This is a genomic window from Salinactinospora qingdaonensis (assembly GCF_039539445.1).
GTDB lineage: Bacteria > Actinomycetota > Actinomycetes > Streptosporangiales > Streptosporangiaceae > Salinactinospora > Salinactinospora qingdaonensis.
Window position 1 is genome coordinate 1 of the sequence record NZ_BAABDD010000035.1, and the last position, 40,915, is coordinate 40,915.

Annotated in this window: 26 protein-coding genes and 1 pseudogene; 16 read left to right on the plus strand and 11 right to left on the minus strand. The window is 67.7% G+C overall.

All coding sequences use genetic code 11. The features are described 5' to 3' along the window. A partial coding sequence (locus ABD848_RS25130; RefSeq protein ID WP_425567650.1) for a CocE/NonD family hydrolase occupies positions 1-212 on the plus strand: 212 nt, incomplete at its 5' end. Positions 213-826: 614 nt separating this feature from the next. Here ABD848_RS25130 and ABD848_RS22080 read toward each other — a convergent pair. Then, a complete protein-coding gene (locus ABD848_RS22080) occupies positions 827-1,678 on the minus strand; it encodes a helix-turn-helix transcriptional regulator (RefSeq protein ID WP_344976053.1) in 852 nt (283 codons plus the stop codon). 101 nt (positions 1,679-1,779) lie between these two features. Here ABD848_RS22080 and ABD848_RS22085 point away from each other — a divergent pair, with 101 nt between their 5' ends. Next, entirely contained in the window at positions 1,780-2,520 is a 741-nt protein-coding gene (locus tag ABD848_RS22085) for an SDR family oxidoreductase (protein WP_344976056.1), read from the plus strand. 594 nt (positions 2,521-3,114) lie between these two features. Here ABD848_RS22085 and ABD848_RS22090 read toward each other — a convergent pair. The 6 genes and pseudogenes from ABD848_RS22090 to ABD848_RS22115 all read right to left on the minus strand — a co-directional run. After that, positions 3,115-3,198: pseudogene (locus ABD848_RS22090) on the minus strand (MBL fold metallo-hydrolase); the annotation flags it as partial. Positions 3,199-3,409: 211 nt separating this feature from the next. Continuing rightward, on the minus strand, positions 3,410-5,338 hold the full coding sequence (locus ABD848_RS22095; RefSeq protein WP_344976059.1) for a glycoside hydrolase family 127 protein: 1,929 nt from the start codon (positions 5,336-5,338) through the stop codon (positions 3,410-3,412). 3 nt (positions 5,339-5,341) lie between these two features. Beyond that, positions 5,342-6,157: a carbohydrate ABC transporter permease gene (locus ABD848_RS22100; RefSeq protein ID WP_344976062.1), complete on the minus strand. Its 816-nt coding sequence runs from the start codon at positions 6,155-6,157 to the stop codon at positions 5,342-5,344. Then, the gene (locus tag ABD848_RS22105) at positions 6,154-7,140 is read right to left on the minus strand and encodes a carbohydrate ABC transporter permease (protein WP_344976064.1); all 987 of its coding nucleotides are present in this window, start codon (positions 7,138-7,140) and stop codon (positions 6,154-6,156) included. Before ABD848_RS22105 ends, ABD848_RS22100 begins: the two co-directional genes overlap by 4 nt. A 17-nt stretch (positions 7,141-7,157) precedes the next feature. After that, positions 7,158-8,423: a sugar ABC transporter substrate-binding protein gene (locus ABD848_RS22110; RefSeq protein WP_344976067.1), complete on the minus strand. Its 1,266-nt coding sequence runs from the start codon at positions 8,421-8,423 to the stop codon at positions 7,158-7,160. A gap of 56 nt (positions 8,424-8,479) precedes the next feature. After that, positions 8,480-9,508, minus strand: coding sequence for a LacI family DNA-binding transcriptional regulator (locus ABD848_RS22115; RefSeq protein ID WP_344976071.1), 1,029 nt, complete (start codon positions 9,506-9,508; stop codon positions 8,480-8,482). A gap of 238 nt (positions 9,509-9,746) precedes the next feature. On the opposite strand from ABD848_RS22115, the gene ABD848_RS22120 reads away from it, so the two are divergent. The 6 genes from ABD848_RS22120 to ABD848_RS22145 all read left to right on the plus strand — a co-directional run bounded on the left by ABD848_RS22120 (position 9,747) and on the right by ABD848_RS22145 (position 21,043). Further along, entirely contained in the window at positions 9,747-11,462 is a 1,716-nt protein-coding gene (locus tag ABD848_RS22120; RefSeq protein ID WP_344976073.1) for a CBM35 domain-containing protein, read from the plus strand. 550 nt (positions 11,463-12,012) lie between these two features. Next, the gene (locus tag ABD848_RS22125) at positions 12,013-14,112 is read left to right on the plus strand and encodes a cellulose binding domain-containing protein (protein WP_344976076.1); all 2,100 of its coding nucleotides are present in this window, start codon (positions 12,013-12,015) and stop codon (positions 14,110-14,112) included. A gap of 695 nt (positions 14,113-14,807) precedes the next feature. Beyond that, on the plus strand, positions 14,808-15,848 hold the full coding sequence (locus tag ABD848_RS22130; protein ID WP_344976079.1) for a LacI family DNA-binding transcriptional regulator: 1,041 nt from the start codon (positions 14,808-14,810) through the stop codon (positions 15,846-15,848). A 47-nt stretch (positions 15,849-15,895) separates the two neighbouring features. Beyond that, a complete protein-coding gene (locus tag ABD848_RS22135; RefSeq protein ID WP_344976082.1) occupies positions 15,896-17,983 on the plus strand; it encodes a beta-galactosidase in 2,088 nt (695 codons plus the stop codon). Continuing rightward, the gene (gene yicI, locus ABD848_RS22140) at positions 17,980-20,142 is read left to right on the plus strand and encodes an alpha-xylosidase (protein WP_344976085.1); all 2,163 of its coding nucleotides are present in this window, start codon (positions 17,980-17,982) and stop codon (positions 20,140-20,142) included. Before ABD848_RS22135 ends, yicI begins: the two co-directional genes overlap by 4 nt. A 502-nt stretch (positions 20,143-20,644) precedes the next feature. Beyond that, positions 20,645-21,043: a (R)-mandelonitrile lyase gene (locus ABD848_RS22145; protein ID WP_344976089.1), complete on the plus strand. Its 399-nt coding sequence runs from the start codon at positions 20,645-20,647 to the stop codon at positions 21,041-21,043. Between the two features lie 134 nt (positions 21,044-21,177). Here ABD848_RS22145 and ABD848_RS22150 read toward each other — a convergent pair whose 3' ends face one another. Next, complete coding sequence (locus ABD848_RS22150; RefSeq protein WP_344976092.1) at positions 21,178-22,065, minus strand: helix-turn-helix transcriptional regulator; 888 nt, start codon at positions 22,063-22,065, stop codon at positions 21,178-21,180. A 102-nt stretch (positions 22,066-22,167) separates the two neighbouring features. On the opposite strand from ABD848_RS22150, the gene ABD848_RS22155 reads away from it, so the two are divergent. The 5 genes from ABD848_RS22155 (at position 22,168) to ABD848_RS22170 (ending at position 25,159) form a co-directional block, all read left to right on the plus strand. Continuing rightward, complete coding sequence (locus tag ABD848_RS22155) at positions 22,168-23,205, plus strand: alcohol dehydrogenase catalytic domain-containing protein (protein ID WP_344976095.1); 1,038 nt, start codon at positions 22,168-22,170, stop codon at positions 23,203-23,205. Positions 23,206-23,406: 201 nt separating this feature from the next. Further along, positions 23,407-24,435, plus strand: a complete 1,029-nt coding sequence (locus ABD848_RS22160; protein ID WP_344976098.1) for an aldo/keto reductase — start codon at positions 23,407-23,409, stop codon at positions 24,433-24,435. A 62-nt stretch (positions 24,436-24,497) separates the two neighbouring features. Further along, positions 24,498-24,764 (plus strand): DUF2255 family protein, encoded by a 267-nt coding sequence (locus ABD848_RS22165; RefSeq protein WP_344976100.1) that lies wholly within the window; start codon positions 24,498-24,500, stop codon positions 24,762-24,764. Continuing rightward, the gene (locus tag ABD848_RS25135; protein WP_425567652.1) at positions 24,754-24,999 is read left to right on the plus strand and encodes a hypothetical protein; all 246 of its coding nucleotides are present in this window, start codon (positions 24,754-24,756) and stop codon (positions 24,997-24,999) included. The genes ABD848_RS22165 and ABD848_RS25135 overlap by 11 nt, the downstream gene beginning before the upstream one ends. Next, entirely contained in the window at positions 24,899-25,159 is a 261-nt protein-coding gene (locus tag ABD848_RS22170) for a hypothetical protein (RefSeq protein ID WP_344976103.1), read from the plus strand. Before ABD848_RS25135 ends, ABD848_RS22170 begins: the two co-directional genes overlap by 101 nt. A 39-nt stretch (positions 25,160-25,198) precedes the next feature. Here ABD848_RS22170 and ABD848_RS22175 read toward each other — a convergent pair whose 3' ends face one another. Further along, on the minus strand, positions 25,199-25,954 hold the full coding sequence (locus tag ABD848_RS22175; RefSeq protein ID WP_344976106.1) for a dienelactone hydrolase family protein: 756 nt from the start codon (positions 25,952-25,954) through the stop codon (positions 25,199-25,201). Between the two features lie 489 nt (positions 25,955-26,443). Continuing rightward, entirely contained in the window at positions 26,444-27,019 is a 576-nt protein-coding gene (locus ABD848_RS22180) for a TetR/AcrR family transcriptional regulator (RefSeq protein WP_344976109.1), read from the minus strand. A 54-nt stretch (positions 27,020-27,073) separates the two neighbouring features. Here ABD848_RS22180 and ABD848_RS22185 point away from each other — a divergent pair, with 54 nt between their 5' ends. Then, positions 27,074-28,759, plus strand: a complete 1,686-nt coding sequence (locus ABD848_RS22185; protein WP_344976111.1) for an FAD-binding protein — start codon at positions 27,074-27,076, stop codon at positions 28,757-28,759. Positions 28,760-29,295: 536 nt separating this feature from the next. After that, positions 29,296-30,561 (plus strand): M23 family metallopeptidase, encoded by a 1,266-nt coding sequence (locus ABD848_RS22190; RefSeq protein WP_344976113.1) that lies wholly within the window; start codon positions 29,296-29,298, stop codon positions 30,559-30,561. A gap of 775 nt (positions 30,562-31,336) precedes the next feature. Here the strand turns inward: ABD848_RS22190 and ABD848_RS22195 are convergent. Further along, entirely contained in the window at positions 31,337-31,870 is a 534-nt protein-coding gene (locus ABD848_RS22195; RefSeq protein WP_344976115.1) for a LuxR C-terminal-related transcriptional regulator, read from the minus strand. A gap of 1,988 nt (positions 31,871-33,858) precedes the next feature. Between ABD848_RS22195 and ABD848_RS22200 the strand changes: the two genes are divergently transcribed. After that, on the plus strand, positions 33,859-40,915 hold a 7,057-nt coding region (locus tag ABD848_RS22200; protein WP_344976118.1), incomplete at its 3' end, for an amino acid adenylation domain-containing protein.

Consider the following 40,915-nt stretch of genomic DNA (forward strand, 5'->3'; position numbering starts at 1 on the left):
GCGGCTTCTACGATTCCGACGGCGGCGTGGAGGTCGCCGGCCCCAAGGACGTCGCCGACGCACGCGCGGTCATCGACTGGGCGTTGGAGAGCACCGCGGCCGACCCGGCGGCGATCGGGATGGCGGGATTATCCCGAAGCGCATCAATCAACCCGAGCTCGAAACAGGACAGCATATTTATGAACCGCGCAGGTTTCACCATGTATTCATAGAAACGCGCAAGCGTGGCTTTCAGATGTCATTCAACTAACCCCTTCGATTTGGTTCTCGCCCACCACCGCATCGCACTGGGGGCAACCGATCCCACCTCGGTAAGGAGCACTCGGTCACCGGTGCCCGTGTAACTAACGCGGCTGTCGCGAGGCCAGGTTGCGTGTTCCACGGGATTCCACCAGCGCGAGGTGTTCGCGTTTGATGGTCGCGGGGCCTGGATACGCCGATCAGCATCGGCCACCGAACTTGGCTATGACTGTTTAGCTGGTTGGCGCCGACTTGGCGGCTCCTGGTCATGGCCGGAGCTTCTCGGGGGGTGCGTACGGCCCAGATGTTCTTGATCCGGTCGCTTGCGACGTCGAACGCCACCACCCCGGTGACGCCGTCTTGCTGAGCCACCAGACCGGGTGGCCTCACCCGCCACGACGGCTCTGGCCGCCGTGGCGTTCGTCGCCCTAGCCGTGGGGCGCACCCCGCCTGGGCGGTCGTCCTAGCCGCCAGCGCGGCGGGCTTCCTGCTCCTTTAACCACAACGCCGCGTCAACTGCTCCGCAAGGGCGCAACCGCACCGGGGAGGCGGTGGCCAACAGCCTGAGGGTGACCATCGGGTGCGGTCAGGCCGGTCTCCTGGGAACCCCACGCGCCTCATCGCGGGTGGCGGCAAGGGTCCCGAGCAGCCTGAGCGTGTCGGCGCTGGTAGTGCCGGGCTCGGCGTGGTAGACGATCAACTCCTGCCCGGGTGCGGCCTTGACGTCAAAGGCGTCCATGCGGAGCGTGAGCTCTCCGACGTCGGGGTGATGGAACCGCTTGCTCTCCATCCGCTTGCTCCGCGCGTCGTGGCGTTCCCACATCGTCGCGAAGTCAGGGCTTTGGGCACGGAGGGTCTCCACAACCTCCCCGATACGCGGGTCGTGTGGAGCCGCGCCGTGCAGCACCCGGAAGCCGGCGACGGTGTTGGCCGCGACACGCTCCCAGTCGGGGTAGAACGTTCGGGCCTGCGAGTCGAGGAAGACCTTCATGAGCAGGTTCGGGCCGTGTCTGAACCCGTTGAAGAGGGCGTACGCCAACTGGTTGCCGGCCAGTACGTCGTAGGCCCGTCCGAGCACGAGCGCCGGGTTTTGAGGCCACATGTCCATCAGCCGCAGCAACTGGGCGTCGACGTGTTCGGGCGCCGCGCCGCGGTCCGGGCGTGGGCTCAGCCCGGCCACCCGAAAGAGGTGGAGGCGAGCGTCGTCGTCCAACCGAAGGACCCGGGTGATGGCATCGAGGACCTGGGCCGAGGGGTTGCGTTCGCGGCCCTGTTCCAGCCGCACGTAGTAGTCGACGCTCATGCCCGCCATCGTCGCGACCTCCTCTCGGCGAAGGCCCGGAACTCGTCGAGTCCCGACCGTTGGGAGCCCGGCGCTCTCGGGGCTGACCCGCCCGCGCCGGGCTCGCAGATAGTCGCCCAAGAGGTTCTCCGTCATGCGGCCATGCTAGGCCGCGGCCGGGCCGTGTTCCTGGGTGTGCTGCTCCTAGGAACACGGTTGCCTCCCGCAGCCTCGTAGCTTCGGTGAGGGTTGGTGCCATGACCACGAACAACGAAGAACAGAAAGTCGTCTTGGTGACGGGGGCCTCCAGCGGCATCGGCGAGGCCACGGCGCGGCGTCTGGCTGCCGAGGGACACCACGTCATCCTCGCCGCCAGGCGCACGGACCGCCTCGAGGCCATCGTCGAGGATCTCAAACACACCGGACACAGTGCCGAAAGGCGCACCCTCGACGTGACGGACCGGTCGGCGTTCCAGAGTCTCGTCAACGACGTGATCCAGCGCCGGGGCAGGCTCGACGTCCTGGTCGCGAACGCTGGTGTCATGCTGCTGTCCCGCCTCGACGCGCTGCTCGCCGACGAGTGGGACCGGATGCTCGACGTCAACGTCCGCGGACTGTACAACGGGATCGCCGCCGTGCTGCCGCACTTCCGGAACCAGAGGGCAGGGCACCTCCTCACCATCGCATCGATCGGCGCGCACGAGGTCGTAGCGACCTCGGCGATCTACTCGGCGACCAAGTTCGCGGCATGGGCGCTGACCGAGGGCCTGCGCCAAGAGTCCGACCCCGCGATCCGTGTCACGACGATCTCCCCGGGCGTGACCGAGTCCGAGTTGGCCGACCACATCACCGACCCCTACGCGGCCAAGGCCATGGTCGACTACCGCGCGAACGCCATCCCGGCCAGCGCCATCGCGGCAGCGGTCAGCTTCGCCGTCTCGCAGCCGGCCGACGTCGACGTCAACGAGATCATCGTCCGCCCCGCCGCCCAACGCTGAACCGGACCGCAAGGCCGAGGAGTACGAGTAGCCTGCTCGCCCTCCTCGGCGTTCTTTGGCTTCCCGCCCTTCCCCGGAGCTGGCCCGCCCTCCGTTCTTGGCAGGCGGGGACACGCTTTCGCCTCCGCCGAGGACAGCGAATGCCTCGACCTCGCCCAGAACGTCGGGGCGAAAAAGGGGGGAGCCGACACCGATGTCCAGCAAGGGCGGCAGCGTCTGGGGCCGAGCTCGCCGGAGACGTGCTCGATGCTGGCCATGAAGTCGTCGTACTTCTCGGGCCCCAGTCGGTGCCAAAGAACCTGAGGTGCGCGACATCGGAGAAGCTTGTTCGTGCGTCGACCAACGGCTCGTCGCACGAGAGCTCCACCTCCAAACGGTGCCCCGGCTTGAAGGCGTTCGCGAAGGGGGACAGGCGCACCACGTACTCCTCGATCTTGTGGGGCTCGACGCGGGCAGCGGGCCACACACCGTCACCTGCCGGGCGCGGCCCGCTGGAACCGCGGCGCCGGCTGGCCGCCGGGCGATCGAATGCACCGGCCGCTCAGCCGAGGATCTGCGGGTCATCGAAGTCGCCGCCTACACCCTCGACCAGGGGCGATCGCGGATCGAGTCGATGATCGTCGGGAAGTCGGAGAACGACCTGCCCGTGGTGCCGGGACGGCCCCGAAAGAGGGAGTCTTCCGGAGGAGACCGCCTCCACGCTCTCGGTTCCTCGGACAGCGGCACCGCCGCTACCCACCGCGTGTGGAGGGCGGGCCACCATCGGCGCGACACCCACTCCCCTCGCCGCTTGGCCCGGCGACTCTACCGGGCCGAGCGGGGAACGGCTGCGGTATCGACGGGGACACCGTCATGTCAGCGCCGGCCGCGCGGCGCAACGGTCGGGGCTTCATGCTGTCGGGACGAACACCCGCATCGCCGAGCTTCCCCGCCGTGCCCACCTGTAGTAGGGGACGAGGGGCACGTCGCGCCACGTGGCCTCGCCGTCGTCGCGCGGCGGTCGCGCCGAAGATCGGTACGGGGGGTACCCGGAGGGCGGGGGCGACGGCGGCTGCACCGAGGTCATCCGCGCGAGTGCGCCGTCGCCGTCGGCTCGTGGCGGGCGGGCGGCGTCAAGGCGGATGTCGTCGAGCGACCAGGACTGCGGCAGGTCGACCGACTCCGCGCACAGCACCAGCGGTCCGCGCTCGACAGCGACGCAGCCGCGTATGGCGTCGATACGGGGATCGGGCCAGGTCAACCGGGGGTCGACCGGCAGACGCAGCTCGACGACCGAACCGGGCACGAGCGCGCCCCGCACGTGCGCCCAGCCCGGTTCGGCGCCGCGTTCGCCCGCTCGGTCGGCCAGCGTGGCGCCGTGCGCCCAGTGCGGCACCCGCAGCCGCAGGTTCACCGCCCGGTCGGGCGTCTCGACGACCTCGATGCGTACGGTCCCGTCGTGCGGGTACTCCGTCGTGATACTCAGGGCCAGAGCACCGTCGTCGCCGAAGGCCAGGCGCATCTCGCTCGCCGCGTATTGCAGCAGCGTCACGGTGTCGTCCTCGACCGAGGCGGCGTAGCCCTGCCAACTGGCGAGCGTGCGGGCGAGGTTCGTCGGGCAGCACGAGACGTCGAACCACGGCGCGCGCACGCCTCCCTCTGCGCGCGGGTTCACCTCCCCCGGTCGGATACCGGCCGCGGCGGTGCGCTGGTGCAAGGGGTTGGCGTAGAAGAAGGCGCGCCCGTCCGGGCTCGGCGAGGTGGCGACCACGTTGTAGAGGGTGCGCTCCATGAGGTCGGCGTAGCGCACCTCGCCGGTGGCGAGGTAGAGCCGCCACGAGACCATGACCGAGGCGATCCCCGCGCACGTTTCGCAGTAGGCCCGGTCGGGCGGCAGCTCCCAGTCCTCACCGAACCCTTCGTCTTGGTGGCGCGACCCCATGCCGCCGGTCAGGTACGTGCGACGCTCTACGGTGCGTTCCCACTGTCTTTCGACGGCCGCCAGCAGCCTCGTGTCTCCGGTGTCCACGGCGACGTCGGCGGTGCCGGCGGCCAGGTACAGCGCGCGCACCGCGTGGCCGCGCCACACCGTCGCCTCGCGTACGGGGGTGTCGTCTTGGAAGTAGGAGGCATCGAGCAACGCGATGGGTTTCAGCGTGCCGTACCCGCGCCGCTCGATGAACAGGCGCGCCTGTTCGGTGTAGCGCGGCTCGCCCAAAGCGCGCCCCAGTTCGGCCAGACCGAGTTCGATCTCGGGGTGCCCGCACAGGCCCGCGCGGCTGTCCGGACCGAACTCGCGGCACACGTGGTCAGCGGCCCGGCAGGCGATCTCCACGAGCTTGTCCGGGCCGACGCTCCGCAGGCGGGCGACGGCCGCTTGCAGCAGGTGGCCCGCGCAGTACAGCTCGTGTCCGGATTCGAGGTCGGCGTAGCGGGGCTGCTGACCGGCGTGCCCGAAGCAGGTGTTGAGATAGCCGTCGTCGTCTTGGGCGGCGGCGATCCGGTCGACGAGCGACTCCAGCATCTCGTTTACCCATGTCTCGCCCGTGCGACCGTGTTCCCAGGCGAGGGCCTCCAGTAGTTTGTAGATCTCCGAGTCGGAGAACTGCCACCCCGGCCGGGGGCCGTCAGTCGCGCCCTCGGATACCCGGTCGAAGTTGGCGACCCACCCCAGCCGCTCCATCCACTCAAGGCAGTGGTGCAGGGTGTTGCGCGAGTTCGACCGCTGTAGTCGTTGCCAGAAGCCGCCGGTCAGGTGCAGTTCGTCCAGTCCGATACCTCGACGCGGGCCGCCGGAGGGGACGACCGGGACGGCGCGGGTACAGGTGTCGTCTTCCACGTATCAATCCTTCACAGCGCCGGCGGTCACTCCGGCAGCCACGTAGCGTTGCGCGACGACCAGCAGAATCGCCGCGGGCAGGGACGCCACCACAGCAGTGGCCATGATCGCGTTCCACTGGGTGGTGTTGTTGCCGATGTACTGGTAGATGCCGAGGGTGATCGGGATGAGGTCGCCCGAGCGGTTGAGCGTGGAGGCGAAGATGAAGTCCGACCACGCCCACAGGAAGGCGAACAGCGACACCGTGACGGTGGAGTTCCTGCTCACCGGAAGTACGACATCGGAGAAGGTGCGCCAGGCTCCGGCGCCGTCGATGCGGGCGGCATGGATGAGTTCGCGCGGGATGCCCGCCATGAACGTCGAGTACAGCAGCACTCCGAACGGGACGGCGATCGTCGAGTCGGCCACGATCAGTCCCCAGACCGTGTTGAGCAGGCCCAGGCGCACGTAGACCGCGTAGAAGCCCATGGCCATGACGACCGCGGGGATCATCTGGGCGACCAGCAGCAGGAAGTTCAGCGTCCGCCCGCCGCGCAGGTTGAGGATCGTAAGCGCGTAGCCGGCCGGAGCGGCGATCACGACGGTCAGGGCGACCGCGCCGAATCCGACGACCAGGCTCGTGCCCAGCGCCGGAAGCTGCTCCGACAGGGCGGCGGTGTAGCCCTCGAAGGTCGGAGTGGCCGGGAACCAGCTTGGGCTACCGCGGCGCATGTCGTCGGTCTGCGTCAGCGAGACGTTGGCCATCCAGTAGACGGGAAACAGCATGAACGCGGTGAACACCACGCCGAGTGCGGTCTTCCACCAGGGACGGGTGGTCATGACTTCTCCCAGGAGCGCTGCATGCGCAGATGGACGAATCCGAACACGAGCGCGATGACGATGAGCAGGTTGCCGATCGCGGCGGCCGGGGAGAACTCCGGCTGGCCCGTGCCGAAAGCTTCCCGGTACGACCACACCGCGAGAATGAGCGACGAGTCGCCCGGCCCGCCGGTGGTCATGATCCAGACGACATCGACCACCTTGAGCGTGTAGATGAAACCGAGCAGCAGGGTGATCGCCGTGACCGGACGCAGCAGCGGGAAGGTGATGTGCCAGAACCGCTGCCAGGCCGAGGCCCCGTCCAGGGAGGCCGCTTCGTAGAGCTCGGTGGGGATCTGTTGCAGGCCGGCGTGCAGAATCACCAGGTTGAACGGGATGCCCAGCCAGATATTGGCGATGATCACCGATAGCAGCGCGGTTTCCGGAGAGGTCAGCCAGTTGATCTGCTGTCCGCCGAACGCTTCGATGACCGAGTTGACGATCCCGTTCTCACTGTTGAGCATCCACGCCCACGTCGAAGACGAGACGATCAGCGGCAGCAACCACGGCACGAGGAACAGTGAGCGCAGCACGTTCGACAGCCGAAAGTTCGACTGGAAGAAGACGGCCAGCGCCAGACCGATCGCGTACTGGAACCCGATCGAGGCGAGCGTGAACACGGCTGTGTTGGTCAGGGCGACGCCGAAGGTGTCCGAGGCGAACACCTCGGCGTAGTTCTCGAAGCCGGCGAATTCCGGATTGCCCTGCACGAAGGTCCGTACCGTGTAGTCGTGCAGGCTCATTTCGAGGTTGCGCCACAGCGGGTAGGCGTAAAACCCCACCAGGTAGACCAGCAGGGGCGTGGCGAAGCCGATCGCGGTCCACTGCCGCGCTGTGCCGGGGAGCCCGCGACGGCGTCCGTGCCGCCCCGGTGCGGCGGGCCGGGGGCCCGCCGCACCGCCGTCGGACACACGTCCCGGCGTTTCGACCGAGGTCGTGGTCATGAGCGGGGTACTCCTTGTCATTCGCCGGTGGCCGCTTCAGCGTCGGACTGCGCCTGCTTCAGGGCCTCGGACGGCGTCTCCGCCCCGGACAGCGCGTTTTGCACGGCGGTCCACATCGCCTCGGAGATCTTCGGGTAGTCGGTGCCGAGGTTGTCGCTGGTACGGCCCTTGGCGTCGCGCACCGCCTCGACCCACGGCTCGATCTCGGGGTGCTCCTCCAGCAGCGCGTCCTGGCCCTCGGCCGTCGGCGGGATGTAGTAGGCGAAGGTCGTGGCGGTCTTGGCGAAGCCCTCGGTCGTGGTCATGCACTCCACGATCTGGCGGGTGACGTCGTAGCGGCTGTCGTCCGACTGCACGGGGGCGACGATGAACTCGCCGCCGGTCGGTGCGGGGGCCACACCCCCGTCCTGGGACGGGATCTGGATGACGCCGGTGTCGAAATCGGCCTCGGCGGCGCTGTTGACCTGCCAGGTGCCGTTGACCGCGAAGCCGAACTCACCGGTCAGGAACTCCTCCCAGGTGGTGTTCTGGGAGTTGTTGATGACCGAGTTGGGGGCGTAGCCCTCCTCCAGCCAACCGGTCCACAGTTCGAGCGCCTCGGCCGCTTCGGGCGAGTCGAGGTCGCGCAGATCGGCCCCGGCCCCCCAGAACCACGGCAGGAACTGGAAGGAGCCTTCCTCGGTGCCGATGGCGGCGAACGTGATCCCCTTGTCGCCGTTGTCGGTGATCTGGCCGAGCGCGCCCGTCAACGAGTCCCAGTCGGTGATCGAGGCCGGGTCGACGCCGGCGGCGTCGAGGATCTCGGCGTTGTAATAGATCGCCAGCGTGTTCGCGCCGATCGGGATGCCGTAAGCGGACCCGTCCACGACGCCGGCGGCCAGCAGGTTCTCGTCGACGCCGCTCACGTCGAGACCGAGTTCGTCGACGGTGGTAAGCATGTCGGTCTCGGCCAGCGTGGGCACCGCGGGGTTGTCGAGCAGGATGATGTCGGGGCTGGTGCCCTCCTGGGCGGCCAGCAGTGCCCGGTTGGTCAGGTCGGTGGTGTCCGAGGCGGTGCGTTCGATGGTCACCCCGGCCTGGTCGCCGCAGTCGTTGACGCGCTCGGCCCAGGCGGAACTCTCGTCGTGCTGCGGGTAGGGGTCCCACCAGGTGTAGGTGTCGGCGGCGGCTTCACCACCGCCACCGTCGCCGCCCGATGAGCACGCGGCGACCAGTGCGAGCGATACGGCGGCGACGCCCGCTGACGCGGACCGGATAAAGGGCTTACGCCCGGTGTGATACATGGGTGTTCCTCTCTGAGCGACCCCGGCAACGGCGTTGCCGACCGGGAGAGGCACGATCAGTTCGGAAGTGACGGCGGGGCGGCGATGCTGCCCCTGTCCACCAGGTCCGGTGCGACGAACCGCACCACGTGCGGGGCGTCGACGGAGACTCGCTCCTCGATGCGGCGTACGAGTTGCCGCACGGCCATGCGCCCCAGTCGGTCGGGGGCGCTCTCGATCGAGGAGAACGGCAGCGAGAAAGTCCGGGCGAACTCGTCGGAGTAGCGCCCGATGACGGACAGGTCGCCGGGTGTCGACAGGTTCCGTTCGTGCAGGACGGTGGGGAGGGCCGCGGCGGCGGCCTCGTTGTTGAGCAGCAGGCCCGTGACGTTTGGGTGGGCGTCGAGCAGGGCGTGCAGCTCGCGTCCGATCTCGGGCTGGGCCGAGGAGCCGTAGACCGCGTGCACGGTGATGCCGCGGGCGGCGGCGGTTTCGAGCGCCGCGTTCTGCAAGCGCCAAACGTAGGCGCCTCCGCGCTCGATGACGTGCTCGGGTTGCGAGACGAGGAGCAGTTCGCGGTGCCCGAGTGTGTGCAGGTGCTCGACCATGGTGCGGCCGGACTCCTCGAAGTCCAGGTCGAACACGTCCACGCCGGTGCAGTCGCCGGGCAGACCCACCAGTGCGCCGGGTTGCGACGCGGCGCGTAGGACGGGCAGGCGGTCGTCGTACTCAGCGACGTTGAGCAGGACGACACCGTCGACCATGCGCGAGTCGGTGATGCGCTTGAGCGCCTTGGGTCCGTCCGGGTCCGAGCTGAGCAGGATGTCGTATCCGGCGTCGCGAGCGGTGTTCGCGACCCCCTGGATGTACTGCAACATAGCCGGGGCGAACTCATCGGGCAGGAACTGCGCGAGCAGACCGATCACCATCGTCTGGGAGGTAGCCAGGGCGCGTGCGCCCGCGTTCGGCGCGTAGCCCAGCTCGTGCGCCGCCTGCTGGACCCGCTCGCGTACCTCGTTGGAGACGGCGCGTCTACCGCTCAGGGCATACGAGGCGGTCGAACGTGCCACGCCCGCGGCGCGGGCAACATCTCCGATCGTGGCCATGACCTACCTCCTCACTCCGGCGCCGATGAGGCGAACCGGTTCGAACCATAGCTCTACTTTTCGAGTGATGTAAATCCCAGTTAGCAACATGTTTCCAGGTAACTTCTTCGTTATTTCAGGTTCTTGTAGCGAACGAGGTTCGAAGTTAGCTTCTGCGGCGAGCCGTTTTATCGAACCGGTTCGCTTGATCTACGGGGGAGCAAACCATGTATCGCACGTTCAGACGAGGAGTCACACCATGCCCCGCACTGCCAAACGGGCGTTGGCGCGCCTTTGCGTCCTCGCCCTGACAGCGACCGGCGTCGCGGCCGCAACCGCGGCGCCGGCCAACGCCGAAGGACTGACCCTCACCGTCGACGTCGACCAAGTCGTGCGTCCGGCGACACAGGTCGCCTCGGGCGGCCTCTACGGCGTCGGCTCCGACACACAGCCGAGCACCGACATGCTGCTGCCGCTGAACCCGACGAGCTTCACCCAGCCCGCTCCCGGCACCACGCACCTGCCCAACGGCGCGACCGAGCCGTGCTGCGACGCCCTCGACGTCGGGCAAAACATTACGCGGTCCGGCGCCCAGCAGTTCATCCGCATGCCTGACATCTACCCCTACTTCCCCTACCAGTGGCAGGGCTGGGACGACTGGGAGCAGAAGGTCACCACGATGGTCAACGACCGTCTGGCCGCGACCGACACGACCAACATCCGCGGCTGGGAGCTGTGGAACGAGCCCGGCTGGACCTGGGACACCGAAGCGGCCGGTCCCTTCAACGACGGCTGGACCCGCACCTACAACCTGGTGCGTTCCCTGGACCCGGTCACCCCGATCGTCGGCCCGAGCTGGTCGTACTACGACCACAACCGGATGCTCGACTTCATGACGCACGCCCGTGACACCGGCACGCTGCCCGATGTGATCGTGTGGCACGAGCTCGGCGACATGGACTGGGACTCCTTCGACGACCACGTCGCCGACTACCGCGCGATCGAGAGCCAACTCGGCATCTCACCGCGCCCGATCGCGATCAACGAGTACAACAGCCTCGACCAGATGGACATCCCGAGCGTGGCCGTGCACTGGATCAGCGTGCTCGAGCGCCACGGCGCGCGCGAGGCGCACCGCGCGTTCTGGTACGAGGCCGGCACCTTCAACGGACTGTTCACCCTGGACAACAACCCGACCGCGTCGTACTGGGTGTACCGCTGGTACGGGGCGATGACCGGAAACATCGTAGCGACCACGCCGGAGAGCTGGATCGACGGCGTCACCTCCTACGACTCGAGCAGGCAGATCGTCAACACGATCTTCGGCGGCGACTGGGGCGACAACACCGTACAGGTCAACGGCCTGGACTCCTTCGGCTCGACGGTCGACGTGCAGGTCCTGTACACCCCCGGCTCGGGCCGGCACACCCATGTGCCCGCCCCCACCGTCGTGACCGACACGACGATGCAGGTCAACAACGGTTCGATCACCGTCCCAGTCGACGACATGAACGCCGAGGGCGCCTACCAGCTCCTGGTCACTCCGGAGGGCGGCCCGACGACATCCTGGCAGCAGGTCTACGAGGCCGAGAACGCCACGGTCGTCAACGCCGAAACCCTCCCCTCGGGTGGGGCCTCGAACGGGTACTACGTCGGCAGGATCGACGGGGACGCCGACATGCGTTCGGACTCCTTCGTGGACTTCACCGTGAACGTGCCGCAGAGCCGCGACTACACGATGACCATCAGCTACGCCAACGGTACGGGGGCGACCTCGACCCACGGCCTGGCCTACAACGGCGGGGCGTGGTCCACGGTCTCCTACGCACCGACCGCGGGCTGGGCCCAATTCGACACCACGGACGTGACCGTCTCGCTGGAAGCCGGCTACAACGTCATCCGGCTGGCCAAGGGCTCGCCCCACTTCAGCGGCGGCACCGGCTACGCGGAACTGGACAGCATCACGCTGTCGTAGCCCCCTCCCAACGCCACTGACCAGGGGCCGGGTCCGTTTTCGGACCCGGCCCCTGCACAACGGTCAGGAGTAGACGTCGGCGATGGGGGCTTCTATGGGGGTGGCACGCCGGGGTGGGGCGGGTGGGTCGTAGGTGGGGGCTGGCGTGTGTCCGGGGCGGGAGGGACGCTGTTCGCTCGTGCCCGCACGCTTCCCGCGAACCAAAGCCCCCCGGGGGGCGCCTTCTTGCCGGGCCGCACGGACCCGCCGCGGTCCGCGCGGTTTCTCATGTATTTCCGGTTTTTCCAAAAGCTGCCGGTTTCAGGGCTTTCACGACGGATTTTACGGAAAACAGCGGGCTCAGGCACCTGCCTGCGGTCCGCGAACGAGAAACCGTGCAGCTCAGCCACCCTCCCTTCGACGAGCGAACGCCGCCGTTCGGCCATTGACCTCACCCCGTCGCTACCGCATGATTCCGGGAGCGCTCCCAAGGCGGGTTGCGCACGGGCGAGGGACGCCATGTCGGCGGCCTCTCGTGACGACCATTCTTGCTCCCCCACAAGAAAGGGAAATGTCCATGCAGCTCGTGCACCCTGCACCCGGCCGGTTACGAGCCGGCGCCGTTCGGGGACTATCCGCCGCGATGGCCGGTGCCCTGGCCACCGCCGCGGCGGTCGCCGGCCAGTCGCCGGCCGCGGCCGATCCTGTCGAGGAGGCGCCTGTCGAGGTCCAGGTCAACGCCAACCTGGGGCTGGGAACGATCGACGAGGCGGCGTTCGGGGTCAACCATGCGATCTGGGACGCGCACATGAACGACCCCGAGGTCACCTCCCTGCTGGACGACGCCGGGATCAAGGTGATGCGCTACCCAGGCGGGTCCTACAGCGACATCTACCACTGGGAGGATCACACCGCTCCCGGCGGCTACGTCGCGCCGGGCACCGATTTCGACAGCTTCATGGGCAGTGTGGAGGCCGCCGGCGCCCAGCCGATGATCACCGCGAACTACGGCACTGGCAGCCCCGAAGAGGCCGCGGAGTGGGTCCGCTACGCCAACGTCACCAACGACTACGACGCCAAGTACTGGGAGATCGGCAACGAGATCTACGGCAACGGCCACTACGGCAACGGCTGGGAGGAGGACGACCACGCCGACAAGAGCCCCAACGAGTACGCAAACAACGTCCTCGACTACGCCGAGGCGATGAAGGCGGTCGACCCGACTATCGAGATCGGCGCGGTACTGACCACTCCTGGGGACTGGCCGGACGGGATCGTCGGCCCCGGCGACTCCGCCGACTGGAACAACACCGTACTGTCCATCGTCGCCGACACGATCGACTTCGTCATCGTGCACTCCTACCCCGGCGGCGACAGCGCCGATGAGGCCCTGGACCGGGTCTCCCGGCTGCCGGGACAGTTGCGCCAGGTCCGCCGCCAGATCGACCACCACGCCGGGGAGCGCTCCGCCGAGATCGGCATCGCGCTGACCGAGGTCAACTCCAAGGTGGAGATGAACAGCCGGCCCAACGGCCTGTTCGCCGCGGAAATGTACATGACGGCCCTGGAGAACGGCGTCTTCAACGTCGACTGGTGGAACGTCCACAACGGTCCCACCGAGGTGAACGAGGTCGACGGCGAGATCGGCTTCAACGACTTCGGGCTGTTCTCCAGTGGCGGCTGCGTCGACGACGTCTGCCAGCCGGAGGTCAACACGCCGTTCCACCCCTACTACGGCATCAAGTCCCTGACCAACCTCGGCGCCCCCGGCGACACCATGGTCGCCTCGTCCTCCACCAGCGAGGAGGTCACGGCCCACGCTGTACACCAGGCCGACGGGGACATGAACGTCATGCTCATCAACAAGGACCCGGACACCTCCTACCCGGTGGATCTCAACTACGCCGGCTTCACCCCCGACGGTGAGGAACCGATCGTCCACCGCTACGGCCGCGGCGACGACGACGTCACCCAGATCGCCGCGCCCGAGGCCGGTCCCCAGATCCTGGAGCCCTACTCGATCACCACCGTGACGGTCTCTCCGCACTCCGACGAGGCGACGGTCAGTGCCCCCGGCGCGCCGGAGGTCACCGCAGCGGACAGCACCTCGGCCACGCTGAGCTGGCCCGCCAGTGACAGCGGCACGCCGGTGCGCTACGAGGTGTACGAGCAGGTGGGGGCCAACGCCCAACTCCTGGCCACCTCGACCTCCACCTCGCTGACCGTGCCCAACCTGCCCCCGGGCTCGGAGCACACCGTCAACGTCCTGGCCCGCGACGCCGACGGCAAACTCTCCCGGCCCTCCGAACCGGTGACTCTCACCACGACGTCACCGCAGGACAGCACCTGCCGGGTGACCTACAACGTGGACACCAGTTGGAGCAGCGGCTTCGTCGCCACGGTGACGGTCACCAATCTCGCCGACACCACGATCAACGGATGGAGTCTGGACTTCACCTGGCCCTCCGACGGCCAGTCGGTCCAAAGCGCGTGGAGCGCCCAGGTGACCAGCGATGGAAACAACGTCCACGTCACCGACAACGGGGATAACGCGGTCCTGGCGCCCGACGGCGGTTCCACCGCCACATTCGGATTCGTCGGCGCCAACAGCGCCGCTAACCCCGCCCCCACCGTCTTCACCCTCAACGGCACGGTCTGCAACACGGCCTAGCAACGAAGCGCGGCGGGAGATCCCGACCGGACCGCGGCCGGCCAGGGCGTGAGGCCATCAGCCACGTCCGCACGGGTGGGCGGTCCGACCGCTGACACCCAGCCGGCGATACCGCGACTGTGGCTCCCGGCAGGAGCCGGAAGCCACAGCACTGTCCGACACGTGGGGCAATCGCCAGTGGCAAGCGCGTGGGAGGACTGCGGTACTGCTGGTCACAGCAGCAGTGCATAGGCACCCATCGGTGCGCAGCTCGGCCGGGCGTGGGCCATCCGCGCGCCCACGCTGGGAGAGCGTCGCCACGAATCGCCGGGCTGGCGAGGCCGCCAAAAGCGGGAGGTGGCGCGTCGGCCGGACCGTGCGAACTCGGGGTGCCGCAGCCGCTGTGAACCGGTGTCCCTCCAAGCCCGAAACGCTTCGGCTCGAAGCGTTTCGGGAACCGCCACCGCGGCGTGCGCCACCCACACGCCGCTCTCCTCCCTCGCCCAAGGCTGTCGCCAAAGGCCTCCACTGCCGACGTCATCGCTGTTCAGAGGAGGTGCGGCAAGTGAGGAAAAGCGGTGTTGACCTGCGACGACCCCGCCGATGGCCGCGATGGCTCTCTAGTATCCTGTGAAACGCTTCGATCGAGGATTGGGCTAGCCCGGACCTCTGCGGCAGCCGATCGACCGCGACAGACCCACCGGAGGGCCCCACCCATGACAACGATCCATGACGTGGCCCGCGTCGCCGGAGTCTCGATCAGCACGGCCTCCTACGCGCTGAACGGTAAAGGGTCGGTGGCTCCCGCCACTCGGCGGCGCATCCAACGGGCCGCCGAGAAGCTCGACTACAAGACCAACGCCCGCGCCCGGGCCTTCGCCAGCGGGCGCACGTCGATCCTGGCCGTCACCGAGCCGCTGCGCGCCGACACCTTCACCTCCAACCACATGGCGTTCGTACTCGCAGCCGCCAAGGCGGCCCGCCGCTACGACTACGACATCCTGCTCCTGACCCAAGAGGAGGCCGCGGGCGGCCTGCGGCGCGTCACCTCCGGGGGGACCGTGGACGGGATCGTCATCCTCGACGTGCTCACCCACGACGAGCGGGTGGAGCTGGCCCGGACCCTCAAGGTGCCCAGCGTCGTGGTGGGTGTGCCCGCCGATACCGCGGGCCTGGTCTGTGTGGACCTGGACTTCGTCGCGGCCGGGCGGATGGCGGTCCAGCGGCTTGCGCAAGCCGGGCACCGTCGGATCGGCTTCATCGGCCACCCGGCCGCCAGCTACCGTCCCGAGGCGTCGAACTTCCCGCCCCGGCTGCGCACCGGCCTCACCGAGGAGGCCGGCCGTCTCGGCGTCGCCGTCGACACCGTCACCCCCGAGGTCGACTACCGAACCGCACGACGCACCGTCACCGAACTGCTGTCGGTGCGGGAGCCGCCGACGGCGCTCGTGTTGCACGCCCACGAGGAGGCACACACGGCCGCTCTGGAGGCACTGGCCGACCTGGGGCGCACGGTGCCAGACGACGTCTCGCTGATCTCGGTGGCCCAAACCTTCGACACCGCGCGGTTCTCCCCAGCGATCGACGCCGTTCCCCTGGTTGCCGAGCGGAGCTGCGAGCGGGCGACCGAACTCCTGTTGGCGATGATCGACGGCGACGTCGAACCCCGTCTGGAGTTACTTTCCCCCTTCTACGTCGATCACGGCTCCGTACGTCGACCCCCCGGCACCGCCGGGCCTCCCGCCACCCCCACGTAGCCGGCACCGCCCCGCATCCCCCACGCCCGCATTGAGGAGAGCACTGCATGACCCAATCCGGCATCGAGCGCCGCGGCCACGGCACCGCCCACGGTCTCACTCCCCCGGACCGTTTCCTGTTCGGCGGCGACTACAACCCCGAGCAGTGGGACAAGGCGACACAGGTCGAAGACGTAGGGCTGATGCAGCGGGCCGGCGTCAACACTGCGACCGTCGGCGTGTTCGCGTGGTCATGGCTGGAACCGGCGGAAGGGCACTACGACTTCGCCTGGTTGGACGAGGTCATCGAGCGCCTACATGAGGGTGGGATCGGCGTCATCCTGGCCACCCCGACCGCCTCTCCGCCGCCGTGGTTCTCGCTGCGCCATCCCGACGCGCTCCCGGTCCAGCCCGACGGTAGCCGGCACACTCACGGTAGTCGGGACACCTACGCGATCAGCGCCCCCGCCTACCGGGAGGCGTGCCGCCGTATCGCCCGCGCGCTCGCCGAGCGCTACGGCACCCATCCGGCGCTGCGCGGGTGGCACATCCACAACGAGTACGGCAGTCTCGACTACTCCGAGCACGCCGCGGCGGCGTTCCGGCGCTGGCTGCAACGGCGGTACGGCTCGCTGGCGGAGCTGAACCGGCGCTGGTACACCGCGTTCTGGTCCCAACGCTACGGCGACTGGGCGGAGATCTTCCCACCCCGCCAGACCCAGTACCTGCACAATCCGACCCAGGCGCTGGACTTTCGCCGGTTCATGGCCGACGAGTTCCGCGACGCCTACGTCGAACAGCTCGCCGAGATCCGGGCCGCCGGTTCGCAGGCGCCGGCGACCACCAACTTCATGCTGCCGGACTGGAACCACCTCGACCACTGGTCATGGCGCCCGCACCTCGACACCGTCTCCATCGACCACTACCTCGACAGCGTCGACGACACCGGCGAGATCCACGTCGCCTACGCCGGAGACCTCGCCCGCTCCTGGGCAGATGGACAGCCGTGGCTGCTGATGGAGCAGGGCACCACCCACGTCGCGCTCGCCGACCGGTACGCCCCGAAGCCGCCCCACCGGGTGCTGCGCAACACCCTGTCCTACCTGGCGCGCGGTTCCCAGGGGGCGCTGTTCTTCCAGTGGCGGGCCTCAGCCGCCGGCTCGGAGGCATGGCACGGCGGCATGGTTCCACACGTCGGCCCTAATTCGAAGCGCTTCGACAGCGTGGTGGAGCTCGGGGCGACCCTGCGCCGCTTGGCCGAGGTCGCCGACCCGCCCGCCGAAGGCCCCGTCGTGGCAGCCGAGGTGGCGGTGCTGTGGCAGGCCGACGGGTGGTGGGCGCTGCAAAGCCCCGGCCTACCCTCGCCCCGACTGAGCTTTCCCGACGCGGTACGCCGCGCCCACGCCGCGCTGTGGCGCTGCGGCATCCCGACCGACTTCGTCTCCACCGACGCCGACCTGTCCGGCTACCGCGTCCTGGTCGTCCCGGCGATGATGCCCGTCTCGGCCGACCTGGCCGCGCGCTGGCGCGAGTTCACCGAGTCGGGCGGCACCGTCGTGGTGCGCTACTTCAGCGGGATGACCGACGAGGATCTGCACGTGATCGGCGGCGGCTATCCGGGGGCGTTGCGCGACCTGCTCGGCATCCGCACGACCGAGCTGCGCCCACTCGGCCAGGATGAATGGGTCGACCTCGACGACGGTACCCGCGGGACGCAGTGGAGCGAGACCGTCGAGCTGCACGGCGCCGAAGCCGTGCTGCGCTATGCCGGCGGCCCGCTGGACGGCGGCCCCGCGGTCACCAGGCACCCGGTCGGTGCCGGGCAAGCGTGGTACGTCTCGACCGGCCTCGACGGGGAGGGACTGCGCCGCCTGTTCGCAGACGTCTGCGCGCAGGCGGGCGTGGCACCCACCGTGGCCGGACTGCCCGAGCACGTGGAGGCCGTACGGCGCCGCGGCCGGGAGCACACCTACCTGTTCGTACTGAACCACGGGCAGGTCCCGCTGCGGATCACCGGCGGCGAGCTGGAGCTGGTGCACGACGCCGACCCCTCGGCCGCACCGGTACGGGTCCCGCCGCTGGGTGCGGCCGTGGTACGGGAAAACGCGAGCGCGGTGCACATCGCCGCGGAACCGACGAGAGACGGGGACCGATGAAGTTCACTGACGGGTACTGGCTGCTACGGCCGGGGGTGCGCGCACAGTACGCCCAGCAGGCCCACTCCGTGGAGCGCATTCCGGCGACCTCCGAGACGGGCGAACAGCTCGTGATCGAGGCCCCGACCAAGGTGATCGCGCACCGCGGCGACACGCTCAACCGCACCCTGCTGACCGTCACCCTCTCCAGTCCGGCTGAAGGCGTGATCCGGGTCCGGGCGCAGCGGCACCGCGACCGCACCGCCGGCCCGCATGGCTTCGACCTGGTCGGCGCCGAGGCCGGACACGGTGTCGCCGAGGTCTGCGGCGACGGCGCGAGCCTGACCTCCGGTCCCTTGGTGGCCCGCGTCGGTACCGGGGAAGGCTGGCAGCTCGACTTCGAGGCGTTCGGCCAAGCGCTGACGAGCGGCGGCGCGAAGTCCATCGGGCACGTGTCGCTGGAACCGGACGCGAACGTGGCGGCCGAACCGGCCGGAGTGACCGGCGTCAGCGACACGGGGCTGGCGCAGCCGGGCAGCTACCTGCTGGGGCGGCTGTCGCTGGGCGTCGGCGAGCTCGTCTACGGGCTGGGGGAACGCTTCGGCCCGCTGACCAAGAACGGACAGAGCGTCGACATCTGGAACGCTGACGGCGGCACCTCCAGCGAGCAGGCCTACAAGAACGTGCCGTTCTACCTGACGAACGCGGGCTATGGGGTTCTGGTCAACCACCCCGGGCACGTCTCCTTCGAGGTCGGCTCCGAGTCGGTGCAGGAGGTCCAGTTCTCGGTGCCGGGCGAGAGCCTGGAGTACCTGGTCTTCGCCGGGCCGACGCCGGCCGAGGTGCTGCGGCGCTACACCGCCCTGGTCGGCAGGCCCGCCCTGGTTCCGGAGTGGTCGTACGGCACCTGGCTGTCCACGTCGTTCACCACCGACTACGACGAGGAGACGGTCACCTCCTTCATCGAGGAGATGGAGGCCCGCGACCTGCCGCTCAGCGTGTTCCACTTCGACTGTTTCTGGATGCGGGAGTTCCACTGGACCGACTTCGAGTGGGACCCGCGGATGTTCCCGGACCCGGAGGGCATGCTGTCGCGGCTGCGCGACCGCGGCCTTCGGGTGAGCGCATGGATCAACCCCTACATCGCCGGGCGGTCCCGGCTCTTCGAGGAGGCGGCCGAAGCCGGCTACCTGGTGCGTCGCCCCGACGGCAGCGTATGGCAGTGGGATATGTGGCAGTCGGGTATGGGGCTGGTCGACTTCACCCACCCCGGTGCCCGGGCCTGGTTCCAGGACAAGGTGCGCGGCCTGCTGCACCAGGGCGTGGACGCGATCAAGACCGACTTCGGCGAGCGCGTCCCCACCGACGTGGTCTGGCATGACGGCTCCGACCCGGTCACGATGCACAACTGGTACACCCAGCTTTACAACGAGGCCGTCTTCGAGGTGTTGGAGGAGGTCAACGGCCCCGGTGAGGCGGTGCTGTTCGCCCGCTCGGCCACGGTCGGCGGCCAGCGGATGCCGGTGCACTGGGGCGGGGACAACTCCTCTTCGTTCGCGTCGATGGCCGAGAGCCTACGCGGCGGTCTGTCGCTGTCGCTGTCGGGCTTTGGGTTTTGGAGCCACGACATCGGCGGTTTCGAGGGGGAGCCGGACCCGGCCGTCTTCAAGCGGTGGCTGGCCTTCGGCCTGCTGTCCAGCCACTCCCGGCTGCACGGTTCGGGCAGCTACCGGGTGCCGTGGGTGTTCGACACCGATGGCCACGCCCCGGGCCAGAGCGCGACCGAGGTCGCACGCCGGTTCATCCGGCTCAAGCAGGAGCTGACGCCTTATCTGGTGCGGGCCGGCCGCACCGCCCACGAGGAGGGCGTACCGGTGATGCGGCCCATGGTGCTCGCCTTCCCCGACGATCCGACCTGTGCCCACCTGGACCGCCAGTACATGCTCGGTCCCGACCTGCTGGTGGCGCCGGTGCTGTCGGAGTCCGGAACGGTGCAGTACTACCTGCCCGCGGGAACCTGGACCCACCTGCTCACCGGGGAGCAGCTCACCCTGGAGTCGGGTCAGTGGCGGACCGAGAAGCACGACTTCGACAGCTTGCCCGCCTGGGTCCGGGCCGGCAGCACGCTCCTGGCGGACCTGACGTCCTGGGGAGGCGAACGCACCGCGGCGGCGCCATGATCGTAAGGCCGGCGGCGGGAACGGAGTCCAGCGGGACCGTCGCCGGCTGGTTGAGTACCGTGGCCTGCCGGTTCCGGGGGCTGACCGCGTTCTGCACGACGGTGACCGCGAGGGCCATGGTGATCGTGTGCACCACGGCCCCCGGGCGGCGGCGTCGCCGAGCAGTTCACGGAAGTTGGCCAGGCCGACGAAGGGCCACTCGAGGCTGAGGCCGTCCCAGTCGGTGAAGGCGTGAACCTGCCCTGGCCGCTGGGGACCAGTAGCACGAAGGCGGGCACCAGGAAGTACCAGGGGATGCGGCCGACCGGGGGTCTCCGACGCGCCCGCCGCAGGCGGCGGCCTACGCCGGCCGCCGGGCCGCAGCCGCGTCGCTGCGCGCTCGCCCATCGGGGGACTTGGCGACACGGGGACTGTCAGAACCTCCCTACGGCGGCGGCTCCCCCGTAGCGTCGGAAGTGAGCCGTCCGCGGCAGAGTCCGACACGAAGAAAAAGGAGTACCCGGTGCAGATCGACCCCCGTACCCCGACCACCAAGAACCCGCCCGAGCAGTTCACCGGCGACGTCTGGCTGGACCCGATCGCGTTCCCGCGCGAGGACGGCCAGCGGATGGTCGTTGCCAAGGTGCGCTTCGCGCCCGGCGCCCGCACCGCCTGGCACTCGCACGCCCGCGGGCAGACCCTGCACATCACCCAGGGCGTCGCCTGGGTGCAGTCGCGGGGCGGCGCGAAGGTCGAGGCCCACCCCGGGCAGACCCTCTACTGCCCGCCCGGTGAGGAACACTGGCACGGCGCCTCCGCCGACTCGTTCATGGAACACCTGGCGATGCTTGACCACGCCGATGACCCGGCCGCGACCACCACCTGGCTGGAACACGTCACCGACGAGGACTACCTCGCCTGACAGGACCCGCGACGAGCGAGACGGCCGACCGGGCCGACGTCGCCCGTTTCGCGAATGTGCTACAGCGCCCCGACGAGAGATCCGTGCCTTTCGGGCGGCGCGGCACGGCCCTAAAACCCGCCACGGTGTCAGGTCTACTCGGTGGCCGCCGTCGATTCTTCGGCCAGATCCTGGGTGGCGGCCCAACTGGCGAGCATCTTGAGGCCGTCGGCGGCGGGGCTGTCCGCCGGTGCGGTGTAGACGTTGAGGGCCAGACCCGGTTCGGAGGGCAGTTCCATGGACTCGAAGCTCAGGTCGAGCTGGCCCACGACCGGGTGACGCAATCGCTTCTGGCCGTTGCGGTGGAACCGCACGTCGTGAGCGGCCCAGCGCTGCCGGAAGACCTCGCTTTGGGTCGACAGCTCACCGACCAGCGCGATCAGGTCCGGGTCGTGCGGGTTACGGCCCGCCTCCAGCCGCAACATCGCGGCGGCGTCGGTGGCGATGCGCTCCCAGTCGACGAAGAACTCGCGGGCCGCCGGATCGAGGTAGACGAACCGCGTCGTGTTCGCGGGGCGGCGCGGGTCGGCCAGGACGGGACTGTAGAGGGCGCGGGCCAGACGGTTCATGGCCACGATGTCGTGGCGGCCGTTGCGCACCCACGCCGGTGCGTCGCCGATGGCGTCGAGGACCTGTTGGACGCCGGGGCGCACGCTGGTCGGCGGCGCATGCCGCGGACGACGGCGATCCGCGCCCGCGGCCCGGGCGAGGTCGAAGAGGTGGTCACGCTCGGCCTCGTCCAGCTGCAACGCGCGGGCCAGCGCGTCGAGCACACTCTCGGAGGCGCCGGAGAGGTTCCCGCGTTCCATCCGGACGTAGTAGTCGATGGAGACGCCGGCGAGCATCGCGACCTCCTCGCGACGCAGCCCCTTGACGCGGCGGTTGCCGCCGTAGGCGGGCAGCCCGGCCTGATCGGGCGTGATGCGCGCCCGCCGCGAGCTGAGGAACTCGCGGACCTCGGCGCGGTGGTCGACCTGGCTCATAGCTTCCAGGCTAGGCGGCCTGCCGAGCGCGAGGGAGGCAATGCCAGTACCCCGAACGCCAGACTCTCCCCCCGCCCGCGCCGGCCCGGTTGACTGGGCACCATGCGAGCTACCTACATGTACGGCGCCGGCGACGTCCGTGTCGTCGACGTCGCCGATCCGAGCATCCAACTACCCAGTGACGCCCTGGTCCGCGTGGTGCGGGCCTGTGTCTGCGGCAGCGACCTGCACCCGTTCCACTCGATGCCCACCGTCTCGGAGGGTGTTCCGATGGGCCACGAGTTCGTCGGCGTGGTCGAGGAGGTCGGCGCCGACGTGTCGACCCTGGCGCCGGGCGATGTGGTGATCGCGCCGTTCGCCTGGTCCGACGGCACCTGCGCGTTCTGCCGCGAAGGGTTGCAGACGTCCTGCCTGCACGGCGGCTTCTGGGGGGCCGGCGGGATCGGCGGCGCCCAAGCCGAGGCGGTCCGGGTTCCCTTCGCCGACGGCACCCTGGTCAAAGCTCCGGTCAGCGAGGACTCCGACCTGCTGCCCTCGCTGCTGACACTGTCCGACGTCTACAGCACCGGCCACCACGCCGCGCTCAAGGGCGGCGTGACGGCGGGCAGCACGGTCGCGGTCGTCGGCGACGGCGCGGTCGGCCTGCTCGCGGTGCTGTCGGCGCGTCGGCTCGGGGCGGAGCGGATCGTGCTGATGGGCCGCCACAAGGAGCGTACCGACCTAGGGCGCGAGTTCGGCGCCACCGACGTCGTCGCCGAGCGCGGCGAGGCGGGCATCGCCGCGGTGCGTGAGCTCACCGGCGGACACGGCAGCCCGATCGTGCTCGAAGCGGTCGGCCACATGCCGGCCTACGAACAGGCGGTCGGCATCGTGCGCCCCGGCGGCGTGATCAGCCGGGTCGGCGTCCCGCAATACGAGGAGGCGCCCATCGGGTTCACCAGCCTCTTCGGACCCAACGTGACACTGACCGGCGGCCCTGCTCCGGCGCGGGCCTACATGGAGACCCTGCTGCCCGCCATCCTCGACGGCACAGTCGAGCCGGGCCGGGTCTTCGACAGCACCGTCAGCCTGGAAGAGACGCCGGAGGGCTACCGGACCATGGACGAACGGACCGCACTCAAGGTGCTCGTCCGGCCCTGATCGCCAAGCGTGTCCGCCGGCGGGCGAACCGGCGGGCGAATCGGCGCTCGCGCCTGCGTCACGCGATGCCTCATGGCGCAGGCACGGCGGACACGAGTGGTGCTGAGCCGCGGGGAGGCGTCGGTGCCGGCCGCCGACCGAGTACCGGGTGCGCGGACGAGCCGCGCACCCGAGGACAGTCAGAGAGAGGAACCGCGCACCATGGACTACCGCCTCTTGGGCAGGACAGGCGTATCGGTCAGCCCCCTGTGCCTGGGAGCGATGATGTTCGGCGCCTGGGGGAACCAGGACCGGAAGGAGTCGACCCGCATCATCCACCATGCGCTGGATGCGGGGATCAACTTCGTCGACACCGCCGACGTCTACTCCGCCGGCGAGTCCGAGGAGATCGTGGGTGAGGCGCTCGCCGGGGGACGGCGCGACGACGTCATCCTCGCGACGAAGTTCTTCATCCCGATGAGCGAGGCACCCAACGAGCGCGGCGGGTCGCGCCGGTGGATCATGCGCGAGGTGGAGAACTCGCTGCGTCGCCTCAAGACCGACTACATCGACCTGTACCAGGTCCACCGGCCCAGCCCCGACACCGACGTCGAGGAGACGCTCGGTGCGCTCTCGGATCTGGTGCACCAGGGCAAGGTGCGCTACATCGGGTCGTCGTCCTACTCCGCCAGCCAGATCGTCGAGGCGCAGTGGGCGGCGAGGGACCGCCGGCTACAGCGGTTCGTCACCGAGCAGCCGCCCTACTCCATCCTGGTGCGCGGCATCGAGGAGGACGTGCTGCCCACGGCGCGCAGGCACGGGATGGGCACTCTCACCTACAGCCCGCTCGCGGGCGGTTGGCTGTCGGGACGGTGGCGCAAGGGTCACGACACGCCGACGCCGGTCTCGCCCGCGCGGCAGCGCCTCGTCGACCGGTTCGACATGTCCTTGCCGGAGAACCAGCGCAAGCTGGAGGTCGTGGAGTCGCTGGCGCAGCTCGCCGACGAGGCCGGGATGAGCCTCATCGAGCTGGCGATCGCCTTCGTCATCAACCACCCCGCCGTCACCTCGGCGATCATCGGCCCGCGCACGATGGAACAGCTCGAATCCCAGTTGCCCGCGGCCGACCGCACGCTTTCGACCGAGGTGCTCGACCGTATCGACGCGCTCGTCGCGCCCGGCACAACGATCAACCCCGCCGACAACAGCTACGGCGCCGCCGAGCTGACGGCCTCCGCCCGGCGGCGCTGACCCGTACCCCGCTGGTGTTCTGGTTGTGTCGGTGAAAGAAAAGAGAGGCAGGGGAGGGAAGCATGAGCGTGTGGACCGAGGATGAGCTGCGCCGCATCGGTGCGGACCGTGAGTTGCGCGTCGCTTCCGAGCGCCCCGACGGGACGCTGCGGCCCTACCCCACGATCTGGGACGTGCGCTCGGGCGAGGCGATCTATATCCGCTCCGCCTACGGGGTGGACAGCGGCTGGTTCCGCCGTGCCAAGACCGCCGGCGCCGGCCGGATCAACGCGGAGCGGCATCGAGCGAGACGTCGCGTTCAAAGTCGCCGACCCGGCGGTGCGTGGTGATGTCGACGCCGCCTACCACGAGAAGTACGACCGTTACGGGCCGGGACCGGTCGGCGCCGTCACCGGGCCGGATGTGCTGGAGACGACGCTGCGGTTCATGCCGCGCGACTGGGGTCTGATCGGGGGAGGCCCGCGTGGGAGGGCTCGAAACCACGGTCATGCTCGGCGCCGCCGTCGCGCCCGAGGCCGGTGCCGACGAGGGGCACGGTACAGGAGCGGGAGTACGCGCCGTTGACGCGCAACGAGGAGGACACGCGCTTGCGGCTGGCCGTTCTCAACCGCAAGCGCGAGGTCCTCGTGCGCAGGGCAGGATCGACGGCTCGGTCGCCCGACGGCGGCAGACCCGACTCGACGTCGAGGAACTGCGGCTCACGGGCGTCGAGGCGCTGGGCTAGGACGCCCTGCCGTGAACGAGGGACCTGGCCCCGCCCGGGTCAGAGAGCGCGGTTGAACAGCTCCAGCAGCGCACTCCAGTGGCGTTCGGTGGCTTCGGGGTCGTGGTTGGCGGTGTCGGCCTGGGTGTAGCCGTGGTGCGCACCGGTGTAGACCTCGGCCCGGTAGGTGACACCTGCGGCGGTGAGGGCCTTGTTGAGACGGTCGATCTGCTCCGGGGGCAGGGCGGCGTCCTGGTCGGCGTGGCCGAAGTACAGTTCAGCGGTGATGTGCTCGGCGAGCAGGTGCGGGCTGTCGGAGGCATCGGTGGCCAGGTTGGCGCCGTGGAAGCCGGCCATGGCGGCCACGCGGTCCGGGTAGGTGCCTGCTGTGCGCAGCCCCAAGGCGACGCCCATGCAGTAGCCGGTGACGCCGACCGGTCCCTCGGCCGTCTGGGGGATGTCGGCCAGGTGGCGCAGGTAGGCGCCGGCGTCGCGTATCACCTGTTCGGGGGTGAGCGCCTGCATGAGCGGGCCGACCTTCTGGAAGATCTCTGGCCGCTGGCCAGGGTCGATGAAGTCGGGCAACTCCACCACCGGGGAGCGTCCGTGGCGGTAGAAGACGTTGGGGACCAGCACCGTGTACCCCGCGCTGGCTAGGCGGGAGGCCACCCGCTCCAGTTGGGGGCGCAGGCCGAAGGCGTCCATGTACATCAGGACGCCGGGGTGGGCGGCGCCGTCGTCAAGATAGGCGAGGTAGGCGTCGGCGGTGCCGTCCTCGGTGTGGATGTCCACGGTCGATCCATGCACGGTAGCCATGAGCGTTCCCCTTGGGTGAGATACGGCGGAGCGGTTGAGAAACGGGGGGAGGCGGCGCGCCGACCGCCCGGCGCGGCGCTACCACGGGAGCACAGCGTGTCGGCCGTTGTCGCCGATGAGGGGGCGGGCCGGCGGCGCTGTCCGCGGTGCAGTCGGTGAGGGGCAGGCGGCGCGCACATCCCAGGGATACGTGCACGACCATACCGGTCTGCCCTGCTCTGGGAGCCACGGTTGTCCGCCGGGAGCGGGCCGTACCGGTTGAGGCTCGCGGCGGCAGCGGCGCCACGGATGTGGAACGGCGACACTCCGGCGCGTCTCGGGGAGCGGGCGACGGCCGGCTTCAGCGCGGTTTCGTGGGGGGCGCCGGCATCAGATCCGGGGCAAGACGCTGCGCCGCGGGGCGCGAGAGGGTCGACGCCTGGGGGCGCTCCGCGGCCGGTTCCCGCGGTTTGTGCCACCGGCACGGCGAGGTGGGTGAGTCGAGTGGGTTCAGTGCTGCCTTCCGGCGTTTCTTGAAAAGAGGAACGGCCGCAGCACCCGCTCCACCGCCTCCCGAACGGCGCCGGACTCGGAGGCGGTTACGGCGGCGCCGTAGGCCATGCGCTGGGCCAGGAGGACATCGTCGGGGGTCAGCTCGGGGGCGACGAGGTCGGCGTCGCGGGCGCGGCGCAAGGGGGCCTCGACCAGCGCGCGCAGCCGCTTGGCACCCTCGTAGTCGGTGACGCTATGGCGGGCCTCGACCACCATCTCCACGAACGCGCTCTCCTGGATCGTCAGCTCCAGCAGCCGGTGCCAGAGGCGCTCGAAGACCTCGTCGTCGGGTTCGGCGGCCATGGTCTCCAGTTCGGCGAAGTTGTCCTCGAACACGGCGAAGGCGAGGTCAAGGCGGGTCGAGAAGTGCCGGTAGAGCACGCCCTGGCCCACCCCGGCCTCGCGGGCGATCACGCTGAGAGGGACGTGGTAGCCGCGGTCGGTGAAGAGGCGACGGGCCGTGGCCAGGATCGCGGTGCGGTTGTCGGCTGCCGCCGCGGGACCCCGGTTGCGCTTGCGTTTCGTAGGAGGCACAGTGGCATTCTACGTAACCGGACAACCTTGTCCGGTTTGATGGAGGTGCGGATGATGTCCGAATCCTGGGAATCCATCGAGTCCGTCGAGCCCCGTGAGGCCGACACACCCTTCGACTACGCCTATGACGTCGTCGTGGTCGGCACCGGCGGCGCCGGCTTCGCCACTGCCATGGGGGCCGCCGATGAAGGCATGAGCGTCCTGATGGTGGAGAGCACCGACAAGTGGGGCGGTAGCACCGCCATGTCGGGCGGCGGACTGTGGCTGCCCGACAACCCGCTCATGAAACGCGACGGCGTGGGCGACTCCCGTGACGAGGCGCTGGCCTACCTGGAGGCCACGGTCGGTGACGCGGGCCGCGCGACCTCGCGCGAACGCAAAGAGGCGTTCGTCGACGGGGTCGCCGACCTCGTCACCACCGCCGAGAAGTACGGCATGGTCTTCACCCGCGCGGCGGACTACCCCGACTACTATCCCGAGCTTCCCGGCGGCAAGATCGGCCGCGCGATCGAGGCCAAGCCGATCGATGCCAAGACGATCGGCCCCTGGCGGCGCTCAATACGGACCTCGGCGCTCATGCCCGTCAAGACCGATGACGTGTGGCTCATGCAGCGCTCCTGGTCAACCCCCGCGGGGTTTGTACGCGGCGCCGAGGTGGCCTTGCGCATGCTCGGTTCCGTGGTGCGCGGCCAGCGGCTCGCGGGTATCGGCGCGGCGCTGACCACGTCGTTCCTCAAGGCGGTCGTGGGCAAGCTCGGGGTGCCACTGTGGCTCAACGCCCCGCTACGTTCGCTTATCGTCGAAGACGGCCGTGTCGTCGGCGTCCGGGTCATGCGCTCGGGCCGTTCCGTGACCGTGGGCGCTTCCCGCGGTGTCATGCTCGCCGCCGGCGGCTTCGACCACAACACCGAGTGGCGCCAGAAGTACCACGGCATCGAGGGTGCCCCCTCCGGCAACCCGGGCAACCTCGGGCAGGCCATCGCGATCGCCCAATCCGCCGGCGCCGCGGTCGAGCTGATGGACGACGCCTGGTGGGGCGCCTCGGTCGCCGCGCCTCCCGGCCACGATCCCTCCTTCATCGTGGGCGAGCGAGCGCTGCCGTACTCGATCCTCGTCGACGCCTGCGGCGAGCGCTTCGCCAACGAGTCCGAATCCTATGTCGACCTGGGCCACCACATGCTCGAACACGACAGGGACGGCGCTTTCTGGCTCGTCGCCGACGCCCGGCACGCGCGCCGCTACCTGCGCACCTTCGCCATGGACCCGCGCCTCACCAAGGCCATGGCCCAAGCGGGCATCATGGCCAAAGCCGCCACGCTGGAGGAGCTGGCCACCAAGCTCGACATAGAGCCGGCCCGGCTACGGGCCACCGTGGACCGGTTCAACGGCTTCGCCCGTTCGGGCGTGGACGGCGACTTCGGCCGCGGCAACTCCGCCTACGACCGCTACTACGGTGACCCGACCGTGCACCCCAACCCGTGCCTGGGGCCGCTGGAGAAGGGGCCGTTCACGGCGTTCCGGGTGGTCGTGGGCGACCTCGGCACCAAGGGCGGCATCCTCACCGACGCCGATGCCCGCGCTTTACGCGAGGACGCCACCGCGATCGAGGGCCTCTACGCAGCGGGCAACAGCTCCGCCTCGGTCATGGGGCGCACCTACCCCGGACCGGGGTCGACCATCGGCCCGGCGACGGTGTTCGGCCTGCGCGCCGCCCGGCACATGGGGCAGATGAACGGCTGATCGGGTGGGGAGGAGATTCCCCTCCCCACCTGAGAGCGAGCGCCTGCCGCCAGCGGGCACGCCGAAGCCCGGTCGGCCGCCTCGATGCGGCGGTGCTCTTAGCAGGGCTGGACTATCCGGCCGGCGCCGTCTACGAAGCCGACTCCGTGGCCCCCTATTTTCCCACTCGAGCGGCGGACGGCCGAGTACCGCCGCCACATATGGCGGCCGGCACGGCAGGTTTCGGGAGCCGGATCACCACGTGAACTCCCACGATCCCGGAAACAACCGCTCTCCAACAATCGTCGACGGTTTCAGAGTTGCCATGGGATGCTGCGCGTATGCCTCAGCTTCCGCATGGAACCCGACTACACCCCACAGTCAATTTCCCGTTTTAGGTATGTGGTCGCGGCTCGGCTCCTGGGGCACCTTCGCCCCCGTGCGCCCAGGACGCGAGCGGTCCGGAGAGCGACGACGGAGCCCCGCACCGTTCCTGGGGCCACCCGCCGCTGACTCTCGGCTCTTTCCTGCCGCCCCTACACCCGGGAAGCGCTGACATGACTCTTTTGTTGCTGAACGCCGCCTTAATCCTTGCCGTCGTGGGCGTCGTCCACTGGTATCTATACAAACGCCTGGTCAAGGACACCTCTCGCGCGGGCGACGTGTGGCGACGTACCGGCACAGCGCTGGTGTGGCTGCTTGCGGCGATCACCCTCGGCGCAATGGTCGTCGGACCTGCCGATGCGCCTTTCGAGGTCGTACGCGCCTTCGAGTGGCCGAGTCGAATCTGGCTGAACCTACTGCCCTACCTCGTCATCGCTTTGCTCTTGGGGGAACTGGCCCGTCCCCTGCTGCGACAGAGCTTCACCCACCGTGTCGCCTCCTCGCCGCGGGGACCGAGCAATGGAGCCCCTCCGGAGGTCGCAGACGCGGCTCCCGCCGCCCCAGGCGTCAAAGACGAGGACGCCGGAGGAAAAGCCGCCGGTGCAAACGAGGCGAAAGACAGCGAAACCTCCCGCCGCATCTTTATCGCCCGTGGCGTCGGACTCGGGGCCACGACCCTGGCCGGGGGGATCACCTATGTTGGAACCATGGCTGGAGATTCGCCTTCGCAAAAGCCGGGGGACCGGGGGATCGAACTCTCGCTGCCCTTCACGGGACGGTGGCATGTCGAGAACAGCCCAGCTCGACGGGTACCGAGTCATGGCACCGACTTGTTCGGCGGGCGTTACGCCATCGACTTCGTCGGGGTGGACAGGCAGCACCGGACGGCCGGCAGCCGTAGCTGGCGGACCTTCTTGGCCACCGAGCCGCCAGAACTGTTCTTCGCCTTCGGTCGGCCGATTCTGGCTCCCGGGAACGGAACCGTCGTCGCGGTGCATGACGGCGAACCCGATCATGAAGCGCGCCGGTCACAGCCGGCGTTGATCCCGTACGCTTTGAGCCAAGGTGCGCGGGTTCGGGAGGGTGTAAACGCTATCGCGGGAAACTATGTGATCATCTCCCTGGCGGAGAGTGACGTTTTCGTCGCTCTGGTGCATTTCCAAGCCGGCAGCATCCGGGTCTCCGTCGGCCAGCAAGTTGTAGAAGGCGAGCACATCGCGAACTGTGGCAACTCCGGCAACTCGACCCAGCCGCATGTGCACGTTCAAGCCATGGACAGCGCGGATCTGTCCGTTGCCAAGGGCGTGCCGATGCAGTTTCGACGCTTCCGGGAATGGCCCTCCGGCGTCAGCGGGAGCCGGGTCAGGGAGCGGGCCATCCCGGGTGAGCGCGCGGTGGTGGAACCGTTGTCGAACTCGTCGAAAACGACCGGTCGCTGACAAGGCAGCGAGCAATAGGCGTGGATACTCGCACGACCTGGTCGCGGATCGGGGAAGGGCCAGGTCCGATCTGGATGCCGGGCGGGGGCATCGCCCCCGCCCGAGGTGCGCGCCGTTCCCCTGATTCCTTGAGGCTCGTGGGTGAGGAGCTCGGCACACCCCTGATACGCGAGCTCGCGGCTCTGTTGCCACAACGCCCCGGTGCGGAAGGCCACGCGGCGTGCCCGTTCTGTGTACCGCGGTGACTCCCCGAAGCAACCGACACCCGTCCCGACGAACGCAGCCGTGCCCCGCCTGTTCGGTCAGACCAAAACGGGAATCGTCGCCGATCAACACGCCCCTCGGCGGTGACCACGCGCGCGAATTCTTCCACGTATGCAACACACAACCGTGATGAAGTCGGAGTTCGGGCCGTCGAGCGAGCTAGACGCCCTCCGAGAAAACGTGGTGGCGCTCCCCGTCACCGCGCCGCTCTCGTTGCGCGATGTCGATGACTGTAGAAACCCACGACGACCTACACATCCATCTCATAGCAAAGGAACACGCATCCGACGCTCAGGGCCGGCCACGTCCTCGTCTCAGCTCGCCTGCCACGAAGCGGCGGAATTGCCGCGTGGAACGCTAACGCGAACATCGGCCACACAGTGAAGCATCCGAATACTGAGTGCAACCGAGTCGATCATTCCGCTTACCGTTATAGTGCTCGATGTCGGAAACCGCACTTCCTGTTGAATCCCCCGAAAACACGACTTCCAGCGAATCTGTTCGGTGAACGTCAGTGATCCGCCTCAGTGCACTGTTTCACCAGGTTGTACTGCAATGCAACGGCTACGGCCAGCGTCCGGTTCGGGCAGTTGAGCTTGGCCAACACATTGGCGACCAGGCGTTTCGCGCCGTGCGAGGAGATCTGCAACTGCGTAGCGATCTGCTTGTTGCTCAGCCCACCGACGAGTAGCTGTAGCGCCTGTCTCTCCCTGGGGGTCAGGTCGGGCAACGGCGGGGTCGGTTCAACCTGTCCGGCCCTCGCCTTGGCCAGCAGTCGCCCCCCGATCTGCGGCGGGATGACCACGTCCCCCCTGCACACCTTCTGTAGCGAGTCGTTGAGTGTTTCCGTGGTCAACTGGTCCAAGATGAGGAAGCCGTCCGTGGACACCTTGGCCACAGTGTCGAACAACTCCTCGTGACAGCGAGGGAGCAGCAGCAACACCTTGGAGCCCATCGCCCAGACCTGCTGCGCCAGGCGCTCGATCGCCGCCGTCCGTTCGTCGTCGCAGGCCAGGATGACTACATCTGGACACCTGTCCGTCATCTTCCCCGAATCCGAACATTTGCCCGCCATTTGCGCAGGCGCACCGATAGGTGAATCCCACAGCACGATATCATGCTGAATCGGCGCAGAATTCAACATTGCAATGAGACCCTGAAGGATTACTTCATTGTCAACATTAATCGCCACCAACAGTGCATTGAATTGTTTTTCGGTTAAAGAAATAGGCTGAGTCACGGCACTCTCCAAGCATGCACTAGCCCATGATAAGATTATTCAAATCACGACATCACTTCTTACGTGAATCCCCCTATCACCAATTTCTTTCAGGGTAAATATTTCAATTTTCAATGGCAAGATTTTCCTTCCGGAAAACTGCGACATGCAAAAGGAACATCCAAGGTAGAGGCGATATGAATATATCGCAGTGCACTCCCTGAGCAGCCGTTCCCTCCGGCAGCCACGGGCAGACCCTACCCCTTTATGCCGAGAAATCATACATGCCTCTGGAGTCAATACACAGTGTCTCCATATCCCGGCTGAGCGTCGCTCTGCGTGATGAGTTGGTTTGTGACATAGGGAGATACCTTTCTCGACCCCACAGGAGGCAACTTTTTATATTTTTTATAGTCAAGTGATTGAGAGTAAATTTTCATCGACAACCTAGGGAACAAATGTGATTAGGATCACAGTACTGATGATTTTCGGTAATACCAAAACCTTGGAGTGATGACGCCAAAACAGGCATCGTCACGAGGGAGCCCTGATTCCCAGGCGAGCCAAGGACCAGCGCCATATGGCTTGTGCCGGGTTCACTGCAAGCTACGAATCGACGCATCGACAGGTACCAATACGGTTCTTTACTGCTGAAAGGCGTCCTCATGCTCAGCCGGGGGACCGTCCGGCCGCGTCGCACAAGTGGAGCTCGAATCAACCGATGTGTTGGGCGCCGAGGTTGTCCAAAGCACCGTTTCCCCTTTCGGTGCCTGCCGTTAAGCTCCCATTCGGCCCGTGGGTGACAAGCCTCGAGGCCAAGCACCGGATCGCGTTGGCTTAACGGGACAATCGCCGCCGATGCGTCCTTTGCCCCAAAAGCCGCATCACCCTATGGCTTTGTGCGGCCGTCGCCGACCAGTTCGCCTTCGAGGACACGTTCCAAGCCTGGGACCGACTCCTACGAGGGGCACGCAGGCAGGTAAGCACCGGCCAGAGCCGACCGAATCCCAGGCCACACCATGACTTCCCCGCAGCGCAATAAGCACTCCCCGAGCTCATCGGCTTTTCCTCCAGGGCTGCGCCGATGTTCCCCGGACTGACAACAAGCGTTTCCCTATGGCATCGCCATAGTCAGTGTCATCCACGGTCGATCCGCCTCAACAGCGGACTCGCCCTCGCGAAGGGCATAAGACCTGCGCTGGAGATTACAGCGGTAAGAGCGCCCCTCGCTATCCTCACCGGTTTTCGAGAAGAACAACGGCTTTCGTCATCGAAGTGACGCTGCCGAGTCAAGTCACGGACGAGAGGGCAGCGTCGACAGTCGGGGTAGCCGATCGACTACACCATCAGCCCACCAATTGGGCATTTCTACGCGCATCCGCACGAATCAGACTGGTGGCACCTATCTTCCTGCGCAGCTGAGGCGCAGCAGGAGAAAGGTTGGCCATGACACTTGCGGACGGCGTGGAGCTCGACATGGGAAGCGTGGGCGGGGGACCTGCTGGTTGGACAACCGGTGCCCGGCTCATTCAGTCGAGACGCCGGGGACCCGCCGCTGGAGTGCGAAGAGTTCCCTCGTAGACCGTTTACAAGGCATTTGCCGGGTCCAATCCGTGTCCGACGTGAGCGGCTACGTCAGCGGGACACCAGGATTTGGACCTTCGCTCGACGGGGCGTCGCTGCACTCGGTCAAGACCGGTAGCACAACTCATCGTTCATGATTTAAGAGGACTGTAGCCTTGAACACCCTTCACGACCCAGCGGACAACCCTCTCGCCTCTTCCAGAGACAGCCGGGTCGAGACTTCTTACCCGATGGCGCCCACTCAGCGGGGGATTCTCTTCCAATCTCGCCATGGGGAGAGAGCCGGGCTCTACCACGTGCAGGTCATGCTCGATGTCGCCCACGACCTCGACGTCGAGGCTTTTCGACAGAGCTGGGCGCATGTCACGACGCGCCACGCGGCACTGCGGACAAGCTTTCGCGAGCAGTCGAGTGATGAGCCGGTACAGGTGGTCTGGGAAAGCGTCGATGTAGCGTTCGCGTACGAGGACTGGAGCTCCCTAAGCGCCGAGGAACAAGACGACCGGCGACAGGCCCAGCTGCACCGGGATCGCGAGCAGGGCTTTGCCCTAGACGAGGCGCCGCTATGGCGACTCCACGTCGCCCGTTTGGCGGAAGCGCGCTGCGAGGTTCTCTGGAGCCTGCACTACGCAGTGATGGATGGGCAGAGCCAGACGAAGGTTCTTCGCGAAGTCGAACAGATCTATGAGTCTGTGATCGCGCAGCAGCCGGTCGACGACCAGCCGGAAGCGCCGTTTCAGCGGTACGTCGAATGGTTGGGACGCCAGGATTTCGGTCAGGCCGAACCTTTCTGGCGCGATGAGTTGCAGTCCGTTTCACCGGCGATCCCACTGCCCGTGGAGCGCAAACCTTCCGCCCACAAAGACGCCGCAGACGCGCCGGTTGTCTCCTACGACCAGGTCTCCCTCACCTTGGACGAAGGGGAGACCGCCGCGTTGCGTGCCACCGGAGAGCAGCAGGATCTGACACTGCCCACGCTGGTCCAAGGGGCCTGGGCCTTTCTGCTGAGCCGCTACCAGGGCACCGACGAGGTGGTCATGGGGGTCACCACCCCCGGCCGGTCCGCTGACCTGCCCGGCATCGAAGAGATGGTGGGACTTTTCATCAACACGCTTCCGCTGCGCGTCAGCGCTCCCGCCTCGATGGGCTGGGCGGAATGGATGCGGGGCCTGCAACGACAGTACGCCCAGCTCCAGGAGCACGAGTACAGTCCGCTGCTGCTGGTTCAACAGTGGAGCGGTATCGGTTCGGGAGCATCGCTCTTCGACACCGTCCTGACGGTTGAGGACCCCGCAGTCGAACCCAAGACGCAGTCTTTCCGGATGGTTCGCAGGTGGGAAGAGAGCCATCCCGCCTACCCCCTCAGCCTCGTGGTGACTCCCGGGGAACGCCTCACGCTCACGATCCACTACGACACCCAGCGCTTCGCGGCGGAAACGGTGGAGCGACTGGTCGGGCACCTCCACCAGCTCGTCACGGATCTCGTGCAGAAACCACAGGCTTGCCTCGGGGAACTGACGCTCCTCACGGCCGCCGAGTTCTCGCGACTCGTCTACGAGTGGAACGACACGGAGACGCCCTACTCGCAGGAACTGTGCATCCACCAACTGTTCGAGAGGCAAGTCGACAAGGCTCCCGAGGCTTTGGCGCTGCTCTTTCACGACGAGCGCTGGAGCTACCGCGAGGTCAACGAGCGGGCCAACCAGATCGCGCACTTTCTGAAGCATCTCGGACTCGGCCGCGGGGACCAGGTCGCGGTCGTGATGGAGCGCTGCGCGGAGATGGTCCCCACACTGCTGGGAATCCTGAAGGCGGGGGCGACCTACGTCCCCCTGGATTCCAACGCCCCCGTCAAGCGGTGGCACTGGATCATCGACTCATTGGGCATCCCCTGCGTCTTGACTCAAGACGCCCTCGTGCCGCGACTGTTGGCCACTGACCCCCTGCCCGACCTCGCCCACGTCGTGTGCGTGAACCCGACGGTTGACGACGAGGCCCCCGCGCCCGAGTCTCCGTACGCCGTTCACCCGTCGAGCGAACTCGCGAGCATGCCCCGGGAGAACCTTCCCTTGCAGGGCACGTCGCGAGACATCGCCTACATCATCTTCACATCCGGCTCCACCGGAACCCCCAAAGGTGTCACGGTCGAGCACTTCCCGGCGGTGAACCTGATCGAATGGGTCAACAATTCTTTCTCGGTGGGTCCTGACGACCGTCTCCTGTTCGTCACCTCGCTGACCTTCGACCTGTCCGTCTACGATATTTTCGGCATCCTCGGGGCGGGCGGGTCGCTGCGCGTGGCCTCCAGCGAGGACATTCAAGAGCCGGCGAATCTGCTGGGCTACATCTCGAACGAGCCCATCACGTTCTGGGACTCGGCGCCCGCCGCCTTGATGCAGCTCGTGCCCTTTTTGCCGACGGACAGCGAGGGGGCGCACGAGATCGTCTCGCGTTCCGTGCGCCTGGTCTTCATGAGCGGCGACTGGATTCCGCTCCACTCACCCGATGTCATGAAGGCGGCGTTCCCGAACGTCCAGGTCGTCGGTCTCGGCGGTGCCACAGAGGCGACAGTCTGGTCGAACTTCTTCCCGGTCGACACGGTGGACCCCGCCTGGTCGAGCATCCCGTACGGAAAGCCCATCCAAAACGCCCGCTACTACGTTCTCGACGAGAGCCTGCGGCCTTGCCCGATCGACGTACCCGGCGACCTCTACATCGGCGGCACATGTCTGAGTTTGTGCTACGCCAATGAGCCACAGCTGACAGCGAGCAAGTACATCCCCTCTCCCTTCAGTGCTGCGCCCGGAGAACGCATCTACAAGACGGGCGACATGTCACGGTGGCGCGCCGACGGGAATCTGGAGTTCCTCGGGCGTAACGACTCTCAGGTCAAGATCCGGGGCTACCGCGTCGAGCTCGGTGAGATCGACGGCGTCCTCAGCGAGCATCCCGTCGTCCAGGACTCGGCGACGATCCTGCGGGAGGACAGGCCAGGCGACCAGTCCCTTGTGACGTATGTCGTGCCGCATCAGCAGCTGGCCTATTCGGCCGTCCAAGACGAGGGCGACTCGCTGGAGGGCAAGCGCATCGACCGTTGGCGTGAGGTATACGACGCCTTCGACCCTCATGCGGCCGAGAACTCCGAGGACGGTCACGATTTCTCGGGCTGGAACAGTAGCTACACCGGCCAGCCCATCCCGCGGGAAGAGATGCGGGCCTGGCAGGACGAGACGGTCGCCCTGGTCCGCGACTACCACCCGCGCACGGTTCTGGAGATCGGCTGCGGTACCGGCCTGCTGCTCTTCCCCTTGGCCCCCGAATGCCACCGCTACTACGGAACGGACTTTTCCGCGTCGGCCCTTGAGTCCATCCGTGGCCGCCTTGACTCCCGCCCCGAGCTCGAAGAGTCGGTCGTCCTGGACCAGAAAGAGGCTGACGCTCTCGGTGACCTGGACCTGGAACCGGTCGACACCGTCATCATCAACTCGGTCATCCAGTACTTCCCCGACGTCAACTACCTGGTCCGTGTCCTCGAAGGGGCGGTGTCGCGCGTTGCCGACGGGGGACGGATCATCGTCGGAGACGTTCGCAGCCTCCCGCTGCTCGAGGCCTTCCACGCCAGCGTCGAGGCGGCCCGCGCGCCCGAGACCATGACGCGCGAGCAGCTCTGGCAGCGGGTTCAGCACCGGGTGCGCCAGGAAGAAGAACTGACCCTCGATCCGGCGTTCTTCCGCGACTGGGCCGCCGACACCGGTGCCATCTCCCGGGTGGAGGTCCGGCCCAAGCGTGGCCGCTATCTCAACGAGATGTCGATGTTCCGCTACCAGGTGGTACTCCACGTCGGAGGCGCCCCCAGCGGTGAGGCGGACCGATCCGCCACCCCAGAGCTGGACTGGACCGCCGAACGTCTCACCCTCTCGACGCTGCGCGAGACGTTGGCCGGCGACCGGCCCGAGCGGCTCCGACTGCGCAATGTCTCGAATTCGCGCGTCGAAGAGGCGACACGGACGCTGCGGTGGCTCAAGGAAGAGTCCGACCTGGAGACGGTCGAGGCATGGCGTGCGCAGGCGCAACCGGTGACGGGCGTCGCCCCGGAGGACGTTCGGGAGCTCGCCGAGGAAGTCGGCTACCGAGCCGACATCGACTGGAGCCGCCACACCTCAGAGGGGAGCTACACGGTTGTGCTGACTCGCGCCGGGGTCGAGCCCAGCCCCGATGAAGAGGAGCTCATCACTCCCTCCGCAGTCGAGCGTAGGGTCCGCGACTGGTCGTCCTACGCCAACCAGCCCCTCAAAGCCGAAATCCAGCACCTCCTGCTGCCGCAGCTCCACACCTACCTGGCCGAGCGGCTCCCCGGCTACATGGTGCCGTCCGATCTCGTCGCGCTCGACGCATTGCCCGTCACCTCCAGCGGCAAGCTTGACCGGCGCGCGCTGCTGCTCCCTCAGGCGTCCACCCCCGCTGGGACGGGCACATGTGTCCCCGCGCGCAACACCACCGAGGCGCTGCTCGTCTCGGTGTGGGAACAGATCCTGGGCCGCGCGCCCATCGGCATCTTCGACAACTTCTTCGAACTCGGCGGGCACTCGCTGCTGGCCGTGCAACTGGCGACCCGGATTCGGCAGGTGTTCTCGCTGGAGGTGCCGGTGCGCCTCTTCTTCGACCTTCCGACGATCGCCGAGGTCGCGCGTGAGCTACAGCGGCGCCAGGAAGAGGCGCAGCCACTGCAACTGCCCGCACTCCGCCCAGTCTCCCGAGACCGCTCGCTACCGGCCAGCTTCGATCAGCAGCGGCTCTTCTTCATCGATCGGCTCAGCCCCGGCACCACCTCCTACACCGTCAACTGGCTCATCCCCCTTCCGAGGTCCATCGAGACGACGGTCCTGCGGGACGGGCTGGCGGAGATGATCCGGCGCCACGAGCCGCTGCGCACGACCTTCCGCGAAGAAGACGGTCAGGTCTGGCAGGTCATCGCCGATGACTGGCAGGTCACGCTGCCGACAGTCGACCTGTCCACGCTGCCTGAGGAAGAGCGCGAGCAGCGTGCCCAGGACGAGATCCGTCGGTGGTGGGACCAGCCCTACGACATCGGCAACGGCCCCCTGCTGCGGGCTCAACTCGTCACGCTGTCGGAGACCGAGCAGGTGTTGGCGCTCAGCGCTCACCACACGGTCTTCGACGGCTACTCGATCGGCCTCTTCGGCCAGGAGTTCCTCCAGATCTGCCGGGCCTTCTCCGAAGGAGAGCCCTCCCCCCTGCCGGAGCTGGAGGTGCAATACGCCGACTATGCGGTATGGCAGCAGAACTGGCTGGAGGAAGACCGACTCACGTTCCATCTGGACTATTGGAAAGCGCAGCTCGCTGAGGCTCCGGAACTACTCACACTGCCCACCGACTTCCCGCGGCCCGACGCACAGAGCTTCAAGGGCGACTTCCTAAGGCGGCAACTGTCCGCCGACATGACGCGCCAGGTCGCGCAACTGAGCCGCGAGTATCAGGTGACGAACTACATCACCATGCTCAGCAGCTTCGCGGTTTTCCTGTCGCGGTACAGCGGGCAAGACGTCGTCGTCATCGGGGTGCCGATCGCCGACCGCAACCGGGCCGAACTGGAATCCATGATCGGGTTCCTGGTCAACACGGTTGCCATCTGTGTGGACCTGCGCGGAAACCCCAGCTTCGAGGATGTGCTGCTCCAAGTTCGCAGGCAGCTCTTCGACGCGCAGAGCCACCAGGAAATCCCGTTCGAACGGCTCGTCGAGGCGCTGCGGCCGACGCGCAACCTCGGCTACAACCCGGTCTTCCAGGTGATGTTCGCCGACGAGAGCCTTCCGTTCCTGGAGCACGAGTCGGCTCTGGCACAGCCGAAACCGTGGATGTACAGCCTGGTCGAACAGGGGATGAGCGTTGGCGTATCCCGATTCGACCTCACCCTCATGATCCAAGCCGCCCCCGAAGGCATGCGCTTCGGGTTCGAGTACAGCACTGATCTGTTCAGGGAACAGACGGTCGCGCGCATGGCCGACCACTTCCAGGTACTCCTGGAATCGGTGTTGACCGCCCCCGGGAAGGGGGTTCAGCAACTTCCGATCGTCGACGAGACCGAGCACCGCCACATCGTCGAGCGCGGGTACGGGACTCGCAACGCGGCGGCCCTCGATCCGGCGTCGTTGCATGAGCTGTTCGGGGAGCAGGTTCGTCGGTGCCCTGATCGTGTGGCTGTTGCCTTCGATGACCGCCAGTTGAGCTATGCGGATGTGGACCGGTGGTCGAACCGGCTGGCTCACCTGTTGCGCGACCGCGGGGTCAGACGGGGAAGCCTGGTCGGACTGTGTGTCCCGCGCTCCCCGGAAATGGTCATCGGCCTGCTGGCGATCCTCAAAGCCGGCGGCGCCTACGTCCCACTGGACCCCTCCTACCCGGCCGAGCGACTAGCGTTCATGGTCTCCGATACCGGGATGCAGATCGTGGTGGCCCAACGCGCGGTGGCTGAGGTGCTGCCCGAGTCCGATGCACACGTGCTGACCGTAGAGGACTTCTGGTCCGACCTGCGAAACTGGCCGGACACTCCTCCGGCGTCGGACGCAACCGGCGACGACCTGGCCTACGTGATGTACACGTCGGGTTCCACCGGCCGCCCCAAGGGCGTGGCCGTGACGCATGCCGATGTGGCGGCGCTGGCGCTGGACAGTCGTTTCTCACAGGGCCATGAGTGCGTGCTACTGCACTCGCCACAGGCGTTCGACGCCTCGACCTACGAACTGTGGGTGCCGCTGCTATCGGGCGGCCGGTCAGTGGTGGCTCCGCAGGGATCGATGACGCCGGATCTGTTGCGGGAGTTGGTGGCGACGCACGGGATTTCGGCGATGTGGCTGACCGCGGGGTTGTTCCATCTGTTCGCTCAGGAAGATCCGGAGTGCCTGGCCGGTCTGGGCGAGGTGTGGACCGGTGGGGACGCCGTGAAGGCGGATGCGGTGCGGCGGGTGCGTGCAGCGTGCCCAGGGCTTGTGGTGGTGGACGGCTACGGGCCGACGGAGACGACGACGTTTGCCACCACCTATCGGATGGAGCCGCAGGCGGAGATCCCCGCGGCGGTGCCGATCGGCCGGCCACTGGACAACATGCAACTGTTCGTGCTGGACGAGTTCTTGCAGCCGGTCCCGACCGGTGTTGCCGGTGAGCTTTATATCGGTGGGGCCGGGCTTGCGCGGGGCTACCTGGGCCGGCCCGAGCTGACCGCCGAGGCGTTCATCGCCAACCCCTTCAGCGAGGAGGGCGGCAGCCGCC

Coding starts and splice junctions, on each gene's coding strand:
- ABD848_RS22155 (WP_344976095.1), top strand. CDS start 22,168: ATGCGAGCTACCTACATGTACGGCGCCGGCGACGTCCGTGTCGTCGAC.
- ABD848_RS22185 (WP_344976111.1), top strand. CDS start 27,074: ATGTCCGAATCCTGGGAATCCATCGAGTCCGTCGAGCCCCGTGAGGCC.
- ABD848_RS22105 (WP_344976064.1), bottom strand. CDS start 7,140: ATGACCACGACCTCGGTCGAAACGCCGGGACGTGTGTCCGACGGCGGT.
- ABD848_RS22150 (WP_344976092.1), bottom strand. CDS start 22,065: ATGAGCCAGGTCGACCACCGCGCCGAGGTCCGCGAGTTCCTCAGCTCG.
- ABD848_RS22125 (WP_344976076.1), top strand. CDS start 12,013: ATGTCCATGCAGCTCGTGCACCCTGCACCCGGCCGGTTACGAGCCGGC.
- ABD848_RS22165 (WP_344976100.1), top strand. CDS start 24,498: ATGAGCGTGTGGACCGAGGATGAGCTGCGCCGCATCGGTGCGGACCGT.
- ABD848_RS22115 (WP_344976071.1), bottom strand. CDS start 9,508: ATGGCCACGATCGGAGATGTTGCCCGCGCCGCGGGCGTGGCACGTTCG.
- ABD848_RS22085 (WP_344976056.1), top strand. CDS start 1,780: ATGACCACGAACAACGAAGAACAGAAAGTCGTCTTGGTGACGGGGGCC.
- ABD848_RS22100 (WP_344976062.1), bottom strand. CDS start 6,157: ATGACCACCCGTCCCTGGTGGAAGACCGCACTCGGCGTGGTGTTCACC.
- ABD848_RS22120 (WP_344976073.1), top strand. CDS start 9,747: ATGCCCCGCACTGCCAAACGGGCGTTGGCGCGCCTTTGCGTCCTCGCC.
- ABD848_RS22160 (WP_344976098.1), top strand. CDS start 23,407: ATGGACTACCGCCTCTTGGGCAGGACAGGCGTATCGGTCAGCCCCCTG.
- ABD848_RS22110 (WP_344976067.1), bottom strand. CDS start 8,423: ATGTATCACACCGGGCGTAAGCCCTTTATCCGGTCCGCGTCAGCGGGC.
- ABD848_RS22195 (WP_344976115.1), bottom strand. CDS start 31,870: ATGACGGACAGGTGTCCAGATGTAGTCATCCTGGCCTGCGACGACGAA.
- ABD848_RS22080 (WP_344976053.1), bottom strand. CDS start 1,678: ATGACGGAGAACCTCTTGGGCGACTATCTGCGAGCCCGGCGCGGGCGG.
- yicI (WP_344976085.1), top strand. CDS start 17,980: ATGAAGTTCACTGACGGGTACTGGCTGCTACGGCCGGGGGTGCGCGCA.
- ABD848_RS22135 (WP_344976082.1), top strand. CDS start 15,896: ATGACCCAATCCGGCATCGAGCGCCGCGGCCACGGCACCGCCCACGGT.
- ABD848_RS22175 (WP_344976106.1), bottom strand. CDS start 25,954: ATGGCTACCGTGCATGGATCGACCGTGGACATCCACACCGAGGACGGC.
- ABD848_RS22190 (WP_344976113.1), top strand. CDS start 29,296: ATGACTCTTTTGTTGCTGAACGCCGCCTTAATCCTTGCCGTCGTGGGC.
- ABD848_RS22130 (WP_344976079.1), top strand. CDS start 14,808: ATGACAACGATCCATGACGTGGCCCGCGTCGCCGGAGTCTCGATCAGC.